The organism is Streptococcus sp. HMSC078D09, from assembly GCF_001813675.1.
In the GTDB taxonomy this organism is placed as follows: Bacteria; Bacillota; Bacilli; order Lactobacillales; family Streptococcaceae; genus Streptococcus.
In genome coordinates this window covers 592,118-648,382 of the sequence record NZ_KV813675.1, presented here as the reverse complement: position 1 = coordinate 648,382, position 56,265 = coordinate 592,118, and the positions used below count along the sequence as shown (strand labels likewise).

Sequence of the window (56,265 nt, the reverse complement as noted above, 5' to 3'; positions counted from 1 at the left end):
ATGGAACTTCGAAGAAGTTCGCTGACGTCCATTCTCACCTAAGGAAAGTTTCTAAGAGGACTTTGTCTTCAATTTGAAAGATTGGCAAAAACCAATCTTTTTTCTAATTCTTCCCTGCCTCTTGTCCCATTTCTTGGGTGCGTTTGTAGGCCGCTTCCACTCCTGCAATAATGTCGCCTCGTAGGCCGACTTGTTCTAAGCGATTGACTCCTGCGATGGTTGAACCACCTGGGCTACAAACTGCATTCTTCAAGCTTCCAGGATGTTGACCCGTCTCTAGGACCATTTGGCTAGCTCCTTGGAAGGTCTGGGCCGCCATCTGCAAGGCTTGCTCTCGTGAAAGTCCCAAGGCTACTCCCGCATCCGCCATAGCTTCGATCATCTGATAGACAAAGGCTGGACCACAACCTGCTACAGCAGTTGCAGGATCGATCAATTTTTCTTCGATTTCATAGAGAGCTCCTGCTCCTGCTAAGAGCTGTTTGATTTGGGCTAGTTGCTGGTCTGTCACTGCTTGGGAGCGGGTCAGACTGATGACACCTTGACCAATGGCTACGGGCGTATTAGGCATGATGCGGATGAGCCCCACCCGCTCATTTTTAACTACATTTGCCATTTGCTCCAGTTCCAGACCTGCTGCCATAGAAACCAACAGGAGATTGGAACGTTGTCCCAAAATGTCCTGGTACTCTTCAAGTAAAGGACAGATTTGATAGGGTTTGACACCTAAGAAGATGACCTCAGCCTCTTGAAAGATTTGTTCAAGACCAGACGCTGTTCCCCCAAACTGGCTGATAAACTCTTCCACCTTTTGTGGGGAACGGTTGACCAAGAGCAGGTCTGTGCTAGCCACTTCTTTTGCGACCGCTTTGGCTAGACTAGCTCCCATATTTCCAAGACCGATAAATGCTACTTTCATGACTTACCTCACTTGACCATTTCCACTGACGATATACTTGTAACTAGTCATCTCCCGCAGTCCCATCGGTCCACGCGCATGGAGTTTTTGAGTCGAGATCCCCATCTCACACCCTAGGCCAAATTGACCTCCATCTGTAAAGCGTGTAGACGCATTGACATAAACGGCTGCTGAATCTACTTGCTTGGTAAAATAAGCGGCTGTCTCAGAATTTTCAGTCACAATGGCATCCGAATGATGGGTGCTGTGGGCTTCTATGTGGTCCACCGCTTCCTCAACTCCATCAACGACCTTGACTGCTAAAATATAATCTAAAAATTCGGTATCAAAATCCTGCTCCTGCGCTGCAGTCCCCGAAATAATAGCCTGTGCGTCCTCATCTAGACGCAACTCAACCGATCTTTCCCGCTCATCCACTAAGCGCTCTTTGACCAAGGGCAAGAAATCAGACGCGATCGCTTGATCGACCAACAAGACCTCCATCGCATTGCAGACAGAGGGGCGACTGGTCTTGGCATTATCAATAATCGCTAGGGCTTTCTGGAAGTCAGCCTCCTTGTCCACATAGACATGAACAATTCCAGTTCCTGTCTCGATCACGGGGACAATGGCATTTTCAACCACTGCTTGGATCAAGCCAGCACCACCTCGTGGAATAAGCAAGTCCAGGTAGCCCTTGGCCTTCATCATAGCAAGGCTGGAAGCTCGACTCGTATCTTGGATCAATTGGAGAAGGTCTGGATTGAGTCCGGCTTCTTCCAATCCACCCTTGAGTGCGGTCACGATCGCTTGGGCGGAATGAAAGGCATCCTTTCCAGTACGAAGAACCACTGCATTGCCACTCTTGATGGCAAGGGCTGCAGCGTCTGACGTTACATTTGGACGGCTTTCATAAATGATCCCAATGACGCCCATGGCTACTCGAACTTTCTGGATTTCAAGACCATTTTCCAAAACTTCAGTATCCAGCACTTCCCCAATCGGATCTGGCAGATCGATTAAAGTACGGATCCCTTGTGCCATCCCTGCAATCCGCTCTTGATCAAGAAATAGGCGATCTAGCATGACTTCGGAGATCTTCCCGCGTGCCGCTTCCATATCGATTTGATTGGCTGCTAAAATGGCTTCTGTCGCTTTCAGAAGCTGGCTGGCCATAGCTTCTAAGGCCTGATTTTTAAGAGCTGTACTGGCCGTATTGATGCTTTTCTTAGCCGATTTCGCTAAGGCTAATTGTTCTTGTGTTGTTCCCATACGTTTTCCTCTAGAATTCTGTAAAGAGTAGGTCAATCTCAGGAGTTACCGAGATCCAGTCATCCCGGTGGATGAGGATTCCCTTGGCTTTTTTAGATTGGAGTAGATCGCGCACAGCTGATTGGCCGAGACAGACCTTGCCTTTTCCTAGTAATTGACCAGTCTCTTGATGATAGACGCTGACGATGTCGTGATAAGAAAAATCGCCTTCTGCCTTGGTCACACCAGAAATCAATAGACTCTTTCCATGATCCAACAGGGCTTGCGCTGCTCCAGCATCTACCCAAACAGCTCCTTTACTTTCTGCATAAAAGGCTAGCCATTGCTTCTGGGTTTTTAAGCCCTTATCCTCTGCAAGGAAGTAACTGCCATCTGCTTGCTCTTCTGCTGCTTCGAGCAAGGCATCCGGCTTGAGAGACGAGCAAATATAGACAGGAACTCCTGACTCGGTCGCAAGGGTGGCTGCCTTGAGCTTGGTCAGCATACCGCCAGTTCCATTGCTACTGCCAGCACCACCCGCCATCTCGATCATCTCACGGGAAATGTGTTCGATTCGATCCAAGCGCTTAGCTGTTGGATCCTGAGAAGGATTGGCTGTATAGAGACCATCGACATCTGTTAAAAGCACCAAAAGATCAGCTTGAACCATGGCTGCAACCTGCGCACTCAAGGTATCATTGTCACCTACTTTTAACTCGGCAATCGAGACCGTATCGTTTTCATTGATAATCGGAATGGCCCCACGATTAAGCAAGACAGATAGGGCCTGGCGCGCATTCTTATAGCGGCGCTGATCCGCAAAGTCATCCTGGGTCAACAAAATCTGCGCAGAAACAATGTTGCGTAAGAGCAGGTTAGCTGTATATTCTTCCATCAGTAAGCCTTGCCCAACTGCTGCAGAAGCTTGCTTGTCTGCCACCTTGGTCGGCCGTTTTTTAAAACCAAGGGCACCAAATCCAGCAGCAACTGCCCCTGATGAGACCAAGATCAACTCATGACCTGATTCATGTAAGAGAGCCAACTGCTGCGTAATGACCTTGACCTTCTGTCTGGAGAGACTCCCGTCTGGATTGGTCAACGACGAGGTCCCTACTTTAAAGACGATTCGTTTTGCTTTCATCGCTGTGTTTCTTTCTAATACTATTTATTTCGTATCTAATGAAAGTGACTGAATCTCCATTCAGCCATCTTCATTATCCTTTTCGAAGGTCTTCCAGCGTTTTTTCAAAGATCGCTGGCACTTCTGCTGTAAATTCCAAGGTCTCGCCTGTACGGGGATGGGTAAAGCCGAGTGTCCGCGCATGCAGAAACTGTCCTTGTCCTTTAAGTGTCTTCTTAGGACCATAAGCAGGATCTCCAGCCACGGGATGGCCAATATAGGCCATGTGGACCCGAATTTGGTGGGTCCGACCAGTCTCCAGTTGCAACTCTACCAAGGTGTAATTCCCAAAACGTTCCAAAACTTGAAAACGGGTCACTGCAGGTTTTCCTTTAGCCGTCACCGCTTGTTTTTTCCGGTCCTTTTCACTACGACCAATTGGTGCTTCAATCATCCCACGATCGTTCGGAAGGTTGCCATGAACAATAGCCCAATACTTCCGTAGAGATTTTTTGTCTTTTAGTTCTTCTGCTAAGGCGACGTGAGCTTGGTCATTTTTTGCGACCATCAAGAGACCTGACGTGTCTTTGTCGATCCGATGAACGATCCCTGGACGCAATTCTCCATTGATCCCTGAAAGGTCCTTGACATGGTATAAGAGCGCATTGACCAAGGTCCCGCTGGTATGACCCGCACTAGGATGAACAACCATGCCTTGAGGTTTATTAACCACCACAACATCTTGGTCCTCATAAACGATGTCTAAGGGCAGATCTTCTGCTTCATAGCTGACCTCTTCCACTTCTGGGACTTCATACTGGATGATGTCTCCTTCTTTAACCGTGTACTTGGCTTTTTTCACAGTCCCATTGACCAGAACTTTTCCTTCTTTGATCTGCTCATTGGCCACAGCTCGTGACAAGGGAGTCAAATCCGCCAAAGCCTTATCCAGTCGCGCACCGGCTACTTCGATTTTAATTTCCATGCGTTTCCTCTTTCAACATCAGGATCAGGAGCAAGAAAACTCCAACTGTCAAATAACTATCTGCTACATTAAAAATTGCAAAATTCATAAAGTCCAGGTGGAACATATCAACCACGAAGCCCTGACGCAGGCGATCGATAAAATTCCCCAAGCCACCTGCAATGACCAAGGTCAAGCCCGTCACCATCCAAAGCGACCCCTTGAGGTGCTTATAGAGATAGTAAAAGGCCCCTACCATCACGACTAGAGTGATGAGGGTAAAGAACCATTGCTGATTTTCAAGAAGCGAAAAAGCTGCCCCTGTGTTTTGAAGATAAGTCAGACTGACCACATGGGGGATAAAAGACTTGACGACACCCAGTGGAATGTTCTTCACTACATACCATTTGACCAGCTGATCCAGTAGGACCAAAAGGACGATCGCTACTGGGACCATTGTTTTTCTCTTCATTTCTTACCTCTTTTGATCAAAATATTCTACCATGACCTCGACAAACTTCTCTGCTACAGGAGAGAGATCCATCTCTTCTCGTTTGACATAGACCATCTTATTGTCCAGGTTATCTTCCAAAGGAATCACGGTAATGCCATTCACCGACTGGCTATCCAAAAAGCCTGATCCCGTCGCATAAGCATCCGTCCGCTCCAAGATTCCATTCAAGGTAGCCCGGTCGGTCACATTGAACATTTGGGAGCTCGAGCTGGTATCGACAAAGTTCTCTGAATAATAGAGGTACTCATCTTTTTCTTGGGTAAAACGAACAGTTGGCAACTGAGCTAGATCTTCCATAACCAGTTTTTTCTTCTTAGCCAAAGGATGTCCTTTGCGAAGGTAAATATGAGTCTGAAAAGGAATCAAATCCACCACTTCAAGCCCTAATTTATCAACCCGTTGCATAATCCCCTTGGTATTTTGACGGTTGAGATAAATAATCCCCAACTCACTATGTCCTTGAGCCACTTCGTCCAAAATTTGAACCGTCGTTGATTCAAAGATGCGGAAATTTTTATTTTCCGGATAGCGGATCGAGAATTCCGTCATCAAAGGTGGCAGGAAGTCATAGTGCTGACTAGAAATAGAGAATTCTTTCTTCTCTTCTTCAGGACTAGCATATTGATTTTGAAAAACATCAAACCCTTTGACCACGTCCTGCGCTTTTTCATAAAATTCCATTCCCCGACGGGTCAAAAAAGTCCCTGAACTGGTCCGACGAAAAATCTTAAACCCCAGTTCTTTTTCCAAATCTCTGACGGAGATGGACAAGCTAGGCTGACTCACATACATTTTTTCAGCAGCCTCACGAAAAGTACCACTATTGGCAATCGCCACTACATATCGTAATTGTTGTATATTCATTCCATTTTCCTTATTACAGTATCGATCTATTATACCATAAATTAGGGGCTGAAAGAAGAGATCCGTTTAAGAGACCTTCATCAAGTGAAAATAAAAAACTGGAACTAAAACAGTTCCAGTTGATACTTATTCAATCACTTGGCTTTCGGCTACTTTCTTGTACCAATGAGCCGATTTCTTAGGATAGCGCTCTTGGGTTTCAAAGTCTACATAGAAGAGACCATAGCGTTTTTCATAACCATTAGACCATGAGAAGACATCCATGAGTGACCAAATGAAGTATCCTTTGACGTTTGCACCATCGGCAATCGCATCAGACAATACTCCCAAATGTTGTTTCACATAATCGATACGGCCATCATCGTAAACAGTGTTGTCCACAAATTCATCTTTGTATCCAAGTCCGTTTTCAGTGATGTAGATTTTCTTATAGTTTGGATAATCTGCTTTTACGCGCATAATTTGATCATACAATCCTTGAGGATAGATGATCCAGTCCCAGTCAGTACGAGGAACATAGTCAGGTGCTACACGACGTCCGACACCTTTAATTTGGTACTTAGAGCTTCCTTTTTCCCCTTTACCGTTGTGGATGATTTCAGTTTCACCATCAAAGGCTTCCATCCAGTCACTCATATAGTAGTTAATTCCAAGGAAGTCGTTCAAATCTTTAGCTGCTTCAAGTGCTGCAAAGTCTTCGTCACGAAGATCCAAGCTACCACCATTTACTGATAAGATGTGGTTTACACCTTCCATTGTTGCATCTGAATAGTGTCCAAGGTATGTAGCATCCAAGATAAATTTGTTGTGGATGATATCTTCCAACTCAGCAGCACGAACGTCTGCAGGATTTTTAGGATCCAATGGATACTTAGTTGGAAGGGCGTGAACAACCCCGATTTCACCTTTATAGCCTTTGTCTTTGTACAATTTCACAGCACGCGCATGTGAAACCATCATATTATGGTGTGATTGGAAGACTTTGGCAAGATCATACTGAATCCCTGGAGGGAATTTCCCTACTAAGTACTGACCATCACCGATTGGGCCGATTTCATTGAAGGTTGTCCAGTAGTTGACTTCTGGGAATTCTTCAAAACAGAAGGCGGCATAATCTACAAAGTGTTCGATGTTTTCACGGTTCAAGAAGTCTCCATTTGAGTGAAGAGCCTCAGGTGTGTCAAAGTGGTGAAGAGTTACAAATGGTTCTACATGACGTTTATGACATTCTGCAAATAACTTATGATAGAATTCTACCCCTTTTGGATTGACTTCACCATAACCAGTTGGGAAAATACGCGACCAGGCAATGGAAATCCGAATACCATTGACACCGTATTCTTCAGCTAATTGAAGGTCTACTGGATATTTGTGGTAGAAATCACTAGCAGGTTCTGCTGTATACCAATAGTTATCAGCTAAGTATTTGTCCCATGCAACAGGGCCTTTCCCATCTGTATGAGTAGCCCCCTCTGCTTGATAGGCGGCTGTAGCGCCACCAAAAATAAAATCTTTAGGAAGTGTTTTTGTCATTTTTTCACCTATTTCTTAATTGAACCAAATGAAAAGTGAGCGGAGAGGAGTTAGTGAGCCATCCATCTCCATCTCACTTCTTGTACCAAGCCACCGAATTGTGACATGAGGAGGTAAAAACGATATATTTTTACCGACGAATTAACAAGTCGATTAGGAAAATCGCCATAGCGATTTCCGTTACGATAGGAGACTGTTTCACAGTCCCTATCGTTAATCGAATTGAGCTTGAACGAATGCAAGGGCACCTTGTCCATCGCGGGTCAATTTAATGTATTGAGCACCTTCTGTCTTAGCCAGTTTGATACCTAGTTTATCTGTTTCTGCCTTCATGTCTTCATAGTTAGAAGCTACTTGAGGGGCTAGGATAACCAGGTCAAATTCTGGCAACATTTCACGGTGAGCACCATAGCCACCTGCTGCTGCTTTGACAGGAACATTGTATTCTGCTGCTGCCTTATTTAAGGCATTGGCAAGGAGTCCACTGGTACCACCACCGGCACAGAGAACCAAGACGTTTGTTTCTTTTGTGATATTATTTTGAACTGGTTCGTCTTCAACACCAGCTTTTTCAAGAATCGCATCAGCTTTAGCTGTATTGAAGTTTGCAGCTACTTTTTCTTTCAAGCTGTCGTTAGCTTTACCAGAACGTTCTTCTTCAAGAATTTGTTCATCGTAAACTTTTACGAATGGGTAGTAAATGATCACGTCTACTACAACAAGAAGTACAGCAAGGATGAAGGAAAGAACTTGGAAGTTTGTACCAAGGACAATTCCGAGAGGACCAGGTGTTACCCATGGAAGGTTGGCTGAGAAGGAGTTCATTCCTAAGGTATCAACAAAGAATTTGAAGATCCAGACGTTTGCGATTGGCGCAAAGATAAATGGAATGAAGAAGGTTGGGTTCAATACGATTGGAGCACCGAAGAGAATTGGTTCATTGACCCCGAAGAAGGTTGGAACGACTGATGCACGTCCAATCGCACGGTTTCGTTCAGATTTACATAACCACATGAAGAGGAATGGAACAATCAAGGTTGCACCAGTACCACCCATGGTAACGATAAACATTTGAGTCCCAGAAGTGATGACTTTATCTGCGTGTTGGCCTGCTTGAAGCAAGTGTAAGTTGTTATCAATATTTGCATAAGTGATCGCCGCAATCGCTGGTTCTACGATTGAAGGGCCATGGATACCTACAAACCAGAAGAAGGCATAAGCACCAAAAATAAGGGTAATTCCAAGATATCCATCTGCTGCAGAGAACAATGGAGCTAGAAGTGTTCCAATAGATTCCGCAACGGTTACACCGATAGCACCTTTAACAATCAATTCAAATGCATACAAGAGAACAATTGAAACTGTGAATGGAATCAAATCTTTGAAGACTTGTGAAATATTCGGTGGAACCTCGTCTGGCATGCGGATCGTCACATTATTTTTCACACAGACCTTATAAACATTAACGGTAACAAAGGCTGCAATGAAGGCTGTCAACAGACCTTTTGTACCCATGAAGGCTGTGAGAATGCCACCATCTTTACCAGGTTCTGCTGCCATGAGTAGAAAACCAACCATAGTAGCGAGCATGGTAGAAAGGTAGTTAATTTGATTGGTTGCTGGCAGATCTCGGTTCATAGAATCGGTCAACGCTTTAGCAGTTGTTCCTCCAACAAAGAAGGCTAAGATCCCCATTGAGTAGTTGTATGGGGTCATCAAGAAGCTTTCCATGTCTTTTGACCAGTGGAAGCCCCAAGCATTTGGCACGTAAGCAATCAAGATGAAGATAGATGAGAAGAGGATCACAGGCATCCCTGCAATAAAGCCGTCCCGAATCGCTCGCAAATATTTGTTTCGAGAAATCTTTTCAAAGAAAGGTTTCCCTTTTTCAATTAGTTCAATCAGTTTATTCATTATTTTGCTCCTCTTTTATACAGTTCAATCAGATGGTGAATCACGTCTTTTAATAAGATCGTTGTCATGAGATGGTCTTGACCATGCATCATAGTGATGCTATAAGGGATTTCTTCTCCTGCAGCTTCTTGCGCTAGCATGGTCGTTTGAGATTTGTGAGCCTCAGCAATACAGGACCCTGCTTCTTCTACTAAGGATTCTGCTTTCGTAAAATCACCGTTTTCAGCAGCTTTTAATGCTTCCATCAATTTTGATCGAGCGTCACCGGCATAAGCGACAATTTCAAACCCAAGTAATTGGACTTCTTCTTTATTCATGTTGGTTCCTCCTTATGATACCTTTTGAAAATTTTTATAATAGACGTTGAATATGCAGGGCTAAATAGACTTTTTCATTAGGAGATATCTTAGCTCCAGTCTGTTCAGCGATGGTTTGGTAGATCTGATGACTAATCTCATAAGCCTTTGGATAACTTAGCTGGATCAGTTGTTCCATCTCGCTCAATCCTTCAGGATCCTCTCTTCCCTTATCTAGGGAGTCAAGGAAATAATTGAGATGGATCATAAAGCGATCGTAGAAATGACTGTTCTCTTCTTTTCGTTTCAATCCATTTTGAGCTAATTTTTCCTCTACAGCTTTCAAAATCGCTTGGCGATCTTGGACATCAGGATCCTGCTCATGAATGACTTCCCCTTGTGCATTGATGAAGTGATAGGCGATGCGGTTCACTTCGTCATCGGGAAATTGATCCAAGAGCCGCTCTCGAAAGATTTCAATCGCTTCCTTTGCGATTTTATAAGGAATCGGATGCATAGCAGACGCATCAGGTAGATCACTGTGTTTGTATCTTCCCTGTTGAACTGCCTGGTAAGAACAGAAAATGTGATCTGTTAGTGTCACATAGATATATTCTTGAACAGGATAGGCATATTTCTTAGACAAGGTATCAATCACTTCATAAGTGGTTGTAATGAAATCAAGAGGAACATCCTTTAGAAGGGCCATAAAGTTTTCTCTTGATTCATCCGTGTTTAAACGAAATACTTTTTCGACCTTATCCTCAGCTACCAGATCATGTTTCTTTTTCCCAAAAGCAATCCCACTCCCAACAACAATTAACTCTTGTTGAAGCTCATTTTGAACCAAAGCAACATTATTGTTCATTGGATGGATAATACGATACATGAGGCTCTCCTTTGTAAAATTTGTTAAAAGCAAATAAAAATGACCACGAAGCAACTGAAAAAACTAGCCTATGCTAATCATTCAATCTACTTGTAGTCACGCCTAATCTAACTTAGTAACGCTCACTGCTATTTAACTTATGGACTTATTCTATCATAAGTGTTTTATTTTGTAAACCCTTACAGCGAAAATTTTTAAACATTTTTTTATAAAAAATAAACAAAGCCTAAATATAATGAAGAACATTGGAAGGAATTTCTTCCTTCCAATGTTCTAAATGTTGCTTTAGGAGGCAATAACGATTTGTTTCTTACACGCGTTCTGTCCAAGGTGTTGCCACTTTAGCCAAGACCGCATTCAATTCTTCAATATTTTGACGACCTTCTGTACGAAGCCATTCACGAGCAGCTGCTTCTCCATCTTTGATGTAAGCTTCTACTGAACCTGCCCATGTCGCACGTCCACAAAGAACACCGTTGAAGTTAGCACCTGATTCATGAGCAAATTCCAAAGTTTCTTGGAAGAGTTTTGCGGATACACCAGCACTGAGGTAGATGTATGGAAGGTTGGTTGCTTCTTCTTGTTCTTTAAAGAAGGCAGCAGCTTCTTCACGACTATAGACAACTTCACCTTCTCCAAATCCTTCCACGTAGTTGACATTGACGGGAACTTCTACTTTCAATACATCGATATTGAAACGAGGATCTGAGAAGACTTTCATAGCTTCAATGACTTTACGAGGTTTTACTTTTGCATATTCAGCAGAGGTTGCATCTGCAATTCCTTCGTCATAAGCCAAGATTTCAAGGAAGAATGGAATGTCTTCTGCCACACATTCTGAACCAATGCGTTCGATATAAGCTTGTTTTTCTTGGTTGAGTTCTTCTGCACTATCTACATCATAGTAGAGCAAGAATTTCACAGCATCTGCCCCTTGTTCTTTGATGCGTTTTGCTGACCAAAGGTTCAAGCAGTCAGGCAAACGTTTGGTGCTAGATGTATCGTAACCAGTCTTTTCGTATGCAAGCAAGAGCCCAGCATCTTTGTCCAAGGCTTTCGTAGCAGGCAAACCATATTCTGGGTCCAACAACATAGAGGAAGCATATTTTGTCAATTCATCTGCTACAAGAACTTTCAATTCTTCCATTTGTGCTACAGTTGGCTCAGTGTCTTGGTATTTGGCCATCAAGCGTTTCAAAGCCCCACGTTGGTCGAAGGCCAAAGCTGAAATAACACCGTCTTTTGTACTAAGACGTTCCAAATAGTTGCGTTTTTGTTCTGTTAATACCATTTTATACCTCTTTTACGATTAATTGTTGATACAAGGCATCATAGTGCCCCATGTTGACATGTCCTGTTTGTGCTTCTTGCGCATTTAACATCCCAAGAACATTTGCTTTCTTGAGCAAGTCTGCGTCACTCTCATGATGATAGAGACCAGATGCAATCCCTGCAACAGTCGAATCACCAGATCCGACTGGATTGACGACATCAATCTTAGGAATATCTACCTTATAGAAGACGTCGCCGTGCTTAGCAAAAGCGCCATTTGCTCCAAGAGAGACTATCACCCATTCGATGCCATCAAAGAGAGCATCTTGAAGAACTTCTTTTAAGTCTCCCACATTCTTACTCACTTCTTTTCCTAACAATTGAGACAACTCTTCATTGTTGGGCTTAATGACTGTAGGCTTGACATCTGCTTGAATGGCAGCTTCTAAAGAAGCTCCCGAGCAATCGAGCACGACTGGTTTTCCAGTTTCCCTTGCAATCTTGACAAGGCTAGCATAGTAATCCACTGGTAAACCAGCTGGAAGACTACCTGAGATGGCAACAACTTCCACTTGATCGATCAAGTGACGGTAATGGTCGAGGAAACCTTGCCCTTCTTTCTCAGAAATGGTTGGACCTTTTTCTAAGATTTCTGTTTGCTTGCCTTCGTGAAGGATGGCGATACAATTCCGTGTATCTCCAGCAATCTCAAAGAAACGTTCCTCTATTCCTTGACCTAAATGATCGAGAATGAATTGACCTGTTCGACCACCAAGTAGACCGGTCGCTGCCACTGGATCCTTGATCTCAGAAAGTACACGGGTGACATTGAGACCCTTCCCACCAGCTGTCTTACTCACCTCAGCCACTCGATTGACTGTATCCAACTGGAGTACATCCAAAGGATAAGAGATATCAATCGAAGGGTTCATCGTGACCGTTAATATCATACGTCACCTCTTAGTCGTGGTATTCACCACGGTCCCATTTTTCAAGGAATTCTGTAAAGAAGTCAGCATCTGCTTGATGGGCATTATGGGTTTCCACATGTTGGATCTTAGCGATCAATTTTTTATTTTCTTCAGTTGGTTTGTATTCAGCGTGGATGAATGCTTCAATGATATCGCACATGAGCAATTCACCAGTGATTTTACCACCAAACCCGATCACATTCGCGTTCAGTTCTTCTTTAGCATAAAGAGCAGTTGTCATATCGCGTACCAAAGCAGAACGGATACCAGGTACTTTGTTAACAGCATTGTTAATCCCAACCCCAGTACCACAGATACAAACACCAAGATCTGCTTGGCCATTTGCTACGGCTTCACCGACTTTTTTACCAAAGATTGGATAGTGGGTACGTGTATGGTCATAAGTCCCAAAGTCGAGCACTTCATATCCTTTTGATTTCAAAAAATCAGAAACAGCCATTTTTTCATTTGTCACAATGTGATCACAACCAATTGCAATTCTCATTTGAATTCTCCTCTCATTAGCACATCTTATTCAACATATCGACACGGATTTGGTGACGGCCACCGTCGTATTTACCATTGACGAAGCCTTTGGCAATGTTCTTGGCCAATTCATCCCCAACAATTTCAGCACCCATGGTAATCATTCGAGAATTGTTGTGGCCACGTGTCATATAAGCAGAACGTTCATCTGAAACTTCTGCTGCTACCATTCCTTTGATTTTAGTTGCAACCATAAATGGACCAGCACCGTAAGCATCAATCACGATTCCAAGATTTTGATCGTTTTTGTTCACTTCGCTTGCAACTGCAAGTGTCACATCTACAAAATCTTGACCTTCAGCAGTTACATCCACAACATCGAAGTTTTCTTTTACAAGAAACTCTTTCACGAGATCTTTTAATCTTAATCCTGCAGCATCTGCACCAATTACAATAGACATGTCCTGTCCTCCTTTTGTTCGTTTCAGCAAATATCCCTGTTGTTAATTTTTCACAAAGGAACATTTTCTTACTTTTGATATTATATTACACCTATTTTGAACGAAAGTCAACATTAAATTGTTTATTTTCGAACATTTTTTAAAATAAAAACACCATATCCACAACAGATATGGTGTCAGTTTTCAAACTACATATGACGATTATTTTGCATTTGCAGCATATTCTTCGTTACGTTTGATCATTTGTTTTCTGTACCAAGCGAAGATTCCGATATAGAATGCCAAGAAGACAACTACACCAAGGATAGCTTTGATATCACCAGTTGTTGCGTTACCGATTGTCCAACCGAGCAATTTTTCAACTGGTCCTTCAAGAGTTGAGTGAGTGATCAATTGAGTAGAAGCTACCCCTTTAGGGAAGGCATCAACACTCTTAGCCAATTGAGTTGCAAATGGTGCAATCAATGTTCCTGAAAGAAGGAAGAGTGGCAAGAGAAGGCTTCCGAAGATGATCATACGGATCAATTTACCGCGTGTTACAACCAACAAGGCTGGAGTCACACCCATAGCGATGATACCTGCAAGTGGCAAGATACCATTTCCGACTTTAGAAAGAAGCACTGCTTCGATCAACATGATTGGTGCAAGTACGTTGGCACAAGCCCAGATTTCAGCACGACCAGCGATAAATGGCCAGTCCAAACCGATGTTGAATTTACGTCCTTGAAGACGTTTAGTAGCAACGTTTGTAATACCTTGTGACAATGGTTCTACCGCTGCGATGAACCAAGAACCGATCAATGAGAACAATTCCAAGCAGACACCGGCAGTCAAACCAAGGCTCAACCAACCTTTAATAACCAATTCCCATTTGTCAGCATCTGCGACGCCAGCAACTGGATGTGGAGTACCCATGATACCGATGACGATACCAAGAAGGAAACCGATAAAGAATTTAGATCCCCAGAAACCGATCTTCTTGTTCAATTTAGCAGCGTCGAAGTCGTATTTATCAAGACCTGGGAAGAATTTGTCAAAGATTTTATCCAAGACCATGATGATTGGGTTCATCATGTAGTTCATGTGAGTTGAAGTCATAGGTGATGAACTTGGTGCATTCAAAAGATCATCAAATGTTGGTTTCATCAAGTCTGAGTTGATGATTTTCATAATCCCTACAAGGACAACTGCAAGAGTTGCCAAGAAGAGTGATAAACCTTGGCTGACACCGTTGTTGTCCGCATACCATTTGATCAAAAGACCAGTGATAGACAAGTGCCAGATATCGAAGATATCGACGTCAAGTGTATCTGTTTTCTTGATCGCAAGCATGATAACGTTGACAATCAACATAATCAACAAGAAGTAAAGTGTCCAGGCAGACCCCCAAGTGATGGTCGCAAGAGGTGCCCAACCAACGTCAGTGATATTCAATTGAATACCTGTGTTCTCAACGAATTTTGCAAGAGACGCTGAGAAAGCTCCATTCAACATACCGATGATGGCACCGATACCAGTAAGGGCGATGGCAAGTTTAATACCACCTTCAAGGGCTTTAGAGAATTTCACTCCAAACAAGAGAGCCAATAAAGTCAAGACGATCAACATGATGATCGGAGCACCCATATCTAGGATGGGTTTGAAAAATTTATTGGCAAAATCAATAATGCCATTCATAATAAATCCTCCCGATTTATAATTTTTTTGTAATTTACGGCATAAAGTGTTCCCAATTTTTTATTGGATAACGCTTACAAACTGTTTTAAAAAAATATCAACTTAATCCATGTTCTTTAATGGCAGCTTCAATGTTATCAAAGACTGGCGCACTCATTGCTGGAATACGGAATAAAATTGGACCAGCTTCAATTACTGGAATACCAGGATCAAATCCTAAATCAGTTGCAGCAATTGGAGTAAAGATATCATAACCTGAAATCAAGTCTTCATTCACGTCTTTGACCATGACAGCGTCACAACGCACATCATAACCGCGGTTTGACAACTCTTCTTCTACCGCACTCTTAATTTGGTGGCTAGAGTTAACACCTGCACCACAGGCAGCTAAAATTTTAATCATTTGGATGTCCTCCATTATAAATATTTACGAATGTTTTAGGAAATAGTTTCCGTTATGTATTGATAAAGCTTATCTTCACTATCTAATTTTGATAGAGCTTCGAGATTTCCATTGGATGTAAAGAAATCCATCAGCTGGGCCAAAATATTGGTTTGGCTTGCGCTTGAATTGTTGATAATGAAGAATAAAAGTGAAACTTGAACTTCCTTATCTGGAGCTATCATATTATGGAAGGTTACTGGTTGATCCAAACGAACCACGACCACATTCTCAGTGAGATTATGGACAATGTCTGTGTGCGGAATCGCCACATTTGGTAAGTCCTTACCAAGAAATTCCATGTCTAATCCAGTCGGGAAAGACTTTTCACGCTCAATCAAAGCGGAACGATAGGTTGGTGTCACAATCTGTCGCTCTTCAAGTAAGCTTGCTACCTGCTCAAAGAGATCTGTTTGATCCTTGGCATGTAGGCAAAACACAAGATCTTTGTTAAAGAGTTGATTTAATCCCATTGTTGCCACCTCCTTATCTAACTATTTATTTTATGGTTAGAGTATATCACTATATTGATTGAATGTCAATCATTTTTTGTCGTATTTTGTTTATTTTTGTTTATATTCCTCTTTAAAGCGCTTCCTAACCGTCATTTTCTAACATTATTAAAAAAGTAAAAAGAGAGTGAGACAGAAATCGGTCATTCGTTAGAATTCGATTTCGTCGTCCCACCTCCGCACAGTTGAGTAGGGCTGTAAAAGCTGATGAAATCAGCGTAGTAGAGCCTACTCAACCACTGCGTCTTGCTCGACAATCCAAAAATAATCGAGAGGCTAGGACTTTTGTCCCAGCCTCTTGATCTTAAATAATTTTCGTATAAAAGCCATATTTGTCTTTGATCTTCTTTGGGATGCTATCATCGGTAATAATGGCATTTAGATCTTCCACACGATAGAAACTGTAGAAGGAATAACTATCAAACTTGCTGTTATCAGCTACCACATATTTCTCTATCGCATTGTTCAGAATAATGGCATTGCCATTTCCTTCTTCTTCATTAGCTGTGGAGACACTATGGCCATCGATTCCATTCACCCCGATGAAGGCTTTAGAAACCTTGATTTCTTTCAAGAGTTTATTGGCAAATTGACCGACAAAGGTTTGTGTCTTTACCCGGTAGCGACCACCAACTAAGATCAGATCATAATTTGGAAAATCCTTGAGCTTCTCAAAAATAGGGAGGGAGTTGGTGACGATGCTAATTTCTTTCCCTTCCAAATAATCTCCGATAAAGTCTGTTGTTGTACCAGAGCCAATAAAAACGGTATCCCCATTTTCGATCAAGTCTGCACATTTTTTGGCAATGCTTCGTTTCTCATCAATATTGATCAGATTTTTTTCACTGTGAGAAGCTTCTAATAAGCTATCTTTGACTTTTTTGTGGGCCCCACCATGTACACGAACTAAAAGACCTTGTTTTTCAAGATCGATCAGATCGCGACGAATGGTCATGTCTGTCACCCCAAAAAGTTCCTTGAGCTCTTTGACCGATACCACACTTTTTCGATCCAGTTCCTGAAGAATTTCAACATGTCTGCTATCTTTCATGGTACTACTTCCATTCCTACTATATTTGTCTCTATTATACTACATTTTTCAAAAAACACAAATTCAAACATTATATTAACAAGAGTAAACATGATATTTTTAAATAAATAAAAGAAAAAAAGCCTTCCGTTAATCCGGAAAGCTTTGATTTATGCTATTTCTAGCTTCCTCACCTTAATATTTCAAGGCTCGGGATAAAAAGGTTCACTGAACCTTTTTATTTTGCGATTGGGTAAACAGAAACTTGTTTTTTATCGCGACCTTTACGTTCGAAGCGTACTACGCCTTCAACTTTTGCGAACAAAGTATCGTCTCCACCACGTCCAACGTTCACACCTGGGTAGATGTGTGTACCGCGTTGACGGTAAAGGATAGATCCACCTGTTACAGTTTGTCCATCAGCTGCTTTAGCTCCAAGACGTTTTGCTTGTGAATCACGTCCGTTTGATGTAGAACCTCCACCTTTTTTGTGGGCGAAAAGTTGCAAGTTAGCAAGATTCAATTTCAACATAATTGTTTTCCTCCATGTTAGTTTTCTGTGATAACTCTTGTTTGGACGAACTCCGAAGAGTTCTCCGATAAGTTTGCCATCCCTAAGAAAAATGATTCAAAGAATAGTTGGGTCATTTCTCTTTGATGTGGTGGAATATCTGTCGGGATTGTCACCCGAAGGAAGCCACCTTCTTCTTCGTTTAATTCTAGATCCGGTTCGTAGCCTGCAAACTTCTCAACAGAGTTGACGAAGTTAATGGCTAGCGTAGAAACCGATGCACACACGACATCAAAGCCGTATTCACCGCTTCCAGCGTGCCCAGTGATTTCTGCACTCCTCAGCTCGCCATCTTCGGCTCGTTCAAAGACTGCTTGTATCATGTGTTCTCCTAAAAATTAAGCGTTGATTGCGTTGATGACAACTTTAGTGTAAGGTTGACGGTGACCTTGTTTACGGTGGCTACCTTTTTTAGGTTTGTACTTGTAAGTAACAACTTTCTTTTGTTTTCCTTGTTTTTCAACAGTTCCAACAACAGTAGCTCCTGAAACAAGTGGAGTTCCGACAACAGTGTTTTTACCACCAACAAGAACAACTTCGTTAAATGTAACTTCTTGACCAGCTTCAACGTTCAATTTTTCAACGTAGACTGCTTGACCAACTTCAACTTTAACTTGTTTTCCGCCAGTTTTAATGATTGCGTATGTGCTCATTATGCACCTCCTATGTATTTTTGGGTTTCCCCGTATTTTTGTGAAGACTCGCCTAGCATCGTGGGACGAACCACTTATTCTCATGAAAATGAGCAACGATGATCGAGCGGTTGCACAGGCATGTGCATAGTCAACTCTCTTAGTATATCACTTCTATCAGACAAAGACAAGTATTTTTGCGCTTTGAAAACGAATTTTCTTTTGAAAAATAAATTTTTATCTTTTATTTTAAGAACTCTTTCAAAGCTGACTCTTCATCTACTTATTCTTAAATTGAAAGTCACTGATGGTCAATTTAGCCTTAGACGAATCGTTCAAGCTCTTCATTTTTTCTTCTGTTTCCTTGGTGATTTTGATAGGAATGGCTGCAGCCATATTCGTTTTTAAAACACCCGATTCACTGATTTGATAGTCAACCGTCACATTTTCAAGAAGGGGTTCCCCATCATATTCTAAGTTCAAAACGAAGGAACCATCGCGATCAATTGTTGTAGTGGTGCGATTCACCAGATAGAGCAAGGCGAAACGGTTCTCCTCATCTCCAAAGGTATAGCCTGGTAAAAATGCAAACAATCTTCCTGGAGTTCCAATCGTTGGATGGTCTTTGATAAATTTTTCAGCAAGCTCTAGGATTTCATTGTCCTGATTTTTGTACTGATCAGCTCTGACAAATGTGAGCGGTTCTTTTTTGCTACTGGTTGACTGGCTGGTCTTTTCTTCTTTTTTCGGGCCAGTAAATGATACTTTGACACAGCCTGTCAACAGAAACAAACTTGTCATTAAAACGATAACTTTTTTCATCTTGTCTCCTTTAAGTTGGTAAGAAAAAGAGGCTGGATACTCCCAGTCTCTCCTATAGCAAATCCTCAATCAGGTCATCGACCTCATCTTTTTCTGCTTTTGGTGTGATTTCCGTTACGACGATGCCTGACACAGCACGCTCGACCAAAGCTTCCACATCCAACCGTTGCTCATACTGCTCCGCATTTTTGAGTTTCGGATTAGTCTTTGGACGATCTGGTGCAAAGATGGTACAACAGTCTTCAAACGGTTGGATGGAGATTTCAAAGGTATCAATGGCTTGGGCAATATCGATGATTTCCAACTTGTCCATGGTTACCACTGGACGGATAACTGGCGTATTGGTTACCGCATTGATGGCCTGCATACTCTCTAAGGTTTGGCTAGCCACTTGTCCCAAGCTTTCACCATTGATAATGACCAAACCACCACGAACCTCGCGAATGCGGTCTGTAATGCGCATCATAAAGCGGCGGGTCAGGGTCATGAGGTAAGCTTCTGGCGCTTTTGCCTTGATTTCCTCTTGGATCTCTGTGAAGGGCACCTCGATAAATTGGATATTCCCCCCAAACTTGGTCAACTTCCGTGTTAAGTCATGGGCTTTTTTCAAGGCACCTGGGCTGGTATAAGGTGGGCTCGCAAAGTGGACCGCTTCGATATCCACACCACGCTTCAAGGCTAGGTAACCAGCTACTGGTGAGTCGATCCCACCAGAAAGCATGAGCATACCCTTGCCAGACGTACCAACAGGAAGGCCACCTGCTCCTTTAATGGTTTCATAAGAAATATAGGCTGCTTCTTCTCGAATTTCAACTTGCAAGTTGATATCTGGTTTTTTCATCTGAGCTTGGATGGTTGGGATCGCTTCAAAGACCGCACCTCCCAAGGTTTGGTTGAGCTCGCGACTATCGAGTTCAAAGGTATGGTCACTGCGTTTACTTGAGATTTTAAAGGTCAAGCCTTCCTTGTAAATCTCCTTCATAATCTCTTGCACTGCCGCTTTTAAGGCTGGTACTGATTTTTCAATCTTGTAAACGGGTGAAAAATTTTGGATTCCAAAAACCTGCTTGAGGGATTCGGCTACCGGTTCATAATCCGTCCCATGCAGATAAGCATGCGCTCGATCGCGGTCCGCTGTCACTTTGACAGCTGGATAGATAGATAAAACATCTTGGATATTATTGCGAAGTTTATTGATGAAACGCATGCGGTTCTTTCCTTTAGTAGAAAGCTCTCCATAGCGAATCATAATTTCTGAATAGGTTAAGGTCATGTTGATTTCCTTCTAAAATTAACGTACTTTTCGTGTTTGCTCGTAAATCAGTTTGAACTTGGTCAAGAATTGCTCGACTTGGCTCATGTCATTTTCAAGGTCTAGACTCAAGCGAACAGCTGTCTGTGCGATACTCTTGTCCACTCCCATGGCAATCAAGGTACCAGCTGGCTTACCAGCTTTGGACGAGCAGGCACTGGTTGTCGAAATGTAAATATCAAACTCTTCAAAGGCATGGACCACTACTTCACCACGAACTCCCTTGATCCCGAAAGTCAAGATGTGAGGCGCAAAATGATCCCCACCAGAAAAGACAGTGACATCTGGATAGTTGGCCAATTCTTTGCGGATCACTTCTTTCATCTGCTGGGTCTTGCTTGCAAAAGCTTCTTGGTTTTCCATAGCTAAGCGTAGGGCTTTTGCGGTTGCTGCGATACCTGCCACGTTCTCAGTTGTCGAGCGCATTTCTTTTTCTTGACCTCCACCCGTTAAGAGGGGTGTGATCTTTTTGCCTTCTTTGATGTAGACAAAGCCAACTCCACGAAGGCCATGGAATTTGTGACTAGAGAAGGTCGCAAAGTCCACGCGCTCTGGCAGATAAACTTCTGTTGCTACCTTGGCTAAAGCTTGAACAGCATCGACATGGAAACTAATCGTTGGGCGATCTTCTAGGAGAGCCACAATTTCATGGATGGGCTGGATGGAGCCAATCTCATTGTTGACGGCCATGACAGAGACCAAGGTCGTATCTGGACGGAGTAGACTAGCCAAGGCATCCACTTTGACAAAGCCACGCGCATCCACTGGAGCATAATCAACTTCGAATCCCTGCGTCTTTAACCAAGCAGCGGACTCCTTGATAGCGGGATGCTCGATGTCAGAGACAATGATATGCTTGCCATAAGGAGCTTTCTCAAAAGCGACACCCTTGAGGATCCAGTTGTCCCCTTCGGTCCCACCAGACGTGAAGTAAATTTCCTCAGCTTTCTTGCCAATTAGCTCCGCAATCTGTTTTCTAGAAGCTTCCAAAATACGAGTAGCTTGACTACCTAGATTGTGCAAACTAGAAGGGTTGCCCCAGATCCGAGTCGCTACTTCTGTATAAGTCGCAAGGGCTTCTGGATAGGGTTTAGTCGTTGCTGAATTGTCAAAATAGATCATGTCCTACGCATCCATCACTTTCTTTTTACGTAACTTCTATTTTATCATTTCTAACCGCTTGGGACAAGGATTTGATAAAGAGAGATCCAGCAAAATCACTCTATAAAATTCAGTTCTTTTTAGACATTTTTCAGAAAATGACTTATAATAGGAAAGTGTTAAAAAAACAATTTTTGATAGAAAGAGAATGAACATGTCACAATATTCAAGAAGTAACAAAAACCAAAAACCTGAGGAAAAAGTAGATTCAAGACCATCTCGCGGTGAGAAAGTCAAACAAGGTTTGTCCGTATTTCAAACGGTTGTAGCTACGATTGCCAGTCTCTTAGGGATTATCGTCACTTCCTTTACCATTATGAGCCTGCTCAATAAAGACAATCAAAAGACAGAAGATAAACCCTCTAGTAGCACCAGTGTCGTCGTGGTTCATGAAAAGGGCTCTGACTCAAGCGCTACCAATACAGATACTAACACCAATACACAAACCAATTCAAGCAATACAGAAACAAGTTCACAAAAAGAAACCGATAGCTCATCTGCTACAGAAACCAGTTCATCTGCTGCACAAGACCAAGGCTCCACAGCAACAGACAGTGGCGCAGATACAGCCACATCTGGATCCAACTAAAAAAACAGTAAGGACAACCTTACTGATTTTTTTATCTTTCGATTCCAGCTTTTTCTGATTTTTATAGAAAGCATCTATCTCACTGTCATACTCCCATTTGAGCTTTGAACGCTCTTCCTGGATTTGATCCAATTACTCAAGTATTCTACCCTCTATGTCAATGTCAGATCCTATATACATCTCATCTAGATTCAATGTATTGTCCTCATTAATTGGGATATCTACTCCCCAACCCGATTCTTCAATATTATTTATACGTCCATAAACATTCATATAATATTCGGGAGTTGTAAGCCCACCATCACTCCATTGTGTCTGATCCCAATCAATCTGAACGGATTCGACTTTTGAATTTTGTGCTTTGACTAAATCAATAACCTTCTGTTCGTGTTCTTTTAGGTAGTCCAGTTGTTCTTTTTTTATGTCTCCTTCTGGTTTTTGTACGACTTTCTTTGGAGATGAGGTCGTTATCTTCTGTTCGGGTCTTTTGGTCAGTGGCATGATTTTTCCTCCAAGAAAAACCAGTCCTAGTATCGGTAACAAAATAATCAAAAATAGTTCCATTTGTCTCTTCATTCAATTCCCACCAATCTACACACTTTTAATTGATCTATCAACTTATTTATTCGAAAATTCTTCCACCTATCCTTAAATATTGGCCCAAAGACATCGTCTTTAAATTAATTTTTCCATCTTCCACCACCACATCAACTCGCCAACTCGATTCAGGATTTTGATTAAACCCACCAAAAATGAGAATCATTTCGTCACCACCTTGTGGCGTCCCATTTCCTGCTACTCCCCACTGAGTTTCATCCCAATATATTTGAACGGATTCGATTTTCGGACTTTGGGCTTTCATAAAATCAACAATTTCTTTTTCATGTTCTTTGAGGTAAGCGAGCTGCTTTTGTTTAATGGCTTCTTTGTCTTCTTTGATTGATGAAGCAGCAATCGTTTTTCCTTGTTTTGTATCATCTTTATGCTTCACGCTACATCCTCCTATACTTAGGAGAGCTACAATTGAAGCAACCATCATGATTTTTCGCCTTTTCATAAGTCCTCCTACCATTCTGTACAAATTATTCTCTAAAATTTCCACCTATCATTTCTAGATCTATTATGGACTCATAGCTCAAATTCTTTCCTCTTAATGGATAGAATGATCTGTTGATTTTATTAAGGAAAATTCGAACCAGAGATTGAATCAATTGAAATTGGATTCTCAACATTTGGTTTTGGGACAATAAAGAATGAATAGCCATTTAGTTCCTTATCATTATCTCCATAGACCTTTAAACGGATGTCAAACCCAGATTCCGTAAAAGCACCACTATCTTCTACTTTCACACTATCCCAGTCATACTTGACTCGAACAACTTCTGGATCATTCGACTTTATGTAGTTCGTAATTTCGGACTCGTGTTTTTTTAAAAAGTTTACTTGCTTTTGTTTGAGCACTTCTGTATCTCCTTTGGTGGAGGAAGAAACATTCACTTTATCTTGTTTCATCTGTTCTTTTGGTTTTACAGTGCAGCCTCCAATGCTTGTGAAAATAAGCATTAAAGCTAATAACTTAAGTGTACGTTTCATTTTAATTTTCTTGTTTCCTCATAACACTTTTACTTCTATTTACTTAAGAAAAAATTTTCCAGCCACCATTTTCCTCGATATAAATATCATTTAGCATCCCCATTTTTTTGATAGTTGGTATGCTATTTTGATCTTCTAGGTAAAAATCAACGGAGAATTTTGTGTTTTTTAATTGATTAATTTGACCAGAAATAGATAAATTGTATCCACCACCCTGAGGTGTTCCATTCCCAGACTCTTCAATTTGCATACTGTTCCAATCAATCTGAACGGATTCGACTTTCGGACTTTGAGCCTTTACAAAATCGACGATTTCTTGCTCGTGTTCCTTGAGAAAAGCGATTTGTTCTTTTTTTATTTCTTCTTCTGATTTTTGTACGACTTTCTTTGAAAAAGTGGTTGTTATCTTCTGTTCGGGTCTTTTGGTCAGGGTTATGATTTTTCCTCCAAGAAAAACCAGTCCTAGTATCGGTAACAAAATAATCAAAAATAGTTCCATTTGTCTCTTCATTTAATTCTCTCCAATCGTTCCTTTCATGACTGAATGGGCCAGTCACTTTCCTTACTATTATAGCATCTTTCATTTGAATCTCAATCTAACTCACTAGTTAGAGACTTTATGCAGCAATCATAAAAGAACTTGTGGGGTTCTGCTAGAATATAGGTAATCCTTTTTTACAAATAACAACCTAAGTGATGCTAAAAATTCAAATGTTGCATTTTTGTAGAGTATCTAAATATAAAATGAAACTTTCCGCTGTGAGAAAAGTGATAGAAACATCATTGTTTCTAGCACTCGGGAGTTTTGGAACCTTAGGTCCAAAACTAAGTCATGGAACTTCCTGGATTGCTGAAATCATCCACAGGATAATTTCACCTAACGTCCGTACTCACTTAAGGAAAGTTTCTAAGAGGAGTTTATCTTCAATCAAAAAGGAACCCGAAGGTTCCTTTTTGTTATTTTCGATACATCTTGACCTGAAGGTAAAGATCGTTATAGACTCCAAGCAACTTCTTGCCTAATTGTTGATAGACTTCCAAATGGTCCAGTGTTTCATCGCTTGGATAGAAGGATTGGTCATCTTGGATTTCTTTTGGCAACATGGCTTTGGCTTTTTTATTTGGCGTTGAGTAGCCGACATAAAGAGCATTTTTCAAAGCATTTTTAGGACGAAGCATGAAGTTAATAAAGGCATATGCTGCTTCTTTATTTTTCACGGTTTTTGGAATGACAATGTTATCAAACCAAAGGTTGCTGGCTTCAGTTGGGACGACATAGCGAAGATCCTTATTGGCTTCGAGCATTTGGCTGGCTTCTCCTGAGAAGGTAACCCCAATAGCCGCATTGTTTTGGATCATATAGCCTTTCATCTCATCAGCAACCAAAGCTTTGATGTTTGGCGTCAAGGTGTAGAGTTTATCTACTGCCTCTTGCAATTTCTTTGGATCCTTTTCATTGAGGCTATAGCCCAAGGTATTGAGACCAATTCCCATGACCTCACGTGCACCATCGTACATCATAATGTCATTTCTGTACTCTTCACGCCAGAGATCTGACCAATGTTCAGGAGCATTTTTAACCATCTTGGTATTGTAGACGATTCCCAAGGTACCCCAGAAATAAGGCACTGAATATTGGTTGCCCGGATCAAACGATTGGTTCAAGAGTTTTGGATCGATATTTTCCATCCCTTTGATCTTGGATTGGTCCAACTTTTCAACCAGATGCTCATCCATCATCTTAGCAATCATGTATTCACTAGGAATCGCAATATCGTAGGTGGTTCCCCCTTGCTTGATCTTGGTGTACATGGATTCGTTGGAATCAAAGGTATCATATTGCACCTGAATTCCTGTTTCTTTGGTGAATTCCTTGAGCAATTCTGGATCGATATAATCTCCCCAGTTGTAGATGACCAACTTGTCACTGTTCTTGGTATTCATGCTCGCTTCGATCTGGTGGCTAATTCCCCAGAGGACCAGAATGACAAGGACAATCCCAGTTAGGAATGAATAAAGTTTTTTCATGCTGCTTCCTCCTTTTCACGGGTAATAAAGTAGTAACCGATGACCAAGAGCACACTAAAGAGAAAGACAAGGGCGGATAAGGCATTGATACTGAGGGAAATTCCTTGACGCGCACGTGAGTAGATCTCTACAGACAAGGTTGTAAAACCATTTCCGGTTACAAAGAAGGTCACGGCAAAGTCATCAAGAGAATAGGTAAAGGCCATAAAGTAGCCAGCAATAATGGCTGGTGTCAGATACGGCAACATGATCTCTTTGAGCATTTGCACTTGGGTAGCTCCCAAGTCATAGGCCGCATTGACCATATCCCGGTTCATTTCCTTGAGTCGTGGCAAAACCATCAAGACCACAATAGGAATCGAGAAAGCTACGTGGCTAGCCAGAACAGATAGGAAACCTAGCTGGTACTTGACCGTCGTAAAGAGAATCAAGAAGCTGGCCCCGATCATAACGTCTGGCGCTACCATGAGAATGTTGTTGATGGAGAGCAATGGTCCTTCTAACTTTTTCTTGGATTGGTAAATATAAATGGCTCCAAAGGTTCCAATCACTGTCGCAATCAAGGCTGACAAGAAGGCCAAGAGGAAGGTCTCTGATAAGATCAGCATCAGGCGACTATCTGCGAACAATTCATTGAAATGCTCAAGCGTGAAGCCCGTGAAGGCATTCATATCTCCCCCTTTATTGAAGGCATAAAAGATCAAATAGAAGATGGGAAGATAGAGGATCAGAAAGACGAAGCCTAGATAGAAATGGGATACTTTTTTCATCGTTCTCTCCTTTCTCTAGTTGCCCACATGGTAAGGAGCATAGCAAGGATCAGAACAACTCCGATGGTAGAACCCATTCCCCAGTTTTGTGTTGTCAGGAAGTGCTGTTCAATCGCTGTCCCTAAGGTAATGACGCGGTTTCCACCGATCATCCGTGTCAACATGAAGAGACTCAGACTAGGAATAAAGACAGACTGCACACCTGAGCGGACTCCATTCATGGACAAGGGGAAGACCACATGACGGAAGGTATCCCAACGATTGGCTCCCAAATCATAGCTGGCATTGATCAAGTTTGGATCCAAGTCATCTAAGACATTAAAGATCGGCAAAATCATAAACGGCAACTCGATGTAGCTGGCTACAAAGATAAAGGAGAAATCGGTAAAGAGGATCTGCTGGGGAGCGACTCCGAGAAAGCTTAAAAAGCTATTGATGGAGCCGTTTTGCCCAAAGATTCCGATAAAGGCATAGGCCTTGAGCAAGAGATTGACCCAGGTTGGCAAGACGATCAACATCAACCACAACTGCCGGTGTTTGAGCAGCGTCAAAAAGTAAGCAGTCGGATAGGAGATCAAGAGCGTCACCAGGGTGACAATTCCGGCATAAAGGACCGAATTAAAACTCATCTTTAAATAGGTCAGATTTTGCGAAGTAAAGAACTCTTTGTAGTTTTCAAGTGAAAACTGCCCTTCAACGTTGAAAAACGATTGAAAGATGATCATGACTACAGGAGCCAAGACAAAGAGAAAAATCCACAAGAAATAGGGGAGGATAAATAGATTAGAGGTTGTTTTCTTCATCTCTTTCCTCCTCAATGGCATTAATCAAACCAGCTTCTTGCTCTTCCACTTCAACGTACTCTTCGATCCGCGCATCGAATTCTTCCTCGGTTTCATTGAGACGCATAACGTGGATATCTTCTGGTTCAAAGTCTAGCCCGATGACTTCTCCCACAATGGCCTTACGAGTGGAGTGAATCATCCACTCATTACCCAAATCATCATAGGCGATGATCTCGTAATGCACACCACGGAAGAGCTGGGTGTCCACCTTCACTTGGAGCTTGCCTTCTTCAGGAAGGGTGATTTGCAAGTCTTCAGGACGAATGACGACTTCAACTGGTTCGTTTGGACGCATTCCCCCATCGACGGCTTCAAAGCGTTTGCCATTGAACTCAACCAAGTAGTCCTCGATCATGCGACCATCTAGAATGTTGGACTCCCCGATAAAGGTAGCTACAAAGTGGTTGATCGGTTCATCATAGATATCTACTGGTGTACCAGATTGAACGATCTCTCCTTCATTCATGACAAAGATCCAGTCACTCATGGCGAGAGCTTCTTCTTGGTCATGGGTAACAAAGACAAAGGTAATCCCCAAGCGTTGTTGCAATTCCCGCAACTCATACTGCATGTCTGTCCGAAGTTTCAAGTCAAGTGCAGACAAGGGCTCATCTAAAAGGACCACTCGTGGTTCATTGATAATAGCCCGTGCAATGGCTACCCGCTGGCGTTGACCACCGGATAATTTTTGGATCGAACGTTTTTCAAATCCCGCTAACTGGACCATTTTCAAGACTTCTGAAACCCGACGTTCGATCTCAGCCTTGTCCACCTTTTTCAAACGAAGGGGAAAAGCCACATTTTCAAAGACCGTCATATGTGGAAATAGGGCATAGGACTGAAAGACGGTGTGGACGTCTCGTTTGTTGGTAGGGACATCATTGATCCGTTCCCCATCAAGGTAGACATCTCCAGTTGTCGCATCCAAAAGACCGGCAATGATATTAAGGATGGTCGATTTTCCTGATCCAGATGCACCGAGCAGGGTATAGAACTTCCCTTCTTCCAATTCAAAATTGATATCCTTTAGGACAACGGTACCGCTATCTTCAAAGACCTTTGAAACATTTTTAAACTCAATAATTGGTTTTTTCAATTCACATAAATTCCTTCTTTACTGCGATTAGCAAACTGCTTTTCAAACGAAAATGCAGCGGCTGACAGGAAGACCTGTCAGACCACCAATACCTCTCGGGGACTTACTAGACTGCCCCACCTATTTACGGTATCGATAGGCACTCACCCCCTCTCCGACTGATGCTATCGATGGTTCACAATCAATTGTTCTTCAATACTAAAGTTCTTAGGCTTGGCCGATAATGCGAACTTCTGGTTCTAAACGGACGCCTGAGTGAGCTTCTACTGCCTCAATGACATGGGCGATCAGGTCTTCGTAGTCCTTAGCTGTTCCATTATCGACATTGACCATAAAGCCGGCATGTTTTTCAGAAACTTCAACACCACCGATTCGATAGCCTTTCAGACCTGCTTCGCTGATCAATTGACCTGCAAAATGACCGACAGGACGCTTAAAGACGGATCCACAAGAAGGGTATTCAAGGGGTTGTTTCAACTGACGAAGATGGGTCAACCGATCCATCTCCTGCTTGATCGCCTCGTGATTGCCAGGAGACAAAGCAAATTTGGCAGAAATGACGACTGCGCCTGTCTCTTGAATCTTAGAATGACGGTAGCCAAAAGCTAGTTCACTCGCTGACAGAGTTTCGATCTCTCCGTCTTTGGTCAAGACCTTACAGGATACTAGGACATGAGCGATCTCTCCCCCATAGGCTCCCGCATTCATAAAGACAGCACCACCGACACTGCCTGGAATGCCACTAGCAAACTCGAAGCCTTTCAAACTATGGTGCAAGGCCACATGAGTGGTGTCGATGAGTTTAGCTCCTGCCTCTGCTTCGATCACATACCCATCCACACTGATGTCACGCAAGCGATCAAACATAATGACAAATCCCGGAATGCCCCCATCGCGGACAATGATATTGGATGCATTGCCCAGGACCATCCATGGAATTTGCTCTTGGTTGGCAAATTGAACGATGCGTTTTAATTCGTATTGGTTGCGGGGAAAGGCTAAAAATTCAGCATTCCCACCTACCTTTGTGAAGGTATAATGTTTTAAAGGTTCTTGAAAACGGATATCAATCCCTTCAAGAATTTGATTTATTTTTTCATTCATCTTTCTGTCTGTTCTCTCTCTATAAAAATACAAACTATTATACCAAATTTTTGACTATTTTTCGACCCTAAAAAACAAAAGAAGACCTATAATATTCAGGCCTTCCTTTTATCATTCATTATGCAATTTTACGAGCAATGGCACGATTCTTTTGTCCATCCAGAGCTGATTTGACCGAAATCCAAGCACCACCAAGAGTAAAGACAGCTAAGAGTGCTAGATTCAAGTAAAATTTATCAGGGACATCCCCTGAGAATGTCGCTTCATTGAGAAGCGTCCAGGACATATCAAATGGCAAATCCAGTTCACTCATAAGCGCCAAAGTATAATCTAATTGGTTGACCAAAAAGACGGTCAAGACCATCAAAATAGCTGAAACTACCACACCTTTTTTAGTCAATTTCTTACCAAGAATCTCATAACCTTTGATGGTACAATAACCGAGGGCAGCCCCTGCTAAAACAGATACATAGCCAAGACGCGCTACCAAGAGGGCAACTGCTCCACCGATGATTACACCGATCACAGCCCCTACAATCCCCAAAAGGAAGTTTTCTTCCCGCGCTTCATAAGCCTCAACTGTATCTTGCACTTCGGCTTGGTAGGCTCTAAAGGTTGCATCGTCGATTAAAAAGATCGCATCTCCAATTTGATACAGACCGATTGGTCCTTCCTCACCCGTTTCCGCATTCACTTGCACAAATTGTTGGTTGAGTAAGAAATCAACAATATCTTGGATAGCTGTCCATAAGGTTTCGACAGCCTTCCCTTTGGTCATTCCACCTTTGACAACGATCGAGGTCAAGTAACCATCAGAAGAGATAGCATTAACGGCTTTTGATTGTTCTTTTAATTCATTCCAAAGAATTTCACTATCTTCGATCAAGTCTCCTTCGGAACCTTGTTTCACACTGAGTGAAATGGTAAATACATTCTTGGTTTGAGCGCCTTCAATGACCAACAAGAAGCCTTCACGCTCTCCATACATCACACGAGCTTCGCCATCAAATTGCAGACCAAGATCGGTAGCAATACTATATAAATATTCTGGTTTCATGTTTCCCCCTAGATTTTCAGGAAAGCTTGAGCTTTTCCCCATACTGTTCCCATTCTACCATAGGAGAAGCAAAAAGGACATATACATTCGTATACATCCTTCTTTCATTTGTGTTACATTCGGGTTTAATTCTCAACACGAACGCCAAATGTGTCAATTTTAAGTTGGAAAATCTGACCATCTAGCCCGAGTTTTTCGAGAGCTGCAACAAAGGCTGCTGTATGCTCTGGCGCTAAGAGGTTCATGATCGTTGGGCCTGCTCCCGACAGATAGGTGGCGTAAGCCCCATGCGCATGGGCGACTTCTTTGACCTGAGGAAACTCTTTGACAAGAGATTGACGGTAGCGTTCGTGGAAATGATCAGACTCGATGGAGCGACCAGCCGTCAGCAAATCTCCCTTGAGGAGAGCTGCGATAGCGACATTGGCTACGCTACTAGCTGCAACAGCTTCCTTATAAGACCATTCTTTCGGTAGGACATTCCGACTATCACTGGTCTTCAATTGGTAGCTCGGTACAAAAGCGACAAGGTCACAGCTTGGGAAGTCAGCCGTGACATATTGGACATCTTCACCGATGTAGCTCGCAATGACCATATTCCCAAAGATAGCTGGAGCTACATTATCCGGATGACCTTCGATCTCGGTCGCGATGCGTAATTTCTCAGCGTCTGATAGCTGGAGGTTGGCTAATTGGTTGGCCAATTCAATCCCTGCGACAATGACCGAGCTAGAAGATCCAAGACCACGCGCCAAAGGCACTTGACTGGTCATCTTGATTCGATGGGGCTGCATATCCGTTGAGATAGAAAGAGCTGTTGAGAGCAAGAGGTTTTTCTCATCTGTCGGAATCCCTGCTCCTAGATCATGCTCAATAAACCAAGCATCAGCTGATTCAAGGACTTCAATAGTCAAATAGCGAGTCACGGCAATCCCAACAGAATCAAACCCTGGCCCTACATTGGCACTGGTTGCTGGAACAATAATTTTCATGCTTATTCTCCCAAGACTTTAAAGGTATTCAAAAGTTCGAAATTCGCCTCTGAATCCAATTTTTCAACCAAGTTCTTGAATTGTGTTTGGTTGACTTGGTGGGTAATGATGACGACACTTGCAAATTGACCATCTGAGTCTTCTTGGAGGATTTGCTTGAAGGAAGCTCCTTCTGCATTAAAGATTTCCGCAAGACGCAAGATTTGACCAGTCGCATCTGGTGCCTTGATTGAGAAATAATAGTTATTTTTCACGTCTTCTGGCTTAGCCAATTGAAGAGGGCGGCTGTATTCATTGAAGGCTTTACCGATCGTTCCTTCTTTTAGACGACGGACAATGCGCACAATATCAGCTACGACACTTGTCGCTGTTGGTTTTTGGCCAGCACCTGGTCCGTAGTACATAGACTCACCAATACCGATGGATTCCACATAGACCGCATTCATAACGTCGTTCACGCCAGCAAGTGGGTGTTGTTTTGGAAGGAAGGTTGGTGTCACTTCTGCTGCAATCCCTGACTCTGTTTCAACAATGGATCCGACAAGCTTGATGACATATCCAAGGCTTTGAGCGACTGAGACATCTTGAGGAGTGATCTGGCTGATCCCTTTGTGACCCACTTGATCAAATTGGATGTTCATCCCAAAGGCAAATTGGCTCAAGATCACCATCTTGTAGGCAGCATCGATCCCTTCGACGTCATTGGTTGGATCACTTTCAGCGTAACCTAAGCGTTGCGCTTCTGCTAAAGCATCTTCATAAGTCCAGCCTTCTTCGACCATTTTGGTCATCATGAAGTTAGATGTTCCATTGACCACACCAAGAACCTTAGTCACCTTGTCGGAAGCAAGGGAATTCACCAAGGTCCGAAGGATTGGGATCCCACCAGCTACGGCAGCTTCATAATAAAGGGCCACTTGGTGTTTTTGAGCAATCTCTAGCAACTCGCTTCCATGAACGGCAAGAAGGTCTTTGTTAGCAGAGACCACATGCTTACCCGCTTCAAGCGCACGGGTGATAAAGGTCTTAGCTGGCTCGATACGGCCCATCAATTCCACAACGATGGCAATGTCTTTGTCTTCAATGATTTCATCGACATTGGTCACAAAGTTGTAGTCGTGACCAGCAGCTTGTAATTTTTCCTTTTCCTCATCATCTCGAACCAAGACCTTAGCGATCTCGATTTCATCTTGAGCTGCCTGGGTGATTTTTTCATGGTTTTCTTTTAATAAAAATGGTACGCCACTAGCAACAGTACCAAATCCTAGTAAGGCAATCTTAACAGACATCCTATTGACTCCTTGAATTTTCTATAGTAGCTCCATTATAACAAAAACTTGAGCGTTTGACAGCCAATTGCCTTAAAAATTCTGAATTTTCATGACAGGATCTTCCTGTAGCAAGTTCTGGAAAAGAACATAGAATTTGTGGTACAATAAAGAAAATAATGAAAACGGTGACACTATGAGTAAACGAAGAGTACCTAAAAAAATCAAAGCCCTACTTGGAATCAATGCCCTCCTCCTAGTCTGTATCTTTATTTGTAGCTTTCTTCTGATCAAACGGATCACTCAGCCGAGTGACGGGAATACCAGTGGCACTGCCGTAACGCGTTCTCTCGAGGAAGGTAGCTCCTCTATCGAGTGGACCCGAGTGAAAAAGCCGGTCAAACTGCCCATCCTCATGTACCACTCCGTGCACAATATGGCTGAGTCCGAAGCTGCTAATGCCAATCTGATTGTCGATCCAGAAACCTTTGAAAGCCAACTAAAGGCCCTGAAAAAAGCGGGTTATTACACCCTGACACCTGAGGAAGCCTATCGGATCCTCGCAAAAAATGAAGTGCCAAAAGGAAAGAAATATGTCTGGTTGACCTTTGATGATGGCGTCGAGGATTTCTATACCATCGTCTATCCGCTTCTTAAGAAGTACAAGATGACCGCCACTAACAATATCATCACGGACTTTACCCAAAAGGAAAAAGAAAATGTCCTGACCTTTGACCAAATCAAAGAGATGAAAAGTGCTGGCTTGACCTTTGAAAGCCATACGGTCAATCATCCAGACCTAGCCAATTCCAGTCTTGAGACCCAAAAGAATGAGCTGGTCGCTTCTAAACGCCTGCTGGATAAGGTGCTGGATCAAAATACTAGCGTTATCGTCTACCCATCTGGTCGCTACAGCCAGGTCACGATCGACCAAGCCAAGAAAGCTGACTACAAACTTGGCCTCACCACTAAAAATGGACTAGCCAGCTCCGCTGATGGACTCTATTCCCTCAAACGAGTCCGGATCCTTCCAACCACTACAGGAGAGGACCTCCTAGCCATGATCCAAGAATAAAGAAAGCCCCCTGTCTGAAATCATCGTTTTCAGACAGGGGCTTTTTGTTAGAGTTCCTTATAAAAAATTTTTTAATCGTTGATTCATAAAATGTAATAGGATTCAAAAATTCTTAAAAGAGCTTCATTATTGATTCGCTATAGCCTTCGACTTTCTTTTATAAATGCTCAAAACAATTGCAAATGACAACAACTGCCAAAGAATAATTCTCGTTATCTGCAAGCTATCTGATTCAGAATTTGAGACAACATGAACCAGATTTGAAGCAAGATTGTTGAAAAGATGATCTCCTAGTCCTAGCCACAAGGAACCTGTCATTTTGTAAAGTAAAGACCATTTGATACTCATCATTCCCGCTAGGATAACATAGCCAATTCCCATAACAATAAGATTTAAGAGTGACGATTCTTCTTGAAGATAATCTCTTAAGGGCATTGCCAAATGCCATATTCCAAATAGGAAGGCTATAAAGAATAGACTCTTGCGGTAAGAAATCCCTTCAAGAATTTTTGTGAAAAGGCCACGAAAAACTCCTTCTTCCATCCACACGTTTATCAGGTTAAATAAGACACTTAACAAGATAAATAAGATGCCTGCTTGTGTTCCTTTTTCATCAGTTAAAGAGAAACCACTCGCATAAAATGATAAGTGAACATTGCCATGAAGAAACAAGAGAACAATACACTCAACTGAATATGCAAAGATGGAGCATACTAAGCCAAAAAGCAGGCCATTTCCTATACCTCTTATAATTCCATTAGGTGTAAAACCAATATCTATCCATCTTAATTTGCTAATTGAAAGAATTCCCCACAATAAAAGTATTCCAAAAAGCTTATGTAGAAAATTCTCCGATAAAAAAGTTTCATCTGTCCTCATATAGAAGTATTCGAATAGCCTTGCTACTGAACAGATAACAAATATAATTGAACAACTTAAAATAGGGCTTTTCAATAGTCTATTTAGCATATCTTCCTTTCAAATGAGTCTTTTATAAAAATTAATTTCAATATTTTACTCAGTCCAGTTCCTTCTCTAGTTCATTTAGAAAGGTGATTAAAAATTGATGGCGACTTTCTGCCATTTGTTTGGCAGTCTCCGTGTTCATTTCATCTTTTAAGATAAGCAACTTGTCATGGAAATGTTGGACGGTATCAGTGAGGGACCTCCCTTTGTGGCCACCATAGGAAAATGTTCGCGCAATTCCTACAGCTCCTATCGCATCCAGGCGGTCAGCATCCTGGACAATCTTGCCTTCTAAGGTTTCTGGATGCTTCCCACGATTTTTGCTGAAAGAAACAGCATTGATAACCCGACAAATCTGGTCGATTTGGTCTTGAGGAATACCGATCTCTTCTAGAAACATGCGAGCATTCGCATTATTCTCTGTTTGAAACAATTTATCATCATCAGCATCGTGAAGAAGAGCTGACAAGCCCACTATCTCCAGATCACATGGACCTTCTGCTTGTGCGATTCTCATAGCATTGGTATAGACGCGGAGGGTATGCTCCACATCATGGCCATCCGCTCGATCAGCAAATAAGGATTTTACATACTGCTTAGCAGCTTGGATTCGTTCTTCGATCATCGTTCTTGTCCTTTGTATTTCTTACTTCAATCAATCTCATGGTAGGCTTTGCCTGCCTTTTCTAAATCATAATAGTGATCAAATTCTCCTTTTGTTTGAGTGGTATGCACCTGACCATCTTTTGATACCTCAGCTGGAATGGTGACATCTTGATAGAGATTCACACCCTTCTTCATAAAGAGTTCAAATACAGCAATACTTCTTGCATATTGATCCGCACTATTCTGGGGTTTTATTACTATGACTTTGGTATCTTTTTCCTTTAAGAGCTGATAGGCCTTGGAAGATTTCTTAAATTGCGTTTTTGAGAGATCCTTAGGATCAATTGAAAACCAATTATCAAAAAATTTCAATTCTTCAATACTGCTCTTATCACGATCAAGTCGTGCATTGAAAGCCGGAACCGGTTTTCTTTGGTGATCATTCTCTAAGGTTTCATTTCGTTCCAGTTTACGAGTATCTAAATTTAAATACATCATCTTCCGAACCGAGTTATCTTTGGTACTGCGAATTTGTAATGCAGCTAACTCACGTCCATTCCATGAATACACTGAACCTAATTCTGTAGGAATATAATCCGGATCGAACTGTTCAACAACTTTAAACAAATCAATCTCTTTCTCTTCTTTTAATCGTTCTCCATCAACTTTGTAAACACTAACAGTCCAATATTCATCCTTAGATGGATGTTTTTCCTGAAAGTACAGATCCTCTCTCAATTTCATATTCATATGCAAAATATGCTTTGAACCGACTCTGACAGGATCAAAATAATAATAAGACCCATATGCCCTCATCAACCGGTCTTCCTTGGGATCGGTTGATTTCCAGTGAGTAATCATGCCTGCACCATCCGCAATCATCTCATAGTCATCAATTTTGGCTTTTCCACTATATTCCTGAAATTGCTTGTAATAACTCTCAGTTGAAAAGCGTATATAGAGCCAAATCCCACCAATGAGCGAGAGCAAAACCAGTAAGGATAGCATCATTTTTTTCTTTGTCATTTTCACGATTTAAATAGATCCTTTCTAGGAGATTTAATTTTCACTTTGTAATCCACCACTGGTGAAAAAAATAGCATATTACCAGAAAACACAAACAGCGATAAAAATATCAACAAAGCTATATGAAGGATAAAGTTTTGTGCAATATTACTAAATATTGCACAAGATGAAAATACAACCAACCCAGCAAAAAAAGTTGGAGCTATCATTGATAATAATCGATGCTTTCTATCATTTGCGACGAGGTATATCTTTATAGGGTGGTTGCTATTTACAATGTTGGGCATTGGTTTCCGAATGCTTGTCCATATCCGAATCCCTATTACAAGGCTAAAAACTAGAGCCAACATTCCAAAATTTAGCACATGTGAAGTAAAATAAAGATATTTTTCAACAGGAAAAGCCTTCGATAACAGCACGGCAGTTGTACCCATACCGAAAGCTGAAGCAAAACCTTTCTTCCGAGTATCCTTTTTATTGAGAACTTTAGAAAGATCCGAGGGAGCTAGAGTCTGCACTTCTTCCTTAGTTAAAGGATAGGCTCGATGAGGGATGAAGCTTAAAATCCATGGAAAGAAATAGCTAATGAGAAAGGGACGATCGGCATCGACTAAATAAGACTCACCATCCATTTGTAAGATCCGGTAACGAAGATTAATTTTTGATAATTGTTCTATTTTTGCTTTTTTTAGCATGCATAGTTCCTTCTAATTTTCTTTGTAAACAGATTTATCCTCATCCACTGCTTCCAGTCTCTCAAATTCAACACGCCCTTTCTCAAACGCATATTCAAATAGAAGACTACCTGACTCTATCCAAATACAAAGATAAGCCAACATGCCATTGATATAAAGAAAACAAGCTTCAGTTCCATCATGAGTATTCATATAGAATCCAAACACAATAAAAATTGGAATAAGAAAAAGATAAGCATGAAATTGTCGCTGCTTCTTTACATTTCGAAAGACAATCTTACACTTTGGACGATTGGGTGTGAGTCGTCTGGCAATTTCCTTTCGAGATTTCTAAAGGATTCCCCTATAAATGACAAAAGCTACCAGAATTGAAATTAGAAATAACAAGATTTTTAAATAGAGATTCTGACTAATGCTATAATATCTAAAAATTCCAGCCCCTATTCTATATAGAGCTGAACTAAGTGCAACACTAATACTTATCGCTATCGAACGTCTACCTTCTGGAGCCATTTTAATCTTTTTGTCAAAGTTTCTATTTGAAGCCTCTAACTCTATGATATCCAACTTGAACTCCTTAGGAGCAAATCCCCAATAGTAACGTTTAGATGTCAACGAATTTGAATCTAAAACATACCTTTTTCCATTCATTTCAAGGATGCCAAAATAATAGACATCCAAGGCTTTAAAATTAACTTCCATTTATTTTATTCGATCACTTTCTGAATTAATGGTATTTGCCAATTATGTAACTTCTACGATATCACAAAACTTCTACTGTTCTTCTATGTTTTCAAGAACAATTTGACCTTGCTTATAGGGAAGAGCAATTGGGAAACTTCCTAGAGTAAACATGAAAAAGAATAAGCATACGATTCCATTGATTACCAAAAAAGCACCTTCAGTTCCATTATTTTCACCAAGGAAGAAAAGTAAACAAATGAAAATTACCCCTACTAAAGGATATACTCCTCCGTTACTTTTCTTAATAGTTTTAAAGGTAACTGTGTATTTACGACTGTTTTTAGGAATCCATTTATCTGCTTTTTTATGGGCCAACTTTAATGAAATCAGAATGGCAAAATAAGAAATCAGCATTGAAATTGCAAAGAGCAATAACTTTAATAACACTTGCTCACTAAGATTGTTTTGAATAAAAAGCCGCTTTAGAACATCATAACCAACTTTGACAATTGGTTGGACAATGATGGCTGCCATTGTCGTACTGACAGGTGTTGTGGGCTTAATTTCGAAATGATTGTTATTCTTTTCGATCTCCACCATATCCACTGTAATCGTATCTGTTTTAATTCCCCAGTAGTAACTCTTAGGTCTCATTGTACTCGTATCCATGATATACTTCTTCGATTCTTGATCTATCTGGACAATCTGAAAACAGGTCATATTTGAATTTTTAAATTTTAATTCCATTGATTTTTCACCTTGCTTCTATTCAGTTATTTTCTATGTGTACTTCTGAATATAAGAATATTTCACCTATTTTCCAGATTTCGAGAGAACGAATGCCCCTATTTTTTTGAAGACTGCTATTACAACTAAGACCATCGCATACAATAAAAACGGCGGGATTAACAGTAAAGCAATTTTCCAGCCTTTGAAAAAAGAAAGTCCTTTTGTGGATTTAGTTGATTTAGCTGGTTTGACTTCTACCAGCTTCATTCGCAATAATTTCAAAGTAACTTCTTCTTGTCTCGTATCAAGCGAAACACTCTTTTCTCCCGAGTTTTCACTATCTAGATAGGCCTGAGCCATTCGGACCAGATACAATCCCTCATCTTCTTTCGCAATGGTACGAAATAGCTCCATTGCCTTATTTCTATTCCCTTTGAGGTACTCATTGACTGCCTTCAGATACATAGATTCCAATTGTGAGAACTTGTTGTTTGTCACTTCCTTTAGAACGGCATCATTGGACTCTTTTTTGACCAGTAGATCATAGCGAGCTCTGTATGCCATCTTGAGTGGTTCAACATCTGCCAAATAGTTAGCTAGTAACTCCTCAAACTCATCCTCCTTCAAATCTGGCCTTGAAAATAAGTTTGCATTCAATAGAATTTCGTTTAATTTTACTTGTTCAACATCTGTAAACTTTTGATTATTTTTGAGTTCGTCTACAACTGCTTCGATGGCAGCAAAGTCACCAATCCTATAGGAATAGAAAATAGTGGCAAACTGTACACGCGCTTTAATAGTTTTGATACTCTTTCTTTTTTGGTTCAGAATATAGCTTGCCATCAAGTCAAGATTTATATCCTGATAGATAAGACTATTCAACTTTTTGACTAAAAGAGTATCTTTAATGATAACTAGAATCAGCTCCATCAGTAAGTAAATCAAAAAACAAATAGTCGCGATCCTTTTACTTTGGGTCACTTGCATGATATATAAAAACGGTAAGGCTAGAATGACCAATAGGACTATCACTGGAATATTGTATCGTCTTCTTAGTTCTTTATAATCTTTAACCATAAATCTCCTTTGTTGTTATTGAGATATGACGTGTATCCTATCAACCTCATATCAAACTCATTTGATTTTGCTTTGAGGAAAACTTTGACAGACATTCGTCCAAATCAGTAACAAAGTTACTAATACTAGTGTTACTATAACACTTTTTCTTTTCATAATATTTCTTACCCTTTCTAGTCTGTATGATTAGCAGACCAAACCTGCAGTTCATCGTAGGATTTTATTTGTGTTTTCTCACCAGTCTTTGGATCCGTCGCATAGACCTCTAACACGTCCTGCCCCTTTGGTGCAAACCAATGAAGAACTGTATCAAACCACTCTTTGGTTGAGTACTGTTTAGGTCTCATATATAAACGAGCTAAATCCTTTATATCCTTAGCCATTTCCGGATAGTCTTGGGCAAAGTTTGTATTGGAGATATCTATCTTTTCACGATCTTCTTTTGAAAGTAAGGTATCAATATAACCAGCCGTGAATTTCAAATGGTACTTCTCTTTCATAGCTTGTCGAATGTTATTATATACATTCCCTTTTGACAATTCCTGCTCAGCGGCAGAAAAAGTTGATTTTCCATTATCCTCAAAATTTTCAAGATTTTCAATTTTTTGATTCGTAATATCAACTATGATTTTTCTACTATCATTATTTCCAACTTTATACAAAGTTACCGGTATGTAATCCTTGTTATCAGCATAATACTGACTGATATCGTACGCACCTCGATACTCTTTTTTCCCTAATAATTGATATACTTCCGTCTTTTTACTTGGAAAGCCAGAAGCATTCAAATCATAAGAAATAATATTAAAATACTCATCTTTTGCAATTTTAGGTGAACCATTTTTCTCTCTATCAATCATACTTTGATTGATCTCTTTTTGATGGACATCCAAAACTGAAATATAGTCTTGACCGAATGCTATCCCACCTATCCCATCTTTTTGCGCAACAAATACAAATTTATTGTCATCAAAAACATGAATTGTAGGTTTCTCGGTTTTCGCATCAATATATTTCTGCTCGGTTTCTTGCTGACTCGTTTTTTCATGTTTTTGAACTTGCTTCCACATATAGAAAGAGCCTATACTTACTAAAAGGACTAGCACTCCTACTACTTTCTTATTCACTCGTTTCATTTCAACCTCCACGCTCGTAGTTAACTCCTACCATCATACCGAAATTTTGCGACTGGGGCAACTTCCTCACTAGTTGGAAATAGTTGCAAGAAAAAACACCACCTCTCGGTGGTGTTTACTTCTTCTTTTGTGGAAAGAGGGGCAGACCAAGTGTCGCGATCTTCTCGGCGGGGATCTTCATACCATCCTTAATCCATTTGGAGATGACAGAGACAATGGCTGAGCTCCAGAAGGAATTGAGGTAGCTGCCAGCGCCATTCGAGGAGCTGCCATTTCTTTTTTCTAAAAAATCATAAACAGCCTTGGTCAAGAGCCGTTCGAAATTATAATCAATAGCTAGACTGATGATCTTGGCTTCTTTCTTGACTTCCTTAAAGAGGTAGACCCAGACTTGGTAAAGGTCTGTCTTGAGATTGTAGCCATCTAAAGACTTGGTAATCTTTGCGATACTAGATTGAAAGATGGACTCTAGAATCTCTTCTTTGGAGTCATAATTACGGTAAAAGGCTGCGCGAGAGACACCCGCACGCTGAACCAGCTCAGAGATGGTGATCTTTTTCAGATCTTTTTTCTCCAACAATTGCAGGAGAGAGATTTCGATGGATTCTCGTGTAATCGCATTGTTTTCTCGGTTAAATCGTTTGAGATTTTCCAAGGATTTCTCGGATATTTTTCTTTCTGCCATAACATTTACTTTCTATCTGTCTCACCTGATGATATCTGCTTGGATAGCATTGTACTTCATGATATAATTGTAAAAGAAGACATACTACTTGTCAATGTACATTTTTATACAATTATGAGGTATGAACTGATGAAATGGAAAATTATTGCGGATTCAGGCTGTGACTACCGCTCTTTGGACAATCTGGCACCGGATACGGAGTTTGTCAGTGTCCCATTGACCATCCAAGTGGGTGATACCATCTATACAGATGATGCCCAACTCAATATCGACCAGATGATGGAGGAGATGTATGCGACCACGACAGCTTCTAAGTCTGCCTGTCCGAGTCCGGATGACTACATGAAGTCTTTTGAAGGGGCTGAAAATATCGTCGTTGTGACCATCACTGGAACCCTTTCAGGTAGCTACAACAGCGCAGAGGTGGCCAAGAAGATTTATCTGGAAGAGCATCCGAATACCAATATTCACGTGATTAACAGCTTATCAGCTGGGGGTGAGGTGGACCTGATCGTTCGCAAGCTCAATCAGTTGGTCGCTGAAGGCCTCGATTTTGATCAAGTAGTCGATGTGATCACGACCTACCAGTCTAAGACGAAGTTGCTCTTTGTTTTGGCCAAGGTTGATAATCTGGTAAAAAATGGGCGTCTCAGCAAATTGATCGGGACTGTTGTCGGGCTCCTCAATATCCGTATGGTTGGGGAAGCTAGTAAGACGGGTACTCTTGAGCTGCTTCAAAAAGCTCGGGGCCAAAAGAAAGCGATCAAGGCGGCTTTTGATGAATTGATCAAGGCGGGTTATGCAGGCGGTCATATCACCATCGCCCACCGCAACAATGAAAAATTTATCGAGCAATTCTCTGCATTGGTTCGAGAAAAATTTGCCCATGCAATGATTGAAGTCCTTCCTACTTCTGGACTTTGTAGTTTCTACGCCGAAGAAGGCGGCCTCCTCATGGGCTATGAAATTTAAGTTACCACTAAAAAGAGGCTGGGGACAAAAGTCCTAGCCTCTCAATTGTTTTTGGATTGTTGAGCAAGACGCAGTGGTTGAGTGGGCTCTACTACGCTGATTTCATCAGCTTTACAGCCCTACTCAACTGTGCGGAGGTGGGACGACGAAATCGAATTCTAACGAATTACCGATTTCTGTCCCACTCTCTCTTTTTATTCTCCGATCTCTTGGTAGAGGGTACGGATTTTTTTGCGGTAGATGGTATAGCTGATCCCTGCTCCAATTAGCAGTATGATACTATAAAGGATCACAGCCAGCAGGGTGCTGACGGAATGATAGGTCCAAATGAAGCTGACAATGATCAAGAGAAACATCACAAAGAGAAAGACAATCAAGAGAATAGACTGAAGAACTGCATTCCCACGATGACGGGTCATCAACTCTGTGATATTGGTCCAATTGGTGCTAAAGTTCTGAAAATCTTTGACATAGTCTCGAATGCAGATCGGAATAGTGGTTACAACCCAGATCAGCAACATGGCTAGGATAGCTAAGGGATGGACGCCAAAATAGAGACAAACGCCAACTAGAAGAATGACAGGAAGGATGGATTGCACCAGATAGAGCAACCAAAACTTCATAAAGAGATAGCGTTTGAAATCAATAGGGAGGGATCTCAAGTACTCAAAGTTTTCGCGCTCTAGCGAAATACCGATACTGGTCAAGCCTCCAAAACTATTGAAAACACCAATCAAGATGGCAACAAGGGTCAGTGGCACCAGATACTGGGGCGTCAAGTAAGGACTGAGTCCTCCTATATTTTTCGATGCTCCTGCTGCTCCACTGAGGAGGAAAATATAAGGCAGAATGCTCATCATCAAGAGGACTTGCACCATAAGGGTTCCATCGCTCAAGAGTCTGCGATGATACTGAATGACAAATCGTCTAAAGGAGTCTTTCTGACCCACATGGAGCACTCTCACGCGTTCCTTAACGGTTTGGTTGGTCGCAACTGCAAGGGCTGCATCATAGAACTGCGGGATCACGATTTTGCGAACCAGGCCAATCAAGACCAGAAGGACCAGGATCCAGCCCAGAAGGCCAAGGATCGCTTCTCCATCAAAAGGATGGAGGATGAACTGATGAAAGGCCGTAAAAGGTGGAAATAGAATGGGAATCTCTGCGCCACCCGTCACTTCTACCCGATGGGTCTGAACTAGATTCAGATAGAGATAAGCTCCTAGACTCAGAAGAGAACCAATTCCGACCATGATGTTGGAGACCAGGGTCGTGTGTTTTTTGAAAAACAAGGTCTTGGTGATCAAATGAGCTAGTAATATCGTCGCTAAAAAGAGAACGCCTAAGAGAATTAAGGCACAAAAAAGGCCTAGCAGGATCCCTAACGGATTGAAGCCGCCTGCTTGCACAGGCAGGATCAGAAAATAGCTGACCAAGGGAAGGATAGCCATGAGGAGGGTCAGGATGACCGAGATACTCTTTCCAGCAATGACTTCCGCATCTGAGAAGGCATAGGGCCGGTAAAACTGCAGGTCCTTGCTTTCATAAAAGACATTGTAAAAACTCATAAAGCCTTGAGAAATGGTCATCAAGGAAAAGAGGGCGACCATATTGACAAAGAAGGCTGGTTGGTTCACAAAATCATAGATACTAAAGAGCAAGCCAAATATGAGGAAATAGACCAGGCCTAAAAAGAGATAGTTGAGCACCGATTTACGGGCAACATTGAGTTTGACGTCCGGTTTTTTGGCCTGTTTGGCACGTAATTTTGCGATCTGAGCGGGCTGACTGGCATAGATGATATTGACATTGACCAGTTGCTGGATAATCTTAAGACGCATGATCGCCACCTTCTTCCTTCCGACCCGCTAGACTGAGATAGATACTTTCCAGACTTTGTTCGGGGTGCTGGCCCTTTAATTCCTCGATCGTCCCATAGAAAATGAGATTTCCCTTTTTGAGAATGGCGATTTTATCACAGAGTTGTTCGGCCACTTCTAAGACGTGAGTAGAGAAAATAACCGTCTTGCCGCGATCCGCATGCTGGCGCATCATTTGTTTTAAATCGTAAGAAGCTTGTGGATCCAAACCGGTCATCGGTTCGTCCAAGACCCAGATATCTGGATCTGACAAGAGGGCTACAATGACGAAGACCTTCTGGCGCATCCCATGTGAAAAGGATTCAATCACTTCATAGCGGTGGCTCTGAAAATCAAAGATCCTAAGAAGCTCCTCTAAACGTTGGTCACAGTCTTTCTGACTCATATCATAAGAGGTCGCAACCAACTCCCAGAATTCATTGGCTGTGAGACACAAGAAAAGATCTGGCGAATCTGCCACATAACCGATCTTCTTTTTGATCGCCAGTCGATGGCTATAGAGGTCCTGACCATCCACTTCAATTGATCCAGTGGTTGGGGTGATGACACTGACCAGGCTCTTAATCGTCGTTGACTTTCCAGCTCCGTTGTGACCAATCAAGCCGACAATTTGTCCATCTTCGATGGTCAGATCCAAGTGGTTGAGGGCAATGTGCCCATCGTAATCTTTGGTAACTCCGTGAAATGTAATCATGTTAACTCCCTAATTGATCCTCATTGGGACCGTTTTTCTTATTCTGTTGATAAGCGATCATCGAAATGGTAGAGCAATTCTAGCAGATAGTTTGGAATGGTCTCCAAGAAGTCTTCTTTGTAGACCCGCTCTCCTCGCTTATGCAATTCTTTGCCCCAAGGGCCTAGATTGACCGCTGGAACCTGAATGTGAGCAATTTTTTCCAGATCCAGATCATAGACCTGGGCTGGTGTGGCTAGGCTATCTAGGACGACTTGATAAGAGGCCACATCCTTTTCCAAGGCACAATAACTGGTGTCGTTAATCCCCATAAAGTATTCTTCGACTTTTAAGAGGTAACCTCTTGTGTCCAGATACTCGCGGTAATCAGTGATGAGGGACACAATATTGAAATCGGTATTGTCTAAAAAGCGACAATTCATGGAAGGATAATATGGGGGCGCAAAACCGATGACCACCATAGGATCCTTATCTCCGAGAAACTCAAGGAGTCGCTGGATTTGCTGAATCGCAAGGCTCTGGTAGCTGGTCCCATTACGAAAATCTTGCTCCGCTTTTTTATTAGAAGCTTCTCTATAGTCTTGGTAGCCCTCTAAGGCTTGGCAACGTTCCTCTAGTTCTTGATAGGTGATGACTCTTGGCCTTGCAATAATATGGTCTTGGCCAGCCTGATCCTGCAAGTGCTCGTACTTCTTGTAAAAGGCGTCCAAGGCCTCCTGACTAAGCTCATAGATTCGTTGCAAGAGTTCTTGGGGTGTTTTCTTCAAATGCAATACACTGAAATAACCAGCCGCATAAAGTACGGTCGATACATCGTACTGCTCCTTCAAATCTCTGAGATAGGACCAAGAAGGAAGAGGAGACGTTTCTCCCAAGGCCTGATCAGCCAGATCGGGATGAAGATCTAGCTGACTTGCGATGGCTACTAAGAGGGACAAGGCATTGATCCCTTTGAGGGGCTCCTTCATATGAGACAAAACGCCTTGTGCCACAACGACTGGCATGAGTTTACCAACTGTGCCGATGTGAAGGACCTTTTCTTTTCCTACCTCTGATTCAAAGGGTTCTGAATCCACTGCTAATACATAATTCAGATCAAACTTTTCCTGCAAATCTGTGAGGAGGCCCAAAGCTCCCCGCATCCCACGTGAATAAGATTCCTCGTCTCCAACAGAGAGATAGAGCAGATTGACCTGACCTTCTGTAGGATCTGCTGCATAGGCTTCTAGAACCCCCAATTGAAGGGCTAGGGCTGCTTTCATATCGCAAGACCCTCTGCCAAATTTCCACTCCCCAGAAGCTAAATCTTCCTGCATATCTGGGCGTCTATCCAGTGTTTTCAAGGCTTCTGCAACTTTATCAGAATCGAGTGCGATCTCCGACAAGCTTCCATAGTCTTCTAAATCGACTGTATCATGGTGGTGGAAAAGGATAACTGTTTTTTTCTTGCCCTTATCGACCAAGGCCCAATTGACCGACCGATGCAAGTGATCCTGTGGCACCTGATAGCGCCCAAAGTGGTCCGGATGTTCCTTGAAATAAGGGATCTGGGCAATCCGTTGATCCAGGTAGGCTTCGATCCCTTGCTCGGTCTCCGTGTTGGTAAAGCTTGGGATTGCCAAGGCTTCAGTAAAAATCGTTTCGATGCTCTCTCTATTGGTGGTTTTCACTTTCAAACCAATCCTCCTTTGTTATGATCAAACTATAAAATGAATAGAAATATATGTATCAGACTGATATTTCTACGTAAATAAAATGCTACTTTTTATATTCTCACTTTATTTCTTTCATGTATGCGATTTCTTTTCTAGAAAGGGCTTGCTTCCAGCGCAAACGTTTGTCGCATCCAACTATTTTTGGTAAAATAAGGACATTCACATGAAAGAAGAAATAACGATGGAAAATCAAACCTTAATGCAATATTTTGAGTGGTATTTACCTGCTGATGGGAACCACTGGACGCGTCTTGCTGAAGATGCGCAACACTTAGCAGACTTGGGTATTCGTAAAGTCTGGATGCCGCCTGCTTTTAAAGCTACTTCTAACAATGACGTTGGGTACGGAGTCTATGACCTCTTTGATTTGGGCGAGTTCGATCAAAAAGGAACGGTTCGCACCAAATATGGCTTCAAAGATGATTATCTTCAAGCCATTCAAGCCCTCAAAGATGCAGGGATTCAACCAATGGCCGATGTCGTGCTCAACCATAAGGCTGCTGCTGATGGCTTAGAGGAATTCGAGGTCGTTGAGGTCGATCCTATGGATCGAAACAAGGTTCTCACTGAACCCTTCACCATTCAAGGATGGACCAAATTCACCTTTGATGGCCGAAATGGCGCCTATAATGACTTCCGCTGGCATTGGTACCACTTTACCGGTACGGACTACGATGCTTCACGTAATAAGAATGGGATCTACCAAATCCAAGGGGACAACAAAGGTTGGGCTCATGGAGATCTGGTTGACAAGGAAAACGGAAACTACGATTACCTCATGTACGCCGATATCGATTTCAAACATCCCGAGGTTGTAGAAAATCTCGATCAATGGGCTGAATGGTTTATCGAAACGACAGGGGTTGAGGGATTCCGTCTGGACGCAGTCAAACACATTGACTCCTTCTTTATGAAGAATTTCATCCACAATATTACCAAAAAATATGGTGAAGATTTCTACGTCTTTGGTGAATTTTGGAATGGCGACACAGAAACCAACGATGAGTACTTGGAAAGCATTGACTACCTATACGACTTGATCGATGTGGCCCTCCACCAAAATCTCTTCAGAGCTAGTCAAGAGGGTGAAAATTTCGACCTTCGAACTATTTTTGATGGAACACTAGCGCTCAATCATCCTGAACAGGCCGTGACCTTTGTGGACAACCATGATACCCAGCGAGGGCAAGCCTTGGAATCTACGATCCAAGAATGGTTTAAGCCTGCAGCCTATGCCTTGATCTTACTTCGTGAAGCTGGTTTGCCTTGTGTCTTCTATGGAGACTACTACGGGATCGATGGCAAATTTGCGCAAGAAAGTTTCCAAGAGGTCCTCGATCGCCTCTTATGGGTTCGTAAAGATCTGGCCTATGGGGAACAAACGGACTACTTCGATGATCCTAATTGCATCGGTTGGACACATTCAGGTACAGAAGAATCAGCACCAATCGCCTGCTTAGTTTCGAATAACCAAGCTGCTACAAAAGTCATGGAGATCGGCTCATCCTACGCAGGCCTCACCTACTATGATGTCCTAGAAAATTGTAGCGAAACCGTCCAAGTCCAAGAAGACGGTACTGCCGAATTCCCAGTGGCAGAACGCTCCGTCAGTGTCTGGGTAGCCCAAGATACAGAGGGCCAATAACCTTTATATATGATTTTCTCCTAGGATCTACATTTTCCTAGGAGAATTTTTTCCTGTAAAAATTTTATAGGAAATACAGCTTCATTTTAGCACTATAAGAAAACGCTGTCAATGGGTATCGCGTCTATTTGAAAGAAATAAAGAGCATCAAAAAAAAGCTGGAAAAAATTATCCAGCCTTCGATGTTTGATAGAAATAACTGTATGACGCAGTGGTTGATTGGTATCTTCGTTCGCTTATTAAGCTCCGAAGATAACCTAATCAACTTTGCGGGGGTGGGAAAACGAACTCTTTTTAACTAGTCGGAGTTCTTTCCCACTCCCTTCTTTTTAGCTCAATTCTGCAATGATTTCTTTCAATTGGGCTTTCGTATGAACTCCAGCCACTTGTTTGACAACTTGTCCATCCTTTTTAAAGAGAAGAGTTGGGATCGACATGATACCGAATTGACGTGCTGTATTTGGATTTTCATCGACATCCATCTTACAGATTTTCAAATCATCTTCATGTACTTCTTCTGCCAACTGATCCAAGATTGGAGCTTGCATGCGGCATGGACCGCACCAAGTTGCCCAAAAGTCAATCAAGACAAGGCCTTGGCTGGTTTCTTGTTCAAAAGTTGCATCTGTGATTACGTGTGCCATATTTCCTCCTTTTTCAGTAGTGACTACTGATTCTGCATTTCTACTTTTATTTTACACTAAATGATGCCATTTTAGAAATATTTGCTACGGGGACTCCTTAGACATCTTCTCTCTTTTTGCGCCAAAAGATGAGACTAGAAGCTGTAAGGCTGATCACCCCTAAGAGACCCAGAGAATGGTCTTTGCTCCCTGTTTGAGGAAGCGTAGGGTCCGCTTTCTCTCCTCCGACTACAAGAGTTGCAGCTTGAGGATCTTCTGCCAATCCTTGTGAAACAAATTGAGTTCCATAGGATACAGCTAGAGCAAGGTGAGGGTGCTCTTGGGCAGCTGATGCGGTCTTCATCTCAATGACCTTTTCAGAAAAATCTTGGCTTGGTTGGACATGATGTTCTGGGGTTGGAAGCGTATATTCTTCCTTGTAGTGCACTTCTGGAGCGACTAGAGCAGCTCCTTCTATTTCTGGCAATTTCGAATAGTCAGTATCTGTTGCACTTGGTACATAGGCTGCCTTTTGGGCGCGGGTCTTTTCGACAATTGGAATCGCAGCCTGGATAGAATCTGTCTTAAAGGTTACTTCATAGGGATGCTCCACCGTTAAATCAGATGGGTCATAGGTGTTGAAAACAAGCGCTAACTTGTGACCTTTCTTAACCGTATAGAGATTTGGTTGGAGATAAACGGTGTAATCGTGGTATTCCCCAACCTTTGGCTCGATGCTTGCGCGAGAGCTTGCTGAATCGTAGCCAGACTCAGGGTTCGCAAGGTTGATCCAGCCTTTTGCAATCACCTTGTACTTGGTCTTAATGGTTTCGTATTCGGCAACAGATAGGTTGCTTAAATTGCTTCCCATCCAGAAAGCGTCAGCTGTTTTATCTTGCTTGACGCTACCATTTCCCACCACGTCAAAGTCCTCATCTGCCACGTCTACCAAGAGGGCGTTGATTTGGAAATTCTTTCCTTGACCTTTGGCAAGAGCTGCCTTGAAATGAACGGGGATGTGACCCTTGATCGTAGTGTCCTCAGTAACATCAGAAACGAAGGTCAGATTGGCCTTAGAGGAGGCTTTGCTGACTGTTTCATTACGGTTAGCGATCTCGACACCAGCAGCCCCATAATCACTAGAAATAGTTTCTTCTAGCCGTTTCGAGCTTGCATTCAAGAAGAGACGTTGGTTACTCTTCCAGTTGTCGTAAGTGGTCCACTTGCTTGGGTCATAGTTGTTTTGAGCTAGAACTGCTGGCAGGCTTTCGACATGATTGTCCACTCCATAGAGGTAATGGGTCAGCCAGGTATTGAGCAGGTCATAGAAATCTTGGCCCTTGGCGGTGATGCCGTATCCCCTTGACATAGCCGCTGGGTAGACGTGATCTCCTTGGTGAAGATAGAGCTTGACATCTTGTCCTGCTTTCTTGAGGGCATCGTACATAAGTTCAAAGTGCTTGGTCTTGACATTGTCATCATTCAAGCCATGGACGATCAGGGCGCTGGTCTTGAGATTTTCCGGATGAAGGGTATAATCCCGCTCCTTCCAGACATCACTGTAGTTACGATCATGGGCGTACTGGTCCTTGTTCAATTGGTTGATGTAGTTGGAATAGTTTTGCCAAATCCCTGCCCAGTCGTCTTGGTCCAACATCCGCGTGCTAACGTAGAGGGAGAGCCATGAAAGATCACTATAAGGCGCATTGCCAAACTGGGTTCCTTGGCTATTGAAATAATCATACCAAGAGGCAATCCCTGCTGCTGGAACGATGGTCTTTAGGCCTTCTACGCCTGTCGCTGCCACACCAAAGGTCGTGGTTCCAGCCCAGGAGAGACCGGTCATAGCGACATTGCCTGTTGCCCAGTCTGCCTTGATTTCAACATTGCTAGTCTTATCGGTGTAGGCCTTGCGTTTGCCATTGACCCACTCGATGATATTCTTGAAGGCATTGATTTCGAGATCAGAACCTGTGGTGTTAAATCCTTCTGATCCCTTGGTACCAAGTCCCGCACTCGAGATAAAGGCATAGCCTCTGACCAAGAAATAGTCGTACCAGTTCAGATCTTCGTAGTCATAGATATACTCGTAGGGACTGTAGTAATACCAATCCGATGCCTTGGCTTTTTTGGCTGCTTCTACTGTTGTTTCACTGCTTACTGGCTGTCTCTTTGCAGGTTGGCTGTGCAGTTTCTTCATGTCATAGCTACCGTCCGTTGGAAGCCCCAAACTTTCGAGGGTCACGTAGTTTTCATCAAGCGTCCCCGCTACGTAAGGGCGCGCTTCCAGAATAGTGGCTGCCTTAAAATCACCTTGCGCTACTGCTTTTGGTAGTTGAACAATGGCTTTGACTAAGTCAGGCTTGCCATCTGCGTCGGTGTCGTAGTCCGTTTCGACATAGACAGGGAAGCGTACAATTTGGCTGTCTTCATATTTGTAGTCTTGGTCTGCTTTTTCTCCCGTCGTATAAGGGAAAATCGGCTGGGCACGACCATTTAAAAAGAGCGGACTTTTCTTTTCAGCCCGGTAGGCATCGTAGAGTTTCTTAGCTGTTTCATACATCTTGGCCAATTCTGGCTGACTAACCTTACGAGTCAGATCTTCTGATTTTTCAATCAAGCCTAAACTCTTGGCAAAGCGTTCGCGATCTGCTTGGCTTTGACCCAATTGACTAGGATCTGTTGCTGCCCATTGAAGCAAGCCATTAACAGCATCTTGGACTGTCAACTCTTTAGAGGCCTGATCCGCTGCAAGGGTGCTACCTGTGACCTTTGCCAAATCCTGACTTGTTGCCGGAGCTTCTGAAGTAGGAGCGGATTGAGGTCCAGCTTCCCTGTTTGTTGCTGCTGGACTTGCTACTGGGACAGAGGACTCACTTTGTCTTGTGTGTTCTTCTGGTGCAGGGGCTACTTGATTGGCACCTGCCGTCCGATCCAGCGATGCCACATTCGAGCTTGCAGCTTCTTCACTAGTGGCAGTACTTGCGTCACTTGTTGTCGGTCTTGCTTCAGTAGATGGAGCATGGACCACTTCTGTCGATGGGGCTAACTCTTCCGTTTGCTCGTCTGCTGCTACTACTTGATGCAAGACCATCGGCGCGATCAGTAAGCTCGATGCGACAATGGAAACCATTGTTTTCTTTTTCATGTCAATCTCCTCACTTTTTGTAATCAACACTCCTATTATACTATGTAAGCGTTTTTATATCAAATAGATATTCAAATGATCCCACAAAAAAACCGAGGCATCAGCCTCGGTTATCGATTCTTATTTAACGTGTTTCTTAAGATCTTCTTGTGCTTTTTTGTTTGACTCTGCTTGTTCTTTTTGCCATTTTTCAAGGGCTTTGTTGTAGTCAGCAGTTGTCACAGCTTTGTCTTGGAGTTTCATTCCTTTGTAGATCACGTGGTCTTTTCCTTTACCACCAGTCCATGCAAATGGAGCTGAGAATGGTTCGATACGTGTCAAGAATGGACGTCCCGTTGATGAAGAAGTTGGCATAACAAGGGCGCTATCAGTCAACCAAGCTTGCGCAGCCGCATATTTTTCATAGCGTTTGTTGACGTCTTGTGTTTCAGCACCAGCATCTTTGATCATCTTTTCAAAGTCGTACAGACCAACTTTTTTAGCTGCTTCATTGTTTTCACTTGGGTCAAATCCAAGGAAAGTCTTAGTATTTTCACCAGATGAAGCTTTCAAAATATCCATGTAAGTTGATGGGTCTTGGTAGTCAGGGCTCCATCCAACATTATCAGAGAGATCCCAGTCTTCGCCAGCCGCATTTGGCGCAAAGAGGGTCACATTTTGAAGGTCTTCTTTCGAAAGCATTTGGATATCGATAACGACATTTTCTTTACCAAGCGCTTCTTCAACTGATTGTTTGAAAGATTGCACCCGTTGAACTCTTGATGGAGTCGTTTGGTCTACAGGCATATCGATGTGAATTGGGAATTTCACACCTTCTGCTTCCAAGGCGGTCTTCGCTTTTGCAAACTCTTCCTTCGCTTTCTTCGCATCGAAGAGACCGTTTTGACCATCATCTAGTTTAGTAGATTTCCACTCATCTCCGTAGGTATCCAATTGTGTTTTCACCATTTCACCGAAGGTCTTACCATCAGCTTGGACAAATGTTGGTGGAATGTAGAGGTTACGGATGATCTTGCTTGCTCCGTCTTTTCCGTTCAATTGAGCAGCATAAGCTTCACGGTTGAAGGCAAAGCTGATCGATTGACGGAAGTCCTTGTTCAAGAGGGCTTTCTTAGTAGATTGTTTTTCTTCGTCGGTCTTCTTAGCTGTGTGTTTGTAAGATTGACGGTCGATGTTGGTACCAATGACATAAGAAGCAGCATCTTGAGGAGTGTAGGTGATTTCGTCTTTGAATTCTTTGGCTTGCTCTGAATAACCAGATCCAGTTGGGAAGAGTTTGGCCAAGCTAAGAGCATTTTCTCCGAATGATTTGGCCAATTTACTTTGGTCTTGTCCATCGTAGAATTCCAATTTAACATCTGAGATGTAGACCTTGTCTTTATCCCAGTAGTTTTCATTCTTGGTCATTTCGATAGAAGATTTTGAAGTAAAGCTCTTCAAGATGTAAGGACCATTGTAAAGAAGAGAGCTAGTATCACTTGCTTGAGCGAATTTATCCCCTTTTGATTTCACGAATTTTTCGTTGACAGGGAAAGTGATCCCAAGAGTCAATTTAGAGTTCCAGTAAGATTCTGGTTGGTTCAAAGTGATTTGAAGGGTATGATCATCAACTGCTTTTACTCCTACAGCTGAGAAATCTTTATTTTTACCACTGACGTAGTCATTCAAGCCTTTGATAGAATCTTGGATGATGTAGAGCATTTCTGATTTGTTATCAGCCGCATATTTGATCCCTGTGACGAAATCTTTAGCTGTTACATCCGCATACTCTTCGCCTTCTGAATCATACCATTTAGCATCATCACGAAGTTTATAAGTATAAGTCAAGCCATCTTGCGAAACTGTCCAGTCTTTTGCAAGAGATGGAATCAAGTTACCGTATTTGTCATTTTCAAACAAACCATCAATCAAGTTTCCAGTGATATCGTGGGTTGCTGCTTTACCAGATGTGATATAGTTTAGGTTTTCTGGCTCAGTCTCATAGACATATGAGAATTTTTGGCCGTTGCTTGAGCTAGATGATTTAGAACCTCCAGAACAAGCTGCTAGGATACCTGCTGAAAGGAGGGCAACTCCCGCAAGTGCAATGACATTTCTTTTTTTCATGTAAAACTCCTTAAGAAATTTTAAGTTTATTTTAAGATTATACCACAAAGATTTTCAGAAGAAAAGGAATTTTCAGAAAATTTTAGTCTTTTAAAAAACTACTCCGGAGAGTAGTTCTGAATAGAATCAAATCCTTTTAAAATCAAGTGACATAGCGATTTATAATAATTGAAATAATTGATTTTAGACCCAAACAAAAGTATAACGAAACTTTCCGCTGTGAGATAGGTGCCTGAAACACATTTGTTTCAGGCACTCGGGAGTTTTGAAACTTTAGGTTCAAAACTAAGTCATGGAACTTCGTAGAAGTTCGCTGACGTCCGTACTCACCTAAGGAAAGTTTCTAAAACAACTCTCTCTTCAGTCTAAACCACTACGTAATATAGTTGTTATTTTTAATCTACTAATTCGCTCTTGAGGTAGGCATCGACCATGCGCTCTGTTGCGACTACAGAATCCAAGTGGGTCCGCTCATATGAGTGGCTAGATTCGATCCCTGCCCCGAGAAGAGCGTGTTTCACTTCTGCTCCTGCGCTCATGGCTGCAGAGGCATCTGATCCATAGAAAGGATAGATGTCCAACTTATAAGGGATTTCTTGGGCTTTTGCCAAGGCTACCAAATGCTGACGGAACTCGTAGTGATACGGTCCTGAAGCGTCTTTGACACAGATGGATACCGTGTATTCATCCGTCGCTTGGTCGTCTCCCATAGCTCCCATGTCCACTGCCAAGTATTCGACTACTTCAGCCGGAATACTTGAATTAGCCCCATGCCCCACTTCTTCAAAGACTGAAAAGGCAAAGGTGGTCGTTACTGGCAATTGGATCTTCTCTTCCTTGTACACGCGCAGAAGATTCAAGAGAATCGCCGCACTCACCTTGTCATCTAAGTGGCGAGATTTGATAAAGCCAGTATCTGTCACAATGGTCCGGGGATCAAAGCTGACAAAGTCACCCACTTCAATGCCAAGGGCACGGGTTTCTTTTTCATTGGTCACTTTTTCATCCAGACGGACTTCCATATTGTCCTGAGTCCGCTCGACAGTTCCCGCATCCTTGTAGACGTGGCAAGAAGTCTGATGGACCAAAATTGTCCCCGAATGGGTCTTTCCTGTATTGGCTACATGGACTGTACAATTTTCCCCTTCAATCATATTCCAAGGGAAACCACCGATACGGTCTAGCTTGAGGCGGCCATCTGCTTTCACAGCGCGGACAATAGCCCCCAAGGTATCCACATGGGCTGTGACATAGCGTTGCTTGTCTGTGATTACACCAGGCACGGTCACATTCACGCCTCCCTTAGCAGTCCGAGTTACCTCATACCCAAAGCCTTCAATGGTTTTGACCAAATAGTCTGCGATCTCCCGTGTAAAACCGGTCGGTGAAGGAATGGCTGTCAATTCCTGCAAATAAGTCACTGTCTGATTCATAATGCCTCCAAATGTGTTTTTCTTTATTCTAGCATGAAATAGGTGGAATAGCTAGAGGAGAGATTACAGGTTAGCGTTTTTCAACTCTTCCCGCACTTGCATTAGGAGAAGGCCTAGCTTGTTTTTCCCAGAGCCATCTCCCCCATCAGACCAGTAAGCGTCGTTTCGCGTATGTTCGATGAGGATGGCATCTCCTGTCGCCATCAATTCTTTAGCAATGTCTGGATTCTGACTAAATTTCATTCGAAGGGCCTGAAGCATCACCTCATCTTTGACCTCTTCCCAATCTGGTCTCAAGGGATTTTGTCGATTGCGTCCCTCTAAAGCAGCATCCATTGGAGATGCTATCTGTCGAATTTCCTCTTTAATTTGGGGTACTAATACAGTATCTGATGACAAAATGCTGGCTTTATCTTCTGCTTGTTTATCCTCTACA

Annotated in this window: 56 protein-coding genes, 1 pseudogene and 1 other annotated feature; of the genes and pseudogenes, 4 read left to right on the top strand and 53 right to left on the bottom strand. The window is 42.2% G+C overall.

Annotated features, from left to right (window positions below; all coding sequences use genetic code 11):
• Positions 1-103: 103 nt before the first annotated feature.
• The 24 genes from proC to HMPREF2926_RS08225 form a co-directional block, all read right to left on the bottom strand.
• The gene (gene proC, locus HMPREF2926_RS08340; protein WP_070587293.1) at positions 104-919 is read right to left on the bottom strand and encodes a pyrroline-5-carboxylate reductase; all 816 of its coding nucleotides are present in this window, start codon (positions 917-919) and stop codon (positions 104-106) included.
• A 3-nt stretch (positions 920-922) separates the two neighbouring features.
• Entirely contained in the window at positions 923-2,170 is a 1,248-nt protein-coding gene (locus tag HMPREF2926_RS08335; RefSeq protein WP_070587291.1) for a glutamate-5-semialdehyde dehydrogenase, read from the bottom strand.
• A gap of 10 nt (positions 2,171-2,180) precedes the next feature.
• On the bottom strand, positions 2,181-3,290 hold the full coding sequence (gene proB / locus HMPREF2926_RS08330; RefSeq protein WP_070587289.1) for a glutamate 5-kinase: 1,110 nt from the start codon (positions 3,288-3,290) through the stop codon (positions 2,181-2,183).
• A 73-nt stretch (positions 3,291-3,363) separates the two neighbouring features.
• Positions 3,364-4,254, bottom strand: coding sequence for an RluA family pseudouridine synthase (locus HMPREF2926_RS08325; protein ID WP_003001835.1), 891 nt, complete (start codon positions 4,252-4,254; stop codon positions 3,364-3,366).
• Positions 4,244-4,705, bottom strand: a complete 462-nt coding sequence (lspA, locus tag HMPREF2926_RS08320; RefSeq protein ID WP_003001852.1) for a signal peptidase II — start codon at positions 4,703-4,705, stop codon at positions 4,244-4,246. Before lspA ends, HMPREF2926_RS08325 begins: the two co-directional genes overlap by 11 nt.
• 3 nt (positions 4,706-4,708) lie before the next feature.
• Positions 4,709-5,611, bottom strand: coding sequence for a LysR family transcriptional regulator (locus tag HMPREF2926_RS08315; RefSeq protein ID WP_003011186.1), 903 nt, complete (start codon positions 5,609-5,611; stop codon positions 4,709-4,711).
• Between the two features lie 126 nt (positions 5,612-5,737).
• Positions 5,738-7,144: a 6-phospho-beta-galactosidase gene (lacG, locus tag HMPREF2926_RS08310; RefSeq protein WP_070587288.1), complete on the bottom strand. Its 1,407-nt coding sequence runs from the start codon at positions 7,142-7,144 to the stop codon at positions 5,738-5,740.
• A 213-nt stretch (positions 7,145-7,357) separates the two neighbouring features.
• Positions 7,358-9,058: a lactose-specific PTS transporter subunit EIIC gene (locus HMPREF2926_RS08305; protein WP_070587286.1), complete on the bottom strand. Its 1,701-nt coding sequence runs from the start codon at positions 9,056-9,058 to the stop codon at positions 7,358-7,360.
• Positions 9,058-9,375: a PTS lactose/cellobiose transporter subunit IIA gene (locus HMPREF2926_RS08300; protein ID WP_003002803.1), complete on the bottom strand. Its 318-nt coding sequence runs from the start codon at positions 9,373-9,375 to the stop codon at positions 9,058-9,060. The genes HMPREF2926_RS08305 and HMPREF2926_RS08300 overlap by 1 nt, the downstream gene beginning before the upstream one ends.
• 34 nt (positions 9,376-9,409) lie before the next feature.
• Positions 9,410-10,243, bottom strand: a complete 834-nt coding sequence (locus HMPREF2926_RS08295; RefSeq protein WP_070587283.1) for a PRD domain-containing protein — start codon at positions 10,241-10,243, stop codon at positions 9,410-9,412.
• A gap of 310 nt (positions 10,244-10,553) precedes the next feature.
• The gene (lacD, locus tag HMPREF2926_RS08290) at positions 10,554-11,534 is read right to left on the bottom strand and encodes a tagatose-bisphosphate aldolase (RefSeq protein ID WP_070587281.1); all 981 of its coding nucleotides are present in this window, start codon (positions 11,532-11,534) and stop codon (positions 10,554-10,556) included.
• A gap of 1 nt (position 11,535) precedes the next feature.
• Positions 11,536-12,465 carry a tagatose-6-phosphate kinase gene (locus HMPREF2926_RS08285; protein WP_070587279.1) on the bottom strand — a complete coding sequence of 310 codons (930 nt, stop codon included), beginning with the start codon at positions 12,463-12,465 and terminating at the stop codon, positions 11,536-11,538.
• 10 nt (positions 12,466-12,475) lie between these two features.
• A complete protein-coding gene (gene lacB / locus HMPREF2926_RS08280) occupies positions 12,476-12,991 on the bottom strand; it encodes a galactose-6-phosphate isomerase subunit LacB (protein WP_070587277.1) in 516 nt (171 codons plus the stop codon).
• A gap of 16 nt (positions 12,992-13,007) precedes the next feature.
• Positions 13,008-13,433, bottom strand: a complete 426-nt coding sequence (gene lacA / locus HMPREF2926_RS08275; RefSeq protein WP_003007724.1) for a galactose-6-phosphate isomerase subunit LacA — start codon at positions 13,431-13,433, stop codon at positions 13,008-13,010.
• 201 nt (positions 13,434-13,634) lie between these two features.
• Positions 13,635-15,110 (bottom strand): PTS transporter subunit IIC, encoded by a 1,476-nt coding sequence (locus HMPREF2926_RS08270; RefSeq protein ID WP_003007726.1) that lies wholly within the window; start codon positions 15,108-15,110, stop codon positions 13,635-13,637.
• 97 nt (positions 15,111-15,207) lie between these two features.
• Positions 15,208-15,513 carry a PTS sugar transporter subunit IIB gene (locus HMPREF2926_RS08265; RefSeq protein ID WP_049485465.1) on the bottom strand — a complete coding sequence of 102 codons (306 nt, stop codon included), beginning with the start codon at positions 15,511-15,513 and terminating at the stop codon, positions 15,208-15,210.
• Between the two features lie 35 nt (positions 15,514-15,548).
• On the bottom strand, positions 15,549-16,025 hold the full coding sequence (locus HMPREF2926_RS08260; RefSeq protein ID WP_070506218.1) for a PTS sugar transporter subunit IIA: 477 nt from the start codon (positions 16,023-16,025) through the stop codon (positions 15,549-15,551).
• Between the two features lie 343 nt (positions 16,026-16,368).
• The gene (locus HMPREF2926_RS08255; RefSeq protein ID WP_061455169.1) at positions 16,369-17,115 is read right to left on the bottom strand and encodes a DeoR/GlpR family DNA-binding transcription regulator; all 747 of its coding nucleotides are present in this window, start codon (positions 17,113-17,115) and stop codon (positions 16,369-16,371) included.
• Between the two features lie 217 nt (positions 17,116-17,332).
• Positions 17,333-17,626, bottom strand: a complete 294-nt coding sequence (rpmA, locus tag HMPREF2926_RS08250) for a 50S ribosomal protein L27 (RefSeq protein ID WP_003002805.1) — start codon at positions 17,624-17,626, stop codon at positions 17,333-17,335.
• Between the two features lie 17 nt (positions 17,627-17,643).
• Complete coding sequence (locus tag HMPREF2926_RS08245; RefSeq protein WP_003002581.1) at positions 17,644-17,988, bottom strand: ribosomal-processing cysteine protease Prp; 345 nt, start codon at positions 17,986-17,988, stop codon at positions 17,644-17,646.
• Between the two features lie 15 nt (positions 17,989-18,003).
• A complete protein-coding gene (gene rplU, locus HMPREF2926_RS08240) occupies positions 18,004-18,318 on the bottom strand; it encodes a 50S ribosomal protein L21 (RefSeq protein WP_070587276.1) in 315 nt (104 codons plus the stop codon).
• A gap of 34 nt (positions 18,319-18,352) precedes the next feature.
• Positions 18,353-18,440: a sequence feature (ribosomal protein L21 leader region), on the bottom strand.
• A gap of 136 nt (positions 18,441-18,576) precedes the next feature.
• On the bottom strand, positions 18,577-19,119 hold the full coding sequence (locus HMPREF2926_RS08235) for a hypothetical protein (RefSeq protein WP_070506221.1): 543 nt from the start codon (positions 19,117-19,119) through the stop codon (positions 18,577-18,579).
• Between the two features lie 52 nt (positions 19,120-19,171).
• A complete protein-coding gene (thiI, locus tag HMPREF2926_RS08230) occupies positions 19,172-20,392 on the bottom strand; it encodes a tRNA uracil 4-sulfurtransferase ThiI (protein ID WP_070587274.1) in 1,221 nt (406 codons plus the stop codon).
• An 18-nt stretch (positions 20,393-20,410) separates the two neighbouring features.
• Positions 20,411-21,553 (bottom strand): cysteine desulfurase family protein, encoded by a 1,143-nt coding sequence (locus HMPREF2926_RS08225; RefSeq protein ID WP_070506226.1) that lies wholly within the window; start codon positions 21,551-21,553, stop codon positions 20,411-20,413.
• A gap of 193 nt (positions 21,554-21,746) precedes the next feature.
• On the opposite strand from HMPREF2926_RS08225, the gene HMPREF2926_RS08220 reads away from it, so the two are divergent.
• On the top strand, positions 21,747-22,181 hold the full coding sequence (locus HMPREF2926_RS08220; RefSeq protein WP_070506230.1) for a DUF6556 family protein: 435 nt from the start codon (positions 21,747-21,749) through the stop codon (positions 22,179-22,181).
• Positions 22,182-22,313: 132 nt separating this feature from the next.
• Here the strand turns inward: HMPREF2926_RS08220 and HMPREF2926_RS08215 are convergent, their stop codons facing one another.
• From HMPREF2926_RS08215 to HMPREF2926_RS08160, 12 genes are all read right to left on the bottom strand, one after another.
• Positions 22,314-22,757 carry a hypothetical protein gene (locus HMPREF2926_RS08215; protein WP_070506231.1) on the bottom strand — a complete coding sequence of 148 codons (444 nt, stop codon included), beginning with the start codon at positions 22,755-22,757 and terminating at the stop codon, positions 22,314-22,316.
• 46 nt (positions 22,758-22,803) lie between these two features.
• Positions 22,804-23,238, bottom strand: coding sequence for a lipoprotein BUG3 (locus tag HMPREF2926_RS08210; protein WP_070587272.1), 435 nt, complete (start codon positions 23,236-23,238; stop codon positions 22,804-22,806).
• Between the two features lie 122 nt (positions 23,239-23,360).
• Positions 23,361-23,774: a hypothetical protein gene (locus tag HMPREF2926_RS08205; RefSeq protein ID WP_070506232.1), complete on the bottom strand. Its 414-nt coding sequence runs from the start codon at positions 23,772-23,774 to the stop codon at positions 23,361-23,363.
• Between the two features lie 43 nt (positions 23,775-23,817).
• Positions 23,818-24,285 (bottom strand): hypothetical protein, encoded by a 468-nt coding sequence (locus HMPREF2926_RS08200; protein ID WP_083307946.1) that lies wholly within the window; start codon positions 24,283-24,285, stop codon positions 23,818-23,820.
• A 446-nt stretch (positions 24,286-24,731) separates the two neighbouring features.
• Positions 24,732-25,802: an ABC transporter substrate-binding protein gene (locus HMPREF2926_RS08195; protein ID WP_070587270.1), complete on the bottom strand. Its 1,071-nt coding sequence runs from the start codon at positions 25,800-25,802 to the stop codon at positions 24,732-24,734.
• Positions 25,799-26,572 (bottom strand): ABC transporter permease, encoded by a 774-nt coding sequence (locus HMPREF2926_RS08190; RefSeq protein WP_003002847.1) that lies wholly within the window; start codon positions 26,570-26,572, stop codon positions 25,799-25,801. The genes HMPREF2926_RS08195 and HMPREF2926_RS08190 overlap by 4 nt, the downstream gene beginning before the upstream one ends.
• Positions 26,569-27,375, bottom strand: a complete 807-nt coding sequence (locus HMPREF2926_RS08185; protein ID WP_049475040.1) for an ABC transporter permease — start codon at positions 27,373-27,375, stop codon at positions 26,569-26,571. Before HMPREF2926_RS08185 ends, HMPREF2926_RS08190 begins: the two co-directional genes overlap by 4 nt.
• On the bottom strand, positions 27,356-28,513 hold the full coding sequence (locus tag HMPREF2926_RS08180; RefSeq protein ID WP_003002881.1) for an ABC transporter ATP-binding protein: 1,158 nt from the start codon (positions 28,511-28,513) through the stop codon (positions 27,356-27,358). Before HMPREF2926_RS08180 ends, HMPREF2926_RS08185 begins: the two co-directional genes overlap by 20 nt.
• 207 nt (positions 28,514-28,720) lie before the next feature.
• Positions 28,721-29,617 (bottom strand): UDP-N-acetylmuramate dehydrogenase, encoded by an 897-nt coding sequence (gene murB / locus HMPREF2926_RS08175; protein ID WP_021153410.1) that lies wholly within the window; start codon positions 29,615-29,617, stop codon positions 28,721-28,723.
• A 118-nt stretch (positions 29,618-29,735) separates the two neighbouring features.
• A complete protein-coding gene (locus tag HMPREF2926_RS08170) occupies positions 29,736-30,716 on the bottom strand; it encodes a hypothetical protein (protein WP_070587268.1) in 981 nt (326 codons plus the stop codon).
• Positions 30,717-30,799: 83 nt separating this feature from the next.
• The gene (thrB, locus tag HMPREF2926_RS08165; protein ID WP_021153412.1) at positions 30,800-31,666 is read right to left on the bottom strand and encodes a homoserine kinase; all 867 of its coding nucleotides are present in this window, start codon (positions 31,664-31,666) and stop codon (positions 30,800-30,802) included.
• A gap of 2 nt (positions 31,667-31,668) precedes the next feature.
• Positions 31,669-32,955 carry a homoserine dehydrogenase gene (locus HMPREF2926_RS08160; RefSeq protein ID WP_061455121.1) on the bottom strand — a complete coding sequence of 429 codons (1,287 nt, stop codon included), beginning with the start codon at positions 32,953-32,955 and terminating at the stop codon, positions 31,669-31,671.
• Positions 32,956-33,130: 175 nt separating this feature from the next.
• Between HMPREF2926_RS08160 and HMPREF2926_RS08155 the strand changes: the two genes are divergently transcribed.
• Complete coding sequence (locus HMPREF2926_RS08155; protein WP_070587266.1) at positions 33,131-34,009, top strand: polysaccharide deacetylase family protein; 879 nt, start codon at positions 33,131-33,133, stop codon at positions 34,007-34,009.
• Between the two features lie 126 nt (positions 34,010-34,135).
• On the opposite strand, the gene HMPREF2926_RS08150 is transcribed toward HMPREF2926_RS08155, so the two are convergent.
• The 9 genes and pseudogenes from HMPREF2926_RS08150 to HMPREF2926_RS08110 all read right to left on the bottom strand — a co-directional run bounded on the left by HMPREF2926_RS08150 (position 34,136) and on the right by HMPREF2926_RS08110 (position 41,613).
• Entirely contained in the window at positions 34,136-34,978 is an 843-nt protein-coding gene (locus HMPREF2926_RS08150) for a CPBP family intramembrane glutamic endopeptidase (protein ID WP_070587264.1), read from the bottom strand.
• A 49-nt stretch (positions 34,979-35,027) separates the two neighbouring features.
• Complete coding sequence (locus HMPREF2926_RS08145) at positions 35,028-35,600, bottom strand: HD domain-containing protein (protein ID WP_070587262.1); 573 nt, start codon at positions 35,598-35,600, stop codon at positions 35,028-35,030.
• Positions 35,601-35,626: 26 nt separating this feature from the next.
• Positions 35,627-36,607 carry a hypothetical protein gene (locus tag HMPREF2926_RS08140; protein ID WP_256263030.1) on the bottom strand — a complete coding sequence of 327 codons (981 nt, stop codon included), beginning with the start codon at positions 36,605-36,607 and terminating at the stop codon, positions 35,627-35,629.
• 2 nt (positions 36,608-36,609) lie between these two features.
• Positions 36,610-37,302 carry a DUF443 family protein gene (locus HMPREF2926_RS08135; RefSeq protein ID WP_070587259.1) on the bottom strand — a complete coding sequence of 231 codons (693 nt, stop codon included), beginning with the start codon at positions 37,300-37,302 and terminating at the stop codon, positions 36,610-36,612.
• A gap of 12 nt (positions 37,303-37,314) precedes the next feature.
• Positions 37,315-38,004 (bottom strand): annotated as a pseudogene (locus HMPREF2926_RS08130) (hypothetical protein).
• Between the two features lie 72 nt (positions 38,005-38,076).
• Positions 38,077-38,733, bottom strand: coding sequence for a DUF443 domain-containing protein (locus HMPREF2926_RS08125; RefSeq protein WP_083307942.1), 657 nt, complete (start codon positions 38,731-38,733; stop codon positions 38,077-38,079).
• A gap of 66 nt (positions 38,734-38,799) precedes the next feature.
• A complete protein-coding gene (locus tag HMPREF2926_RS08120; RefSeq protein ID WP_070587257.1) occupies positions 38,800-39,792 on the bottom strand; it encodes a hypothetical protein in 993 nt (330 codons plus the stop codon).
• Between the two features lie 173 nt (positions 39,793-39,965).
• Positions 39,966-40,928, bottom strand: a complete 963-nt coding sequence (locus HMPREF2926_RS08115; protein WP_070587256.1) for a hypothetical protein — start codon at positions 40,926-40,928, stop codon at positions 39,966-39,968.
• A 115-nt stretch (positions 40,929-41,043) separates the two neighbouring features.
• The gene (locus HMPREF2926_RS08110; protein WP_003010925.1) at positions 41,044-41,613 is read right to left on the bottom strand and encodes a TetR/AcrR family transcriptional regulator; all 570 of its coding nucleotides are present in this window, start codon (positions 41,611-41,613) and stop codon (positions 41,044-41,046) included.
• Between the two features lie 129 nt (positions 41,614-41,742).
• Between HMPREF2926_RS08110 and HMPREF2926_RS08105 the strand changes: the two genes are divergently transcribed.
• Positions 41,743-42,585 (top strand): DegV family protein, encoded by an 843-nt coding sequence (locus tag HMPREF2926_RS08105; protein ID WP_049498226.1) that lies wholly within the window; start codon positions 41,743-41,745, stop codon positions 42,583-42,585.
• A 194-nt stretch (positions 42,586-42,779) separates the two neighbouring features.
• Here the strand turns inward: HMPREF2926_RS08105 and HMPREF2926_RS08100 are convergent, their stop codons facing one another.
• From HMPREF2926_RS08100 to HMPREF2926_RS08090, 3 genes are read right to left on the bottom strand one after another with little or no spacing between them, the layout of a single operon-like run.
• Positions 42,780-44,426: a hypothetical protein gene (locus HMPREF2926_RS08100; protein ID WP_049498225.1), complete on the bottom strand. Its 1,647-nt coding sequence runs from the start codon at positions 44,424-44,426 to the stop codon at positions 42,780-42,782.
• Entirely contained in the window at positions 44,416-45,159 is a 744-nt protein-coding gene (locus tag HMPREF2926_RS08095) for an ABC transporter ATP-binding protein (RefSeq protein WP_070587255.1), read from the bottom strand. Before HMPREF2926_RS08095 ends, HMPREF2926_RS08100 begins: the two co-directional genes overlap by 11 nt.
• A 38-nt stretch (positions 45,160-45,197) precedes the next feature.
• A complete protein-coding gene (locus tag HMPREF2926_RS08090) occupies positions 45,198-46,829 on the bottom strand; it encodes a M20/M25/M40 family metallo-hydrolase (RefSeq protein WP_070587419.1) in 1,632 nt (543 codons plus the stop codon).
• 208 nt (positions 46,830-47,037) lie between these two features.
• Between HMPREF2926_RS08090 and HMPREF2926_RS08085 the strand changes: the two genes are divergently transcribed.
• Complete coding sequence (locus HMPREF2926_RS08085; RefSeq protein WP_083307940.1) at positions 47,038-48,519, top strand: alpha-amylase; 1,482 nt, start codon at positions 47,038-47,040, stop codon at positions 48,517-48,519.
• Positions 48,520-48,848: 329 nt separating this feature from the next.
• Here the strand turns inward: HMPREF2926_RS08085 and trxA are convergent, their stop codons facing one another.
• The 5 genes from trxA to HMPREF2926_RS08060 all read right to left on the bottom strand — a co-directional run.
• On the bottom strand, positions 48,849-49,163 hold the full coding sequence (gene trxA, locus HMPREF2926_RS08080; RefSeq protein ID WP_003002728.1) for a thioredoxin: 315 nt from the start codon (positions 49,161-49,163) through the stop codon (positions 48,849-48,851).
• A gap of 97 nt (positions 49,164-49,260) precedes the next feature.
• Positions 49,261-52,290 (bottom strand): CocE/NonD family hydrolase, encoded by a 3,030-nt coding sequence (locus HMPREF2926_RS08075; RefSeq protein ID WP_070587251.1) that lies wholly within the window; start codon positions 52,288-52,290, stop codon positions 49,261-49,263.
• 120 nt (positions 52,291-52,410) lie between these two features.
• On the bottom strand, positions 52,411-54,396 hold the full coding sequence (locus tag HMPREF2926_RS08070; protein ID WP_049498221.1) for a peptide ABC transporter substrate-binding protein: 1,986 nt from the start codon (positions 54,394-54,396) through the stop codon (positions 52,411-52,413).
• Positions 54,397-54,791: 395 nt separating this feature from the next.
• Positions 54,792-55,829, bottom strand: a complete 1,038-nt coding sequence (locus HMPREF2926_RS08065) for a M42 family metallopeptidase (RefSeq protein WP_049498220.1) — start codon at positions 55,827-55,829, stop codon at positions 54,792-54,794.
• Between the two features lie 63 nt (positions 55,830-55,892).
• On the bottom strand, positions 55,893-56,265 hold a 373-nt coding region (locus HMPREF2926_RS08060; protein WP_141751788.1), incomplete at its 5' end, for an NADAR family protein.

Coding starts and splice junctions, on each gene's coding strand:
- HMPREF2926_RS08135 (WP_070587259.1), bottom strand. CDS start 37,302: ATGCTAAAAAAAGCAAAAATAGAACAATTATCAAAAATTAATCTTCGT.
- HMPREF2926_RS08155 (WP_070587266.1), top strand. CDS start 33,131: ATGAGTAAACGAAGAGTACCTAAAAAAATCAAAGCCCTACTTGGAATC.
- HMPREF2926_RS08265 (WP_049485465.1), bottom strand. CDS start 15,513: ATGATTAAAATTTTAGCTGCCTGTGGTGCAGGTGTTAACTCTAGCCAC.
- HMPREF2926_RS08285 (WP_070587279.1), bottom strand. CDS start 12,465: ATGATATTAACGGTCACGATGAACCCTTCGATTGATATCTCTTATCCT.
- HMPREF2926_RS08160 (WP_061455121.1), bottom strand. CDS start 32,955: ATGTCTGTTAAGATTGCCTTACTAGGATTTGGTACTGTTGCTAGTGGC.
- HMPREF2926_RS08300 (WP_003002803.1), bottom strand. CDS start 9,375: ATGAATAAAGAAGAAGTCCAATTACTTGGGTTTGAAATTGTCGCTTAT.
- HMPREF2926_RS08150 (WP_070587264.1), bottom strand. CDS start 34,978: ATGCTAAATAGACTATTGAAAAGCCCTATTTTAAGTTGTTCAATTATA.
- HMPREF2926_RS08215 (WP_070506231.1), bottom strand. CDS start 22,757: ATGAAGAGACAAATGGAACTATTTTTGATTATTTTGTTACCGATACTA.
- HMPREF2926_RS08120 (WP_070587257.1), bottom strand. CDS start 39,792: ATGGTTAAAGATTATAAAGAACTAAGAAGACGATACAATATTCCAGTG.
- HMPREF2926_RS08205 (WP_070506232.1), bottom strand. CDS start 23,774: ATGAAACGTACACTTAAGTTATTAGCTTTAATGCTTATTTTCACAAGC.
- HMPREF2926_RS08245 (WP_003002581.1), bottom strand. CDS start 17,988: ATGATACAAGCAGTCTTTGAACGAGCCGAAGATGGCGAGCTGAGGAGT.
- HMPREF2926_RS08105 (WP_049498226.1), top strand. CDS start 41,743: ATGAAATGGAAAATTATTGCGGATTCAGGCTGTGACTACCGCTCTTTG.
- HMPREF2926_RS08085 (WP_083307940.1), top strand. CDS start 47,038: ATGAAAGAAGAAATAACGATGGAAAATCAAACCTTAATGCAATATTTT.
- HMPREF2926_RS08200 (WP_083307946.1), bottom strand. CDS start 24,285: ATGAAGAGACAAATGGAACTATTTTTGATTATTTTGTTACCGATACTA.
- HMPREF2926_RS08255 (WP_061455169.1), bottom strand. CDS start 17,115: ATGAAAGATAGCAGACATGTTGAAATTCTTCAGGAACTGGATCGAAAA.
- lacB (WP_070587277.1), bottom strand. CDS start 12,991: ATGAGAATTGCAATTGGTTGTGATCACATTGTGACAAATGAAAAAATG.
- HMPREF2926_RS08100 (WP_049498225.1), bottom strand. CDS start 44,426: ATGCGTCTTAAGATTATCCAGCAACTGGTCAATGTCAATATCATCTAT.
- HMPREF2926_RS08070 (WP_049498221.1), bottom strand. CDS start 54,396: ATGAAAAAAAGAAATGTCATTGCACTTGCGGGAGTTGCCCTCCTTTCA.
- HMPREF2926_RS08225 (WP_070506226.1), bottom strand. CDS start 21,553: ATGATCTATTTTGACAATTCAGCAACGACTAAACCCTATCCAGAAGCC.
- proC (WP_070587293.1), bottom strand. CDS start 919: ATGAAAGTAGCATTTATCGGTCTTGGAAATATGGGAGCTAGTCTAGCC.
- HMPREF2926_RS08325 (WP_003001835.1), bottom strand. CDS start 4,254: ATGGAAATTAAAATCGAAGTAGCCGGTGCGCGACTGGATAAGGCTTTG.
- HMPREF2926_RS08110 (WP_003010925.1), bottom strand. CDS start 41,613: ATGGCAGAAAGAAAAATATCCGAGAAATCCTTGGAAAATCTCAAACGA.
- murB (WP_021153410.1), bottom strand. CDS start 29,617: ATGAATGAAAAAATAAATCAAATTCTTGAAGGGATTGATATCCGTTTT.
- HMPREF2926_RS08315 (WP_003011186.1), bottom strand. CDS start 5,611: ATGAATATACAACAATTACGATATGTAGTGGCGATTGCCAATAGTGGT.
- HMPREF2926_RS08220 (WP_070506230.1), top strand. CDS start 21,747: ATGTCACAATATTCAAGAAGTAACAAAAACCAAAAACCTGAGGAAAAA.
- HMPREF2926_RS08295 (WP_070587283.1), bottom strand. CDS start 10,243: ATGTATCGTATTATCCATCCAATGAACAATAATGTTGCTTTGGTTCAA.
- HMPREF2926_RS08195 (WP_070587270.1), bottom strand. CDS start 25,802: ATGAAAAAACTTTATTCATTCCTAACTGGGATTGTCCTTGTCATTCTG.
- rpmA (WP_003002805.1), bottom strand. CDS start 17,626: ATGTTGAAATTGAATCTTGCTAACTTGCAACTTTTCGCCCACAAAAAA.
- HMPREF2926_RS08270 (WP_003007726.1), bottom strand. CDS start 15,110: ATGAATGGCATTATTGATTTTGCCAATAAATTTTTCAAACCCATCCTA.
- HMPREF2926_RS08140 (WP_256263030.1), bottom strand. CDS start 36,607: ATGACAAAGAAAAAAATGATGCTATCCTTACTGGTTTTGCTCTCGCTC.
- rplU (WP_070587276.1), bottom strand. CDS start 18,318: ATGAGCACATACGCAATCATTAAAACTGGCGGAAAACAAGTTAAAGTT.
- HMPREF2926_RS08125 (WP_083307942.1), bottom strand. CDS start 38,733: ATGGAATTAAAATTTAAAAATTCAAATATGACCTGTTTTCAGATTGTC.
- lacD (WP_070587281.1), bottom strand. CDS start 11,534: ATGGTATTAACAGAACAAAAACGCAACTATTTGGAACGTCTTAGTACA.
- HMPREF2926_RS08095 (WP_070587255.1), bottom strand. CDS start 45,159: ATGATTACATTTCACGGAGTTACCAAAGATTACGATGGGCACATTGCC.
- trxA (WP_003002728.1), bottom strand. CDS start 49,163: ATGGCACACGTAATCACAGATGCAACTTTTGAACAAGAAACCAGCCAA.
- HMPREF2926_RS08170 (WP_070587268.1), bottom strand. CDS start 30,716: ATGGGGAAAAGCTCAAGCTTTCCTGAAAATCTAGGGGGAAACATGAAA.
- HMPREF2926_RS08065 (WP_049498220.1), bottom strand. CDS start 55,829: ATGAATCAGACAGTGACTTATTTGCAGGAATTGACAGCCATTCCTTCA.
- HMPREF2926_RS08185 (WP_049475040.1), bottom strand. CDS start 27,375: ATGAAGAAAACAACCTCTAATCTATTTATCCTCCCCTATTTCTTGTGG.
- lacG (WP_070587288.1), bottom strand. CDS start 7,144: ATGACAAAAACACTTCCTAAAGATTTTATTTTTGGTGGCGCTACAGCC.
- lacA (WP_003007724.1), bottom strand. CDS start 13,433: ATGTCTATTGTAATTGGTGCAGATGCTGCAGGATTAAGATTAAAAGAT.
- HMPREF2926_RS08075 (WP_070587251.1), bottom strand. CDS start 52,290: ATGAAAAAGAAAACAATGGTTTCCATTGTCGCATCGAGCTTACTGATC.
- thiI (WP_070587274.1), bottom strand. CDS start 20,392: ATGACCTTAACCTATTCAGAAATTATGATTCGCTATGGAGAGCTTTCT.
- proB (WP_070587289.1), bottom strand. CDS start 3,290: ATGAAAGCAAAACGAATCGTCTTTAAAGTAGGGACCTCGTCGTTGACC.
- HMPREF2926_RS08145 (WP_070587262.1), bottom strand. CDS start 35,600: ATGATCGAAGAACGAATCCAAGCTGCTAAGCAGTATGTAAAATCCTTA.
- HMPREF2926_RS08210 (WP_070587272.1), bottom strand. CDS start 23,238: ATGAAAAGGCGAAAAATCATGATGGTTGCTTCAATTGTAGCTCTCCTA.
- HMPREF2926_RS08115 (WP_070587256.1), bottom strand. CDS start 40,928: ATGAAACGAGTGAATAAGAAAGTAGTAGGAGTGCTAGTCCTTTTAGTA.
- HMPREF2926_RS08260 (WP_070506218.1), bottom strand. CDS start 16,025: ATGGGATTAAATCAACTCTTTAACAAAGATCTTGTGTTTTGCCTACAT.
- HMPREF2926_RS08335 (WP_070587291.1), bottom strand. CDS start 2,170: ATGGGAACAACACAAGAACAATTAGCCTTAGCGAAATCGGCTAAGAAA.
- lspA (WP_003001852.1), bottom strand. CDS start 4,705: ATGAAGAGAAAAACAATGGTCCCAGTAGCGATCGTCCTTTTGGTCCTA.
- HMPREF2926_RS08235 (WP_070506221.1), bottom strand. CDS start 19,119: ATGAAAAAAGTTATCGTTTTAATGACAAGTTTGTTTCTGTTGACAGGC.
- HMPREF2926_RS08305 (WP_070587286.1), bottom strand. CDS start 9,058: ATGAATAAACTGATTGAACTAATTGAAAAAGGGAAACCTTTCTTTGAA.
- thrB (WP_021153412.1), bottom strand. CDS start 31,666: ATGAAAATTATTGTTCCAGCAACCAGTGCCAATGTAGGGCCAGGGTTT.
- HMPREF2926_RS08190 (WP_003002847.1), bottom strand. CDS start 26,572: ATGAAAAAAGTATCCCATTTCTATCTAGGCTTCGTCTTTCTGATCCTC.